Annotated in this window: 44 protein-coding genes, 1 tRNA gene, 1 other RNA gene and 1 pseudogene (1 of these 47 only partly in view); 34 read left to right on the top strand and 13 right to left on the bottom strand. The window is 38.4% G+C overall.

Features of this window, described 5'->3' with window-relative positions; translation table 11 throughout:
• Positions 1–19: 19 nt before the first annotated feature.
• Complete coding sequence (locus tag GQO39_RS01990) at positions 20–859, bottom strand: DUF1460 domain-containing protein (RefSeq protein WP_156850727.1); 840 nt, start codon at positions 857–859, stop codon at positions 20–22.
• 529 nt (positions 860–1,388) lie between these two features.
• On the opposite strand from GQO39_RS01990, the gene GQO39_RS01995 reads away from it, so the two are divergent.
• On the top strand, positions 1,389–2,618 hold the full coding sequence (locus GQO39_RS01995; protein ID WP_198039399.1) for an MFS transporter: 1,230 nt from the start codon (positions 1,389–1,391) through the stop codon (positions 2,616–2,618).
• 167 nt (positions 2,619–2,785) lie between these two features.
• On the opposite strand, the gene carA is transcribed toward GQO39_RS01995, so the two are convergent.
• Complete coding sequence (gene carA / locus GQO39_RS02000) at positions 2,786–3,982, bottom strand: glutamine-hydrolyzing carbamoyl-phosphate synthase small subunit (RefSeq protein ID WP_156850728.1); 1,197 nt, start codon at positions 3,980–3,982, stop codon at positions 2,786–2,788.
• Positions 3,983–4,238: 256 nt separating this feature from the next.
• Between carA and GQO39_RS09080 the strand changes: the two genes are divergently transcribed.
• Positions 4,239–4,382 (top strand): hypothetical protein, encoded by a 144-nt coding sequence (locus GQO39_RS09080; RefSeq protein ID WP_246668503.1) that lies wholly within the window; start codon positions 4,239–4,241, stop codon positions 4,380–4,382.
• Between the two features lie 835 nt (positions 4,383–5,217).
• Here GQO39_RS09080 and ubiC read toward each other — a convergent pair.
• From ubiC to GQO39_RS02025, 4 genes are all read right to left on the bottom strand, one after another.
• On the bottom strand, positions 5,218–5,736 hold the full coding sequence (ubiC, locus tag GQO39_RS02010) for a chorismate lyase (protein WP_007553455.1): 519 nt from the start codon (positions 5,734–5,736) through the stop codon (positions 5,218–5,220).
• A gap of 1,035 nt (positions 5,737–6,771) precedes the next feature.
• Positions 6,772–7,023, bottom strand: coding sequence for a GlsB/YeaQ/YmgE family stress response membrane protein (locus GQO39_RS02015; RefSeq protein WP_007553453.1), 252 nt, complete (start codon positions 7,021–7,023; stop codon positions 6,772–6,774).
• 602 nt (positions 7,024–7,625) lie between these two features.
• Positions 7,626–9,317, bottom strand: coding sequence for a Na/Pi cotransporter family protein (locus GQO39_RS02020; RefSeq protein WP_156850729.1), 1,692 nt, complete (start codon positions 9,315–9,317; stop codon positions 7,626–7,628).
• Between the two features lie 69 nt (positions 9,318–9,386).
• Entirely contained in the window at positions 9,387–10,604 is a 1,218-nt protein-coding gene (locus GQO39_RS02025) for a mechanosensitive ion channel family protein (protein ID WP_156850730.1), read from the bottom strand.
• A gap of 136 nt (positions 10,605–10,740) precedes the next feature.
• On the opposite strand from GQO39_RS02025, the gene dnaG reads away from it, so the two are divergent.
• The 3 genes from dnaG (at position 10,741) to GQO39_RS02040 (ending at position 16,166) form a co-directional block, all read left to right on the top strand.
• Entirely contained in the window at positions 10,741–12,678 is a 1,938-nt protein-coding gene (gene dnaG, locus GQO39_RS02030) for a DNA primase (protein ID WP_156850731.1), read from the top strand.
• Between the two features lie 347 nt (positions 12,679–13,025).
• Positions 13,026–15,038: an RNA polymerase sigma factor RpoD gene (gene rpoD / locus GQO39_RS02035; protein ID WP_156850732.1), complete on the top strand. Its 2,013-nt coding sequence runs from the start codon at positions 13,026–13,028 to the stop codon at positions 15,036–15,038.
• A gap of 666 nt (positions 15,039–15,704) precedes the next feature.
• The gene (locus tag GQO39_RS02040) at positions 15,705–16,166 is read left to right on the top strand and encodes a YcgN family cysteine cluster protein (RefSeq protein ID WP_156850733.1); all 462 of its coding nucleotides are present in this window, start codon (positions 15,705–15,707) and stop codon (positions 16,164–16,166) included.
• Between the two features lie 49 nt (positions 16,167–16,215).
• Here the strand turns inward: GQO39_RS02040 and GQO39_RS02045 are convergent, their stop codons facing one another.
• Entirely contained in the window at positions 16,216–16,953 is a 738-nt protein-coding gene (locus GQO39_RS02045) for an SIMPL domain-containing protein (protein WP_156850734.1), read from the bottom strand.
• 172 nt (positions 16,954–17,125) lie between these two features.
• On the opposite strand from GQO39_RS02045, the gene GQO39_RS02050 reads away from it, so the two are divergent.
• Positions 17,126–17,202, top strand: a tRNA-Ile gene (locus tag GQO39_RS02050).
• A gap of 1,168 nt (positions 17,203–18,370) precedes the next feature.
• A complete protein-coding gene (locus tag GQO39_RS09085; RefSeq protein ID WP_156850735.1) occupies positions 18,371–18,553 on the top strand; it encodes a hypothetical protein in 183 nt (60 codons plus the stop codon).
• Here the strand turns inward: GQO39_RS09085 and GQO39_RS02060 are convergent.
• Positions 18,477–18,791, bottom strand: a complete 315-nt coding sequence (locus GQO39_RS02060) for a helix-turn-helix domain-containing protein (protein WP_156850736.1) — start codon at positions 18,789–18,791, stop codon at positions 18,477–18,479. The two genes, GQO39_RS09085 and GQO39_RS02060, sit on opposite strands and share 77 nt — an antisense overlap.
• Positions 18,792–19,264: 473 nt before the next feature.
• Between GQO39_RS02060 and GQO39_RS02065 the strand changes: the two genes are divergently transcribed.
• Positions 19,265–19,999, top strand: a complete 735-nt coding sequence (locus GQO39_RS02065) for a hypothetical protein (protein ID WP_156850737.1) — start codon at positions 19,265–19,267, stop codon at positions 19,997–19,999.
• A 144-nt stretch (positions 20,000–20,143) separates the two neighbouring features.
• On the top strand, positions 20,144–20,458 hold the full coding sequence (locus GQO39_RS02070; RefSeq protein ID WP_007553442.1) for a hypothetical protein: 315 nt from the start codon (positions 20,144–20,146) through the stop codon (positions 20,456–20,458).
• Between the two features lie 708 nt (positions 20,459–21,166).
• On the opposite strand, the gene GQO39_RS02075 is transcribed toward GQO39_RS02070, so the two are convergent.
• Positions 21,167–21,346, bottom strand: a complete 180-nt coding sequence (locus tag GQO39_RS02075; RefSeq protein ID WP_007553441.1) for a YegP family protein — start codon at positions 21,344–21,346, stop codon at positions 21,167–21,169.
• 410 nt (positions 21,347–21,756) lie between these two features.
• A complete protein-coding gene (locus GQO39_RS02080) occupies positions 21,757–22,296 on the bottom strand; it encodes a helix-turn-helix domain-containing protein (protein WP_156850738.1) in 540 nt (179 codons plus the stop codon).
• A gap of 344 nt (positions 22,297–22,640) precedes the next feature.
• On the opposite strand from GQO39_RS02080, the pseudogene GQO39_RS02085 reads away from it, so the two are divergent.
• A pseudogene (locus GQO39_RS02085) lies at positions 22,641–23,694 on the top strand (DUF475 domain-containing protein).
• A gap of 38 nt (positions 23,695–23,732) precedes the next feature.
• On the opposite strand, the gene pncA reads toward GQO39_RS02085, so the two are convergent.
• Complete coding sequence (gene pncA / locus GQO39_RS02090) at positions 23,733–24,341, bottom strand: bifunctional nicotinamidase/pyrazinamidase (RefSeq protein WP_156850739.1); 609 nt, start codon at positions 24,339–24,341, stop codon at positions 23,733–23,735.
• Positions 24,342–24,388: 47 nt separating this feature from the next.
• Positions 24,389–24,931: a hypothetical protein gene (locus GQO39_RS02095; protein WP_156850740.1), complete on the bottom strand. Its 543-nt coding sequence runs from the start codon at positions 24,929–24,931 to the stop codon at positions 24,389–24,391.
• Positions 24,932–25,092: 161 nt separating this feature from the next.
• On the opposite strand from GQO39_RS02095, the gene ettA reads away from it, so the two are divergent.
• The 24 genes from ettA to ligA all read left to right on the top strand — a co-directional run bounded on the left by ettA (position 25,093) and on the right by ligA (position 56,803).
• On the top strand, positions 25,093–26,742 hold the full coding sequence (gene ettA / locus GQO39_RS02100; protein ID WP_156850741.1) for an energy-dependent translational throttle protein EttA: 1,650 nt from the start codon (positions 25,093–25,095) through the stop codon (positions 26,740–26,742).
• Between the two features lie 435 nt (positions 26,743–27,177).
• Complete coding sequence (locus tag GQO39_RS02105) at positions 27,178–28,116, top strand: ArsR/SmtB family transcription factor (protein ID WP_156850742.1); 939 nt, start codon at positions 27,178–27,180, stop codon at positions 28,114–28,116.
• Positions 28,117–29,623: 1,507 nt separating this feature from the next.
• Entirely contained in the window at positions 29,624–29,998 is a 375-nt protein-coding gene (locus tag GQO39_RS02110) for a hypothetical protein (protein ID WP_156850743.1), read from the top strand.
• A gap of 956 nt (positions 29,999–30,954) precedes the next feature.
• Positions 30,955–31,464, top strand: a complete 510-nt coding sequence (locus GQO39_RS02115) for a lytic transglycosylase domain-containing protein (protein ID WP_156850744.1) — start codon at positions 30,955–30,957, stop codon at positions 31,462–31,464.
• A gap of 86 nt (positions 31,465–31,550) precedes the next feature.
• Positions 31,551–31,941: RNase P RNA component class A (rnpB, locus tag GQO39_RS02120), an RNA gene on the top strand.
• 266 nt (positions 31,942–32,207) lie between these two features.
• Entirely contained in the window at positions 32,208–33,206 is a 999-nt protein-coding gene (rsmH, locus tag GQO39_RS02125) for a 16S rRNA (cytosine(1402)-N(4))-methyltransferase RsmH (RefSeq protein WP_198039400.1), read from the top strand.
• Positions 33,203–33,607, top strand: coding sequence for a cell division protein FtsL (gene ftsL, locus GQO39_RS02130; protein WP_156850746.1), 405 nt, complete (start codon positions 33,203–33,205; stop codon positions 33,605–33,607). The genes rsmH and ftsL overlap by 4 nt, the downstream gene beginning before the upstream one ends.
• Positions 33,607–35,349 carry a peptidoglycan D,D-transpeptidase FtsI family protein gene (locus GQO39_RS02135; RefSeq protein ID WP_156850747.1) on the top strand — a complete coding sequence of 581 codons (1,743 nt, stop codon included), beginning with the start codon at positions 33,607–33,609 and terminating at the stop codon, positions 35,347–35,349. The genes ftsL and GQO39_RS02135 overlap by 1 nt, the downstream gene beginning before the upstream one ends.
• A 23-nt stretch (positions 35,350–35,372) precedes the next feature.
• Positions 35,373–36,821: a UDP-N-acetylmuramoyl-L-alanyl-D-glutamate--2,6-diaminopimelate ligase gene (locus GQO39_RS02140; protein ID WP_156850748.1), complete on the top strand. Its 1,449-nt coding sequence runs from the start codon at positions 35,373–35,375 to the stop codon at positions 36,819–36,821.
• On the top strand, positions 36,818–38,248 hold the full coding sequence (locus GQO39_RS02145) for a UDP-N-acetylmuramoyl-tripeptide--D-alanyl-D-alanine ligase (protein ID WP_156850749.1): 1,431 nt from the start codon (positions 36,818–36,820) through the stop codon (positions 38,246–38,248). Before GQO39_RS02140 ends, GQO39_RS02145 begins: the two co-directional genes overlap by 4 nt.
• Positions 38,249–38,261: 13 nt before the next feature.
• Positions 38,262–39,332: a phospho-N-acetylmuramoyl-pentapeptide-transferase gene (gene mraY, locus GQO39_RS02150; protein ID WP_156850750.1), complete on the top strand. Its 1,071-nt coding sequence runs from the start codon at positions 38,262–38,264 to the stop codon at positions 39,330–39,332.
• Between the two features lie 4 nt (positions 39,333–39,336).
• Positions 39,337–40,743 carry a UDP-N-acetylmuramoyl-L-alanine--D-glutamate ligase gene (murD, locus tag GQO39_RS02155; protein WP_156850751.1) on the top strand — a complete coding sequence of 469 codons (1,407 nt, stop codon included), beginning with the start codon at positions 39,337–39,339 and terminating at the stop codon, positions 40,741–40,743.
• Between the two features lie 124 nt (positions 40,744–40,867).
• Complete coding sequence (locus GQO39_RS02160) at positions 40,868–42,025, top strand: FtsW/RodA/SpoVE family cell cycle protein (protein WP_156850752.1); 1,158 nt, start codon at positions 40,868–40,870, stop codon at positions 42,023–42,025.
• Complete coding sequence (locus GQO39_RS02165; RefSeq protein ID WP_156850753.1) at positions 42,015–43,151, top strand: UDP-N-acetylglucosamine--N-acetylmuramyl-(pentapeptide) pyrophosphoryl-undecaprenol N-acetylglucosamine transferase; 1,137 nt, start codon at positions 42,015–42,017, stop codon at positions 43,149–43,151. Before GQO39_RS02160 ends, GQO39_RS02165 begins: the two co-directional genes overlap by 11 nt.
• Positions 43,135–44,562, top strand: coding sequence for a UDP-N-acetylmuramate--L-alanine ligase (gene murC, locus GQO39_RS02170; RefSeq protein WP_156850754.1), 1,428 nt, complete (start codon positions 43,135–43,137; stop codon positions 44,560–44,562). The genes GQO39_RS02165 and murC overlap by 17 nt, the downstream gene beginning before the upstream one ends.
• Positions 44,540–45,520 carry a UDP-N-acetylmuramate dehydrogenase gene (gene murB, locus GQO39_RS02175; protein ID WP_156850789.1) on the top strand — a complete coding sequence of 327 codons (981 nt, stop codon included), beginning with the start codon at positions 44,540–44,542 and terminating at the stop codon, positions 45,518–45,520. The genes murC and murB overlap by 23 nt, the downstream gene beginning before the upstream one ends.
• A gap of 237 nt (positions 45,521–45,757) precedes the next feature.
• Entirely contained in the window at positions 45,758–46,678 is a 921-nt protein-coding gene (locus GQO39_RS02180) for a D-alanine--D-alanine ligase (RefSeq protein ID WP_156850755.1), read from the top strand.
• Positions 46,666–47,577: a cell division protein FtsQ/DivIB gene (locus GQO39_RS02185; RefSeq protein WP_156850790.1), complete on the top strand. Its 912-nt coding sequence runs from the start codon at positions 46,666–46,668 to the stop codon at positions 47,575–47,577. Before GQO39_RS02180 ends, GQO39_RS02185 begins: the two co-directional genes overlap by 13 nt.
• Positions 47,574–48,875: a cell division protein FtsA gene (ftsA, locus tag GQO39_RS02190; protein WP_007553419.1), complete on the top strand. Its 1,302-nt coding sequence runs from the start codon at positions 47,574–47,576 to the stop codon at positions 48,873–48,875. The genes GQO39_RS02185 and ftsA overlap by 4 nt, the downstream gene beginning before the upstream one ends.
• Before the next feature lie 68 nt (positions 48,876–48,943).
• The gene (gene ftsZ / locus GQO39_RS02195; protein WP_156850756.1) at positions 48,944–50,701 is read left to right on the top strand and encodes a cell division protein FtsZ; all 1,758 of its coding nucleotides are present in this window, start codon (positions 48,944–48,946) and stop codon (positions 50,699–50,701) included.
• Positions 50,702–50,908: 207 nt separating this feature from the next.
• Positions 50,909–51,781 (top strand): UDP-3-O-acyl-N-acetylglucosamine deacetylase, encoded by an 873-nt coding sequence (gene lpxC, locus GQO39_RS02200; RefSeq protein ID WP_156850757.1) that lies wholly within the window; start codon positions 50,909–50,911, stop codon positions 51,779–51,781.
• Positions 51,782–51,951: 170 nt separating this feature from the next.
• Positions 51,952–52,845, top strand: a complete 894-nt coding sequence (locus GQO39_RS02205) for an outer membrane protein assembly factor BamD (RefSeq protein WP_156850758.1) — start codon at positions 51,952–51,954, stop codon at positions 52,843–52,845.
• 6 nt (positions 52,846–52,851) lie between these two features.
• Positions 52,852–54,513, top strand: coding sequence for a DNA repair protein RecN (gene recN / locus GQO39_RS02210; RefSeq protein ID WP_156850759.1), 1,662 nt, complete (start codon positions 52,852–52,854; stop codon positions 54,511–54,513).
• 130 nt (positions 54,514–54,643) lie between these two features.
• On the top strand, positions 54,644–56,803 hold the full coding sequence (ligA, locus tag GQO39_RS02215) for an NAD-dependent DNA ligase LigA (protein WP_156850760.1): 2,160 nt from the start codon (positions 54,644–54,646) through the stop codon (positions 56,801–56,803).
• A gap of 245 nt (positions 56,804–57,048) precedes the next feature.
• On the opposite strand, the gene GQO39_RS02220 is transcribed toward ligA, so the two are convergent.
• Positions 57,049–57,671: the end of an aminopeptidase P family protein gene (locus GQO39_RS02220; protein WP_156850761.1), read on the bottom strand. 1,204 nt of this gene lie beyond the right edge of the window; the window shows 623 of its 1,827 coding nt (coding positions 1,205–1,827); its start codon lies beyond the right edge, outside the window; the stop codon is at positions 57,049–57,051.

Raw genomic sequence — 57,671 nt, forward strand, 5'->3', positions numbered from 1 at the left:
TTTCTATCCCCCGTATAGTTTATTGGAGAGCTCTTAAAACGACGATTCCTGGTGTTTTCACAACATAATCCATAAAAGGGGAATCCACGACTTTCTCATTTTCTTTTTTTGAAGAAGCATTTCGTAACATCGGGCCATTATCTGTCATGATAAAGAAACCCACATGGGATACATCCAATCCAGCAAGTTTGCTATAAATACCAATGAAATCACCAGTTTGTAAACGGCTTATAACCTCTTCATTAATAAAGTTACTTGGAATATATGTTATATTGCGTTTAACAACTGGTAGTCCAGGTAGGTAATTTCCACCATCAGCTTTTTTATTGAGATACTTTTCAGTGCTCACTGCATGAGGACTTAGCTGTGCGGTTATGTCATTGGCTTGTTTGTATTCTCTATAAGCCCAATCGGTGAAAAAGTGTTTCCGATTCAAAAAGTTAATATTCCCATCAACATAACGTGTTTTTATAACATTATTTATGAATTCTGTTTGTGATGTTGATTTCCGTAATGCTTCAACATAGTCCAGATAAGTAAAGCAATCTAAACCTCTAAAATCGATAATAAGTTTTTCTGGTATATTTTCTGTCCCATGTAACATATTTGCTTGGTAAGGTGTTCCTAGAAAAGCTTCGGATAGCGCGCTGATCATTTCTCTTCTCTCATGATCATTAACCTTCGAACGTTTTTCAAGAAGAGTATTTAGTTTATTTAAAGTATACGGATCTAGATTTATTTCGGATGTTTGTTGTATTTCCGTTTTGTTTTCTGGGTTATTCTTGTTCACAGTAGAATCTTGGATATCACATCCTGTAACCAAAGCTGAGGTTAACATTAATTGGAATATTCTTCGCATTTTATTCACCATTTTTATATTAAGAATGAGTCAACGAGTAATCACCGAAAATGATATTTTGCCGTTCTAATAAGCTTAGCGTTAAGTTGGCGATAACATATAACAAATTATAGACAAATATACAAAACTATTTAATTGAATAAGAATATATTTAATTGAATAATAATATATTTTGTGTATAAAGTTCGTAATTTATATTTAAACGTGATTAATACTAAAGTAACAATCTATAATTGTGTATATATATTTATTTTAGACATTAATGCTGTTTTTATATTAATATATTATATAAGCAGATTATTATGATAAAATTTGCGTTCATTAAATTTACGGAATCATTCTTGAAAATGGGAAGGGTGCTTTACAAAAATGCATTCAGTGCTGAGTATCAGATAAAATAAAAATTTGTAATATTTTTTTGGTTTTTTCTAAAATCTTTTATTTTAACAATAGTTTTTATCAGAAAAAATTATGCTATCTAGCGGTTTTTAACAAGAGGTAGGGTTTAGAAGATAGTAGGGAACACAATATGCATGCTATCAATGATCAAATACTTAATTCGCAGTTTATTCGCCGTGGGCTTATTTTAATTTTCATTACTTTGTTATTGGATACTATTGGTATTGCAATCGTTAGTCCTATTTTGCCCGACTATTTTGTTCAGTTGACAGGAAAGGGGATTAGTGAGGCTTCCATTAAGGGAGGAAAATTACTGGCAGCTTATTCAGTCATGCAATTTCTCTTTGCTCCTGTTATTGGAAATCTTTCTGATCGTTACGGACGCCGTCCTATTTTGCTTATCTCCATTATCATTTTTGCTATTTATAATTTTATATGTGCTATAGCATGGTGCTATTCTATAGTGTTTATTGGGCGTCTTTTAGTAGGGATGAGTGGTGCTAGTTTTGCAATCTGTACGGCTTATGTTGCTGATATATCCGATGACAGGACCCGCACGCGCAATTTTGGTTTGTTAGGAATTGCATCCGGATTGGGGTTTATTTTAGGCTCGTTTATCGGCGGTTTTTTAGGCCAATTTGGGCTACGTATTCCGTTTTATTTTGCCGCTTGTTTTTCATTCATTAATTTTATTTTTGCGTGGGCTATGCTTCCAGAAACTCTTTATATGCAGAATAGGCGCTCTTTTGATATTAAGCGTGCAACTCCTTTGGGTGCTCTTTTGCAATTCAGACAGTATCCAATGATTCTCTGGATGTTAGTAGTCTTTTTTCTTTATTGGTTTGCGGAATCTGTATGGCCAAGCATTTGGGCATTCATTGCTAAAGAACGCTATGGTTGGAATTCTTTGTCTATTGGATTATCGTATAGTTTTTTCGGGATAGGACAGATTATTGTCGTAGCTCTCGTTCTGCCCTATTTGTCTAAGCGATGGAGTAACTGGTGGATTGTGATGGTGGGGCTCCTTTTTGCGTCGGCTGGTGCGCTTGGATACACATTTGCAATACAAGGGTGGATGGTTTATTTGGTGTTTGTGTGTACAATGGGTGAGTATCTTGTTCAGGCACCTATGCGTGCTATTGCCTCAGCACAGGTGCCGCTAAATGCACAAGGAGAATTACAGGGAGCAATAGCCTCTATTTTTTCATTAAGCTTAATATTTGGCTCCATTTTTTATATGTTTCTCTTCGAACGATTTACACACGAAGGTGCGGTGTTTTATTTTTCTGGCGCACCTTTTGTCGGGAGTTTCTTTGTGCTTGTTGTTGCGATAATAGTTTTTGCTTTACGGGTACGCTAATCAGCTTAAAATGATAACTGGTCAGAGTTTTCTTGCTAAGACAATTCAAAAGGCAAAAATTTAATTCTATAAGTAAATTGAGCTGTTTTATTGCTGAAAAGCGATATGTTTGTGTGCAGAAAAAGGGTACAATTCGGGGAAGAATAACCAAAAGAAAAGCACTTTAATTACGCTATTTTTTTATAGTTCATAATAAGTTCGCTGAAATGTTTAAAGAGGTAGTAACTATCTTGTGGTCCGGGAGAAGCTTCAGGGTGATATTGAACAGAAAAAATTGGTTTTCCAATGATACGAATGCCACAGTTTGAACCATCAAAGAGGGAAATATGTGTTTCTTGAACATGGTGTGGTAAAGATGTAGCATCTACGGCAAAACCATGATTCATTGATACAATTTCGACTTTTCCTGTGTTAAGATCTTTGACAGGGTGGTTGGCGCCATGGTGTCCTTGATGCATTTTTACGGTTTTTGCGCCCATAGTAAGAGCGAGAAGTTGATGACCAAGACATATACCGAAAAGTGGTAAATTATGATCAATCAATGTTTTGATAGTTGGGATGGCATATTGGGCTGTAGCGGCTGGATCACCGGGGCCATTGGAAAGAAAAATACCATCAGGGTTCATTGCTAAAATTTCTTCTGCATTTGTGTGTGCAGGCACAACAGTAATGCGTGCATCTTGTGTGGCCATAAGACGAAGAATGTTACGCTTAATGCCATAGTCGATTGCAATGATATGAAGATTGTGTACACTATTTTCACTATATCCTTTATTCCATACCCATGGTTTTTCATTCCATTGCCTTAATGATTTTGATGTGACCTCTTTTGTAAGATCGAGATTGATGAGACCGAGCCATTTTTGTGCACGCTTCTTCAAAGAAGGGATATCAAAATTTCCCTGAGGATCATGCGCAATGATGGCATTTTGTGCACCTTTTTCACGGATAAGAATTGTCAACGCACGCGTATCAATACCGCAAAGTGCAATAATTTTACGTGCTTTAAGCCATTGATTAAGGTTTTCATTCGCTCGGTAGTTAGAGGGATTCGTAATATCTGCTTTAAAAATAGCGCCAACAGCACCATGACAATTCAAGGGTGTGAGATCTTCAATATCTTCGTTGTTTGTGCCTACATTTCCTATATGAGGAAAAGTGAAATTAATGATTTGTTGCGTATATGATGGGTCTGTAAGAATTTCCTCATAGCCTGTTATGGCGGTGTTGAAACACACTTCAGCTTCGGCAATACCCGTAGCACCTGCTCCTTTACCTTCAACGATTGTTCCATTGGCTAATACTAAGAGGGCTGTAGGTTTGCTTATACTCCATGGTTCGCAAGATGGGGTAATTTGTGTCATAGTGTGTGCCCACAATGTTATTTTCTGAAAGGTATAATGATCAACGCTACACAAAAGCACAACTATAACAGATGCTATGTATATTGTTCTTACAATGTTTCGCTTAAGGCAAGGAGTATAGGTCTATTCCATAAAGAGGTAAAGTCCTGTTTTTGGATTTTCAAAAATATAGTGTTCATTATTCTGTATCGTGCATAGTAAAATGTGTAAGGAATGATGAAAAACTGTTTTTTGTTTGAACAAATTGGGGCAATCTGTGTTGCGTGCTCAAATTGATATGGTACTCAAAACTGCTTTAAAGATGCAAGATAGCGCGCGTTTTTCTACACTTTTTTTAATGTATGCTGCGGTTAAGGATCATGGCACTCTTTGTTTTGATGAAGAGAAGCTAGAAGTGTAGTATCATCAGATACAGTCTATTTTCATTAGAATACTTCAACAGCATGAGGAGATAACGCTCATTTATAAAGAACTTGGTTGTTTAGCTCTGATAGGGGAATAGTCGGAAATGGAAGTTATTCGTGAATCTCTTTCCTTATCAGTTTGATGAGAAGGAAGTTAAGCAGGCTTTTCAGAACAAACAAAAGCTGAAAGATTACGTGATATCGGTCAGCTTATAACATGGCTCAAGGAATGTTACGCGGGGCAAATAGTTTTTTCTAAAGTTTGTAGTAGCTTTCGTGAAAAATTGAGATAAACCGTATCCATTTGCTAAAGATATCTGAAAGTTATTTTTTACCAGTAGCTTGCTCAGAGCAGAGAGAGTACGAAGACAATAGTAGTAATACTCTTATTTCATAAAAGTTAGCACGAAAGAATATTTTTTTGAGATAAATAAGTCGGTATTTTAACTTTTCTAAAAAAGATTTATAGTTTTCAATCCCAACAAGCTTTTTGAGAAAATAAGGTGGTTAAGAAAAAACTGCCTTAAAATTTTTATAGGAGCATGTCGTTGCTTTTTTTGATGTTCCAAAGCATTCATTATTGAGTGCTACCGTCTTTTCAAGAGTGATTACTATTCTACAGGTAATTTAAATGAGATGATTTTGTTATCATGGAGCGTAGCTTCAAAGTATAAAGGAAAGTTTGTGTTATATTTGAAGGGTTGTAATGAAAAGAAACTCTCATTTGTAATATGCTGTTGAGGTAATCTTGAAAAATTTATTCTCTCACCCCGAAAAGGTATATAAGAATCAATTTGTTTCTTATATTGGGAGGAGTATGGCCTCTTTCATTTATGCGGAGTTTGTTGTGTAAAGCGGTGAAGCTGTTAAAAATAGCTCGGTTAGCAACAATGGTTTTCCTGTTAAACGCAAACGAGAACGACGTGCCCACAATGCACCTTGTTGGCCCATGTGGATGTAATCACGTGTCAATCTACCACTGTTAAATAAATAGTGCCCTAATGGTACAGCGCCCAAATGCATGAGTGCTTGATTGTGTGCGAATAGGGTTTCTTGGGGGATTACAGTACGCCCAAGAAGCCAGGGCTGATCATCTCCCATCAGTATGACTTCGCGTAGCCAATAACGTGCACTCTTGGGAAGATGTTCTGCTTCTTCTTGCAGTTTGTTATGTGTAATAAAACATTCACGCTGGGGTTCGATACGTAAGTGAGTACAGTGGTTTTGTAATCGGAGTGTCATTGAGCCCGTTTCCATGAGCCAATCACGGACGTTTTCTGGTACTGGAGGATTTTGGTCAGAAAGCCACTTTAAAGGTGGCAAGATGGAATCTCTAGGATCAGACATCATTCACTCTACATCCAAAATCGCATCCCGTATACTGTGCCAGATGATATAAATAGGTATCTCTATTGTAATGCGGGAATGCAAAGTCAGCAAGATTTTAAATGAGAGCGTGTACAAAGAAATTTACTGTAGAGGTAATTAAAAAATGGTATGCAAAAATACATCATGGGTTGATTTTGCATTAGAAAAGATCAAAATCATTAGAAGGTAAAAATAATGTACAGCGATTTAAATCAAGCTCTTTCATACAATGTGTTCTGAAATTTTCTTGATAGAAATGGAGCATGGAGTAAAGCGTTTCGTACTTTAAAATTTGTTTGTGATGCACATAAAAAGAGATGAAGAGTTTACTTATGCGAGAAGGCTTAAAGAAGAAATATGAGAAGTAGGGGAGAGCTTATTTAATAGTTTAGAAAATGAAGAGATACTCAAACTATGTAAACTTAGATGTAAAGGTGGTAGAATTATTTATAATACAGAAACTCATTTAAATGATTTAGAAAAGGTGAAAATGAATCAAATAACGAGCTATGAAATAGCTCCTATAATTAAAGATAAAAATGATAAAATATGTTATTATTCTCCTGTATCTACTGTATCAGTACAAGCAGAGTGCATTTTAAAAAGTTAAAATTATTATATTTATGAAAGTATTAGGTATGTAAGAGCTGAGTCACAAAATTAGCAAGCTTATGTAAAACAATTTTTAGAGATCATGATGAGAGTAGAATAGATTATGTCTTACAAGTAGTGTCTCAAGATCTAATCCCTACTTTGATTTTTCGGGATTAAGTAATCATGAAAACAACGTCGCCATCTTTGCCGGTATAAATAGATTGCAGACACTGGTAGGAGGCGGTAAGTTATAAAAATCTTTGTCGTTTTTAGTGTTAACGATGGAAGGATGGAGATGCAAAAAAATCGTGATTTAAATATCCTACCACCCTTCCACAACTGTTTATAATATTTAAGGCTATGGTGGAAATATTTTAACAGTTTCATTTGCACCAAAGATGTTTTAAAAAATGAATAAGTCTCCTACGATCTAACTTTTCGTCCTATCCATATGAGAATGCAAGCTCCTATAAAACCTGAAATAAGATAGCCAAGCCAACCAGCAAAGCTCACACCTAAAAGGCCAAAAAGAAAGCTGGCTAATGCGGCTCCAATAATTCCTAAAATAATGTTTAGAAACACTCCCGTTTGGCTTTTCATAAGATACTGTGCAGCTAAGCCTGCAAGTCCGCCGATGATAATAGCTGCAATCCAGCCGATGTTTGCGTCTTCCATGATACTCTCCTTTGCCTGTTTTAATTAGGATAAGCTTTGTAAAGGTCAAGCCTTGCTTTTTGCTCGAACGGAGGATATTGCTGGTGGAACTTTGCTACTTTTTACTTCAATGATTTTCAACTAACACAAACACTCTATGCGTGGAGCATTATATTTATAAAATCACAAATACACACGATTTATTCTATGTATCAAAAATTGTTGAAGTTAGCAACCATTTTATGTAAGAAAAATAGTAGCTATAAAATTATTATTAGAGAATTAAAAGTATATTTATTACAAAGTGCTATAAAAAGCTTTAAAAAAATAAACTTATATTAATAATGTAACAAATAAATTTTACAATACAGTATAAATTTTGTTTGATATGATGTTGAAAAACGTTTTTTTAACTCTTTAAAAAATGTTTGTGTAGATTGAATCTGTAAGACATTAGTATAATCGTTGCAATTCGACTGATATTTGCATTTATCATGGTATACTTCTTACTTTGATGATGCTATAGAGTGGTACACGTTTTATAAGGATATTTGACCAAAACATCCGAATATTTAAAACCTCATGGTTAATGTGGTTTATTCATTGATCAAGTTTTCTTTAAGTCAAGATTTGGCTGTTTGTTGTTCAGTAGGATTACACAAGCGGGAACTTTGGAGAAGTCCCTGTGCTTCTAAAATTGGGTAGATCATTGAGGTTAAAAGGGAATTAATCTGTTTCAAATCACGCACAGTGTCAAGGTGAAGGCTGGACGATTCTACGTTTTTGAGATCACTTTCACGAAGGCGTTTAAAATGTTTTAAGCTCATCTCTTTTTCTAAATTTCGGAGCTGATCTTTTTTTTGCACCAATAAGTGCGCAGTGTGTGTATCACGCGAAACAAGAACATTAAATGCGATGTGTGCATTGGCTAGGACAATAGCGTGGAAACGAAGGAGGTCACTCCATCCGTCACTGCTGAATTGTAGGCCTTTTTGTTGTTTCTTTTTTACCAGCATAAGCATATTATGAATAATGATATCTCCTGCTTGATCCAATTTTATACAGGCGCCGAGAAGTTCTTGTGTTTGAAGGGCTTCTTCATCAGACAATTTCTGTCCAGCTAATCGTGCGAGATACAGCTTGATTGCAATATGCTTTTTATCCAATATGGTGTTCAGTTGGTTAAGCTCTCGGATAATATCGGGATCAGGTTTTTCATAAAGTCCCATAATTTTTTCTAGCATGATATCCACAAGATCACAAATATGGATGACTTCGCGCATGACATTAGAAAGTGCTAAAGTTGGGCGATCAAGAACGCTATCATCAAGAGCTGTTTGATCAGATAAATTAAGCGTTTTATCGGTTTGCGTTTTTTTTGTACTTACATAGACGAGTTTCGTGGTCAGTTTTAAAATCCATTTTGAGAGTGGTATTCCAGCAAGCAGAATGAAAACGTTAAAAATGATATGGGCATTGATAACTTGAGTAGAGGCGTTATTGCCTAGCCATGTGATTGGTGGTTGAAAGAAGAGAAATAAGATAAGGACAAGGATTGAACCAGCTCCACGCATGAGTAAATTTCCCAAAGGAACGAGGCGGGTATTAGGAGAAGCGTTGCGTGTTAAAAGCGGTGCTATAAGAGAAGAACCAAAGTTGACGCCAAGAACCATTACAACACATAGTTGAGCGTGGATAAGATCATAATTGGCGAAATTGACCAGCAAAATTATTCCTGCAATAGATGAGTGCAAGAGGTAAGTTAATGCGGCTGCTAACAAAAAAGTAGACACGGAATCTGTTGAAAGATAATCAATAATGCTAGGTAAAATCGCGCTGTCTCGTAAAGGCTCAGTGGCTGTGCTTATCATTTGTAAAGACAAAATCAAAAGGCCAATACCGATGACAATGCGTCCTATTTGACGCCAATCACGTTTTTCAGTTGTCATGAAGATAAAAGTGCCAATTAAGAGGCAAAGTGGCACAACGATAGTGAGGTCATAGGAAAGAATTTTAACAACTAATGCTGATCCTAATTCTCCACCACGCACTGCCATAAGTCCTGTTAATCGAGAGACAACACCGGACTCAACAAAAGAGCCAACAAGGAGTGTTATTGCTGTAGAGCTTTGTAAAATCATTGCTGTAAGAAGTCCAAAACTTACAGCAAAAAATGGTTTCGAAATGACGTGACGCATTTTGTATTTAAGTTTGTCACCATAGGCACGTTCAACCCCTGTGCGTACCATGCGTGTGGCCCAAAGAAGTAAAGAAATAGCACCTGCAAGATGAAGGAGCACCAACGAACCGTTCATGATACTTTTTCTTTCTTTGTTGTTATGAATACGGTTGATTCAAAAATTGACTAATTGAAACTTATAGTTTTACTTTGCTTTTGCTTTTAATACATGATTAAAATCGTAGCCGCTTGGATTTTGAAAAATCTTTAGACCAAAGCTAGGAAGAATGGAATAAAGGTGGTCAAAAATATCAGCTTGAATTTGTTCATATTCTAGCCAAACGGTTGTATTAGTAAAGCAGTAGATTTCTAGGGGTAGACCATTTGGTGTAGGAGGTAATTGTCGCGTCATCAGGGTCATGTCTTGTTCGATGTTTAGATGTTGTTGTAGATAAGCGCAGACATAAGCACGGAAAGTTCCAATATTGGTTAAACGGCGGGTGTTGGCTAATACATCATGATTTTTATCCAATTGAGCGTTCCATTCATTAATTTCAGGTATTTTTTGCGTGAAATAATTTTCTAACAAATTAAATCGAGAAAGATATTCTTTTTCTTCTTCTGTGTGAAAACGGATGCTTGATTGGTCAATGAAGAGGGATCGTTTGATACGCCGTCCACCAGATTCTTCCATTCCACGCCAATTCTTAAAAGGGTCAGTCACCAGTTTACGGATAGGCACGGTAGTGATTGTTTTATCGAAATTTTGAATTTTTACGGTATGAAGTGCAATTTCAATAACATCACCATCTGCACCAAGATTGGGTATTTCAATCCAATCACCGACACGGACCATATCGGTGGATGAAATTTGGATGCCTGCAACAAGTGAAAGCAGCGTGTCTTGAAAAATCAACATAAGGACAGCGGCCATAGCACCAAGTCCAGAGAAGAGAATAAGAGGCGAGCGGTCAATCAATGTGGCTACCATTAAAACTGTGGCGACAGCAAAAAGTGCAATTTTAGCGATTTGAATGTAACCTTTTATTGGTTTTAGTCGCGCTGTTGGCCGTTGTTCGTAAATGATATTAATGACATTGAGAAGAGCGGAAATTGTTAGTGCAATAACAAAAATAATGAACGCGTTAGCAACATTGCTTATAATAGTGCTGAGTGTATCAGGCAATGTTGGGATAAAATCAACACCTATTGAAAGAATATAAGCTGAAACAATATTCGCCATGTACTGAATGGTGTTTCCTATATCGGTGGTTGTGTTCTTGGGTAGGAAAGAAGCGAGCTTTTTTACTCCGTGAATGAATAATTTGCGTGCTAAGAAGTTAACTAAAAGCGCAACAAAGATAAGAATAATGAGCCAACCAAGAGTCTTTAACCACGGATGTTGAACAATGAACTCTATCACTTTTTTTACTCTCCATTTCTAAAATTATATGCAGTCGAACCTTTAAAATTTTTCAATCGCTTAAAAGGAAGTATTGGAATTATGCTCTAAAGTCGTTAAATATGCAAAAAAGAATTTCAAAACTCTGTGAGAGATAATGCGTTTTCCGCCTGATTTCCTTGATGAGCTCCGCACCAAATTACCAATTTCGACAGTTATTGGTCAAAGGGTCATCTTTGACCCTCGGAAAAGTAAACCTTCGCGAGGAGATTTTTGGTGTTGTTGTCCATTTCATGGTGAAAAAACACCAAGTTTTCATTGTGATGATCGTAAAGGTCGTTATTATTGTTTTGGCTGTGGTGTAAGTGGTGATATTTTTACTTTTCTGTGTGAGCTTGATGGATTGCACTTTTCAGAAAGTGTAGAGCGTTTGGCTGATTTTGCGGGAATAAAATTACCCCTTTTTGATCCACAAAGCCATAAACGTCAAATTGAAAAGGCTGATCTTTATGACGTTATGAGAATAGCTACGGATTTTTTTCAACACAGTTTACACAGTAAAGAAGGTATGCAGGCGCGTCGTTATCTTGAAGCGCGTGGTGTTACGCCAAAACTTGTAGAGCGTTTTCGGATTGGTTTTGCTTCCATGAGGCGTACAGCTTTGAGAGAAGCTTTAAGTGCGCGCGGTGTTTCAATAAAACAAATGGAAGATTGTGGACTTCTAAAAGTGGGTGAAAATGATACGGTTTTCTATGATCGATTTAGAAATCGTATTATGTTTCCTATTGAAGACTTACGTGGTCGTGTAGTGGCTTTTGGAGGGCGTGCATTAGATAAAGATACGCCGGCTAAATATCTCAATAGCCCTGAAACAGTGCTATTTCATAAAGGAAATATGCTTTATAATGCAGCAGCAGCTCGCAAAAATAGCCGCTTCGTTGGTGATGAAAAAATCCATTCACTCCTAGTTGTTGAGGGGTATATGGATGTGATTGCGTTGACTAAAGCTGGTTTTGAAAGAGCGGTAGCCCCTTTGGGGACGGCATTAACTGAAGCGCAAATTACGCTTTTATGGCAGATGGGGACTGATCCCATTTTGTGCTTTGATGGAGATAACGCTGGTTTAAAAGCTGCCTTTCGTGTTGCTGATCGTGTGCTGCCCCTTTTAAAAGCAGGGGTTTCTGTGCGCTTTGTTTTGTTACCACAAGGTAAAGATCCAGATGAAATTATTTCTACTGGTGGTGCACAACTTTTTTCTTCTTTTTTGCAAAAAGCAATCCCGTTGATTGAGCTTTTGTGGTGGCATGCTACTCATGGAAAGAATTTTGAAACTCCGGAGGCACGAGCAACGTTAGAAAAACAACTGAAACAGCAAATTTTTACGATTAAGGATGAAGGTATACGCCGTTATTATTTGCAAGATATAAAAAAAAGACTTTTTGATTTTTTTCGTCCTTCATTTTCTAAAAAAAAAGCTGCTGGACAATATTATCAACCTTCTCAAAACAGGATATTTAAAGATCAATCTTTTTCTATTTTGGCAAATTCTGATATAGTACGCAATTCTTCGCAATCTATTCCTGTGCGTGAGGCTGTTATTTTATTGATTTTGGCTTACTATCCTGAGTTATGGTATGAAAATTTTGAAGTTCTTGCTGAGTTGGAATTACAAAACACTCAATTGGTGTGCTTTCATCGATCCATGTTGGAAATTCTTGGGAATCAGCAACTTCATGATAAGGAGACAATGATTGCGCTTTTAGAAGGAAAAGGGCAAAAGGCTCTCTTAGAGCGTATGAAATGTCTTGTGCAAAATATTGGTATGCGTACTGTTTTTGTCGGAGCTCCTATAGGAGATGCTCGTGCTGTATTAAAACAGGCCATCTACTTGCATCTTCAAGAACACCACCTACATAAGAGACTACAAGATATTGAAGAACAACTCGTAGAAAATCCTAATAGCGAGGTCTTCGTTTTGCTCCGTGAGATAAAAAGTGAGCTGGAGCAGATGCAAGCGGTAGAAGCGTTAATTGAAGGATTTGGAAGTTGGTTGGATGAAAAAATAGATAAGAATAAGCGAGATACGATAAAATGATTCGCTTTTTTTATGCGAATCAGTCACCTAAGGCTTAAGATAAGGAAGTTTATGTAGAGCGACATTTTTACAAAGAATGACGATTGGATTTTTGAAAAAGCGGGAAAGTGGTTCTTATTGTATGCTGCGGGGATTATCTCAGAAAAGCTGAGAGGTGTCAGGGAAACTTCTGGAGTTTTCCCGCGTTTTTGTGTGAAAGAAGGGCGTGTACGGAATGTATCCTTTCCGATAGCAATAGTAATCTTCTCTCAGAGGAAGTATATATGAGGAATTGTTGATCAGTTAGGTGAGAAACACAAAAAAGTTGATCACGTAGAAGCTGCGTAGTGATCAAGTGGAGTTATGGTATGGCAACAAAGGTTGAACAGAAAGATAATGTAGAAGCAATAAGCCAAGCGAGTTTGGATAATCCTCTTCTTGATTTTTCTGATGATGCCATCAAAAAAATGGTTAAACTTGCCAAAAAAAATGGTTATGTGACAATGGATGAGCTGAATGCAGTTCTTCCTTCCGATGAGGTTACATCCGAACAAATTGAAGATATCTTGGCGATGTTCTCCGAGATGGGGATTAATGTCGTGGATGATGAAGATGAAGTCGAGTCTGTACGTTATGAAGAAGAGGTTGCGGTAGAGGGTGGTGATTTAGTAGAGGCTTCTAGCCATGCGATTGCAACGACAACTAATAAGCGTGAGGTGACAGATCGTACTGATGATCCTGTGCGTATGTATTTACGTGAGATGGGAGCTGTTGAACTGCTTTCGCGGGAAGGTGAAATTGCCATTGCTAAACGTATTGAGGCAGGGCGTGAAACAATGATCGCAGGACTTTGTGAGAGTCCTTTGACTTTTCAGGCTCTCATTATTTGGCGTGAGGAATTGAAAGAGCAGCGTATTCTTCTTCGTGAAATTATTGATCTTGAAATGACCTATGCTGGTCCAGAAGCTAAGCAAGCTCCACTTGTTGAGCGAAGTGAAATTGATACGATAAAAGAGGAAAAGACGTCTTCAGGTACGCGTAATATGGAGGGGATTATAGGCAATAGAAGTGCTGAAGATGATGAAGAAGACGAGGATGAGGTTAACTTATCACTTGCTGCAATGGAAAACGAACTATGTCCTCAAGTCATGGAAACATTAGATTTTATTGCACAAACCTATGTAAAATTGCGAAAATTACAAGATCAGCACGTTGAGAGTAGTTTGGCAGAGCGTAAAGAAGGTGCTCTTTCACCTGCTCAGAGAAAAAAATACATTCAATTAAAGAGCGAGTTGATTCAAGCAGTGAAATCTCTCTCTTTGAATCAAAATCGTATCGAAGCTTTAGTTGAACAGCTTTATGATATCAATAAGAGATTGATTCATAATGAAGGTAAGTTGAAACGGATCGCCAACAGTTATGGCATTGGTCATGAGGATTTTTTAAAAGAATACCAAGGTCGTGAATTGGATGCAGATTGGATGAATTATATTGCGACTTTGCCAAGTCCTGGCTGGCAAGAATTTTCAATGCGTGAAGCAAAAGAAATTCGACGTTTGCGTAGCGAAATACAAAATCTTGCTCAAGAAACTGCCATTTCGATTGGAGAATTTCGTCGGATTGTTACGCAGGTGCAGAAAGGTGAACGCGAATCAACGATTGCTAAAAAGGAAATGGTGGAAGCTAATCTGCGTCTTGTGATTTCAATTGCAAAAAAGTATACTAATCGTGGGCTGCAGTTTCTTGATCTTATCCAAGAAGGCAACATCGGTTTGATGAAAGCCGTGGATAAGTTTGAATATCGGCGTGGGTACAAATTTTCAACTTATGCAACGTGGTGGATTCGTCAGGCAATTACACGTTCAATTGCTGATCAGGCACGTACTATTCGTATTCCTGTGCATATGATTGAAACAATTAACAAAATTGTTCGTACATCCCGCCAGATTTTACATGAAATTGGACGTGAACCCACACCAGAAGAATTATCTAGCAAGCTTTCTATGCCGTTAGAAAAAGTGCGAAAGGTCCTTAAAATTGCAAAAGAACCTATTTCGCTTGAGACGCCTGTTGGTGATGAAGATGATTCCCATTTGGGTGATTTTATTGAGGACAGGAATGCATTATTGCCTATTGATGCAGCTATTCAAGCTAATTTGCGGGAGACAACGACTCGCGTACTTGCTTCATTAACGCCACGTGAAGAGCGTGTTTTGCGAATGCGTTTTGGTATAGGGATGAATACTGATCATACGCTGGAGGAAGTTGGTCAACAATTTTCAGTCACGCGGGAGCGTATCCGTCAAATTGAAGCAAAGGCGCTTCGTAAATTGAAGCATCCGAGCCGTTCACGCAAATTGCGTAGTTTTCTCGATTCTTAAATAAGAGGATTTGTACATTTTCAAAGATGCCTCTTTTTTTGATGCATGTGAGGGAAAGACATATTATGTAGTTCTTAAGAGCTTTTTTGAGAAAATTGCAAAGCAGGTGTTGAATTCTATATAGAATCTGCAGTGTTCGGTGTTTCTCTTAGCTTTGATATCTGTGCTACTCTCTATGAAAATGACAGATATGTGGTGATTTCTCAACGGAATGAATGATATCTAAAGCATTAACCTGTATGTAGCTGTAAGTTTATTAAGAGATGTGATATTTTAAGAGTGGTTTATTTGGGGTGAATCAACTTTTTGATAACAAAGGTGCATTTTTTTGTACCACAGTGCCGTTTACACAAGCAATTTACGTAGTGCTGTGGGAGTTTGAAGTTTCCATTCTAATTATGTTGTTGTTTTAGATTATAAGATATTTGAAATTGCGCGTTTTATTATTTTTTGTGTTCGCTCATAATGGAGCTTTTGATACATTCATGTGAGATGTTTACTAAAGATAGAGTACATCTTTATTGAATTTGTTTTAAAAAGATCGTCTTGAGGCAATGTAGTGGATTTGGTGTTTTTTAAGAAACAAAAATCTATGAAATTGTAAAAACTAAATTTTATTTATCTCATTTTAAGAGATTTTTTTATTTAACAAATATGGTCGATTTTATGTGTAAGGAAATTCCTTTTTGGCAAGTGAAAAAACTAGAAGAAATTTCCATTTCTGAATGGGAGAGCCTCTGTGATGGCTGTGGGTGTTGTTGTTTGCACAAAATAGAAGATGATGATACTGGTGATATCTATGCAACTAGTGTTGCTTGTCGTCTTTTAGATGAGAAAACTTGTCAGTGTCGGGACTATGTTCATCGCAAATCAATTGTTCCAAACTGTATATCGTTGGATGTTGCAACTGTTAAAACAGCTCGTTGGCTTCCAGAAAATTGTGCTTATCGGTTGATTAATGAGGGAAAAGACCTTCCATGGTGGCATCCACTGGTGTCAGGAGATTGGCAGACGGTGCATCAAACACAATTTTCTGCGCGTGGACAGATAGAAATTTATGAAGATGAATTATTATCTGAAGAAGCGTATATCCATTATATTACCGGTCTTCTTTGTGAAGGCCGGTAATATAATCTTTTTGCGCAATAATTTGCCATGATTGATAAGATTGTACGACTTAGTCTATAGTAAATACTACAGTAACACTGACGTTATAGCCCAACTCTCCTCCTGAAAAATTTGTATCGGCGTAACTTGCACGGGTTGCACTGCTCATAAGGCGTGGACTTGGATAATAATCATCATTATTTTCATTGATTTCAATGATTTTTCCTAATTTTAAATTTGCTGCTTGTGCTATAGTTTCAGCTTTTTCAATGGCTCTAGTGATAGCTTTTTTACGTGCTTCTTGATAAAATGGCTTTGTATCAGCGTTGGTAAAAGTAATGCCATTAACTGAGTTAACGCCGAGCGTTACTGCTTGATCAAATATTTTACCAGCATTGGCAAGATCACGAATACGCACTGTTAAAGAATTTGAAACATGATATAGTTTTTCATTGTTCTTTTTTTCGTGATGTTTGTCGGGGTTGGATTGATAAATAGATAAGCCGGATGTTTGTAAATCATTTGCTTGGATGCCATTGCTCTTAAAAGCATTTACAATATCATTCATAGATTTATTATTGGCTGCTAATGCTTTTTGGGCAGTTTTGTCATTTGTAACAACGGCTAAGTTGATAATCGCCATATCCGGTGCTGCTTGGCTTTCGCCAGTTGCAGTAACTCTAATAGTTGCGTTTTTTATTTTGCTTTCTCCAGCATGCATGGGGAGTGAGCTGGCTAGCAATGCGAGTGCTATCATAATTGTTTTAACTTTATAATGATTCAACGGTTGGAAAATTATCTTTATCATATCTATTCCTTTATATTTGTTAGTTCACTACTTTCTCATTTTTGGGAGTTCTTGTAAAGAAATTAGGGCACTGAGAAAAAAACCGATAGAAAAAGGAGAAAAAGATGGGCTATAATTCAGGTAGGCTCTTGTATCATGGAGCGTTTTAGTTTAGAGAAAAGCGATCTGTGTGGGGCCTGTAGCTCAATTGGTTAGAGCCAGCGGCTCATAACCGCTTGGTTGGGGGTTCGAGTCCCTCCGGGCCCACCATTAAATAAAATAATATTATATAATGAAGTCTTCAGATTTGTCTCTTTAGTTTATTCTGAAGTTTTTTGGTCGTTCTATTTTTGGTCGTTCTATTTTAAGCGGTCTTCTATCTAATTTTTGTATAGAGTGATACCATGTTTTCTTCAGTATAGCTAAAAAGACTTTCATTTATGACATTGTAGTATCTGAGCGTATCGCTGTTCATCTTATTTAATTCATGTGTTAGTTTTTAAATTTCTACTGCATTACATTTTTCACGAAACAGAGTGCTAAAATTTTTTATGAGAGTTTATTTCTGCTTTTCTCACAAATGAATGCTTTATCACACTAAGACTAATTTTAAGGGGGCATTAGTTTAAGTAGAATCAAAAGAAAAATATCTGTTTTAAATGAATGGTATTATCTGTTACGTCTTTTGGGATGATCCTAACTGCACTATCACGATGCAAGCTTGTACAAAAAATGTAGTTCATAGATGTTATGTGTATCATGTAATCAGTGATGATAACATTTGTTGATGCTTTCTTTTTACAAGTTGAGATTCTTTTTTCTTTTGGTAAATGTTGTGCAATTTATGTGCGGAGATCATTAGGGCGTGGCCCATTGTATCTTTTTAAGTATTGCATTTTTGTTCATGCTAGATCTCTCTGCCGGTATTTCAAGGATGCTTTCACAGGGAAAGTGCCTTTCTTTGAAAGGTATATTATAGCGTTTTAGGCAACACTGCTGTTCATAAGAGCTATACAATATTGCATTGTTATGTTCTTGTTTTGTGATATTGTTTAAAAACATAGATAGTGCTGTGTAGAATAGAATTGTGATGTATTATTTCTTTCAAAATAAGCTTTTTGTATTCTCTCACGTAAAGTTCAGCAACGTCTTTAGAGGTATTTTCACGTAGATTAATTATTGGTTCGAATCGCAAAATTTTCATAACGTTATTAGCGTTATTGATAAAAGTGATGATACCAGTTTTTTCATAAAAAGGTCTGGAACGTGTGATGTCTTTTATTTCATAATGGTACATAATTAACAGAATTTCATCTGATTTTATAAAACCAGTTTGTATACAACTGCTGACATACGGCCTATTGCAAATATTTTTCTAAGGTATGGGGTATATGTAAACGTTTTGGCGTTATATAGTTTGACTGCATGGAGTATAGCTATGAAGAATGACAAAAAATTTGAGGTTACTTTATCTGATATTATCGTGAAATGGGAGGCTTTATCTACAGCTCAAAAAAAAGAAATATTGAAAATAGTAGAAACCTCTACAAATTCTGATCAGTCAACAGAATATTTAAAGCTTCAATCTTCTTTTTATCTCCAGACGAAATCAAAGCTATGAGTTTTAAATCTTCATCGGAGATGTTAAAACCAGTTATTACATATATGGCACTAGCATTTCCGAGTGTGTTGAGAATAGCCATAAGTTTGTCTACAGAGGGTCTTTTCCCCCCGTTTATCATTTGTTGTACGTAGTTTTGTCCACAGCCTGCAGCTTTGCTTATTTCAATCATCGTGCGTCCATCACTTTTTATTAACTCAATTAAGCGTTGAAACCAATCTTTTTCAGTCTTTTTCATTTTTAGACCTTTACACATTTACGCTATAGCGTTAATATTGCGCTGCGAATCCAGAATATATGATACAAGGAGCGTCAAAATATCCATGCGTAGCTTTTCGCTTATGAAGGATATAGAGTTGTTTTTAACTAATAACAAAATGTCCGCATACACTTTCAGATTCGAATCAATAAAAAATGGTTGCTTAGTTCCACGGTTGTGACAGGGTGGACGCGTATAACCAGAGACGGAGATACACTTGGTGTGTTTATGAAATGTTACTGATAGTATACGCAGCACCATTATAAATCAAGATATACCCAAACATTGGCATTTATAAGAAATTTCCGCGTTCAGATGATGCACGGATATAGCGAGGCTTTACAGCCTTAAGGGTAAGGGGGGGCCTGTAGAAAAAATACAAATTCATGGATGAAGAAGGTTTGTTTTCCTTTTGTTTTAATAGATTAGGTTACTGTTAGACGATATATCGTATGCGTGTGTTAAGAAACTTTGAAAACATCAAAAAAAGTGGTCGTAATAATTTTATAGAGTATGAAGGTGCTTTCGGTCACAAAGGTGATTGCTGGGTAAAATCTAATACGAGCGGTAGATGCTTTATTGTAGATGAATATGTTTTTGCTGACGCCATGGTTTATAACGATGCTCGTGTTTATAATGATAGCTATAGTGTGCAGATATATTGTATATTTCCTGTTTTCTGCCTCATTTGTGTTTACAGAAGTGCGCCAGTATATGGTAAAGTAGGGGTTTGCAATAGGCTACATGTCCACAACATTACAAAGATTTATTGTAGTACTAAGATTAGTAGCAATGTGCAGGTTTACAGCGGTGTTCATGTATACGGCAATGCCCAAGTTTATAACTCTGTAGAGATTTCTAGAAATTCTAAAACTTACGTCAACGCTTTAATTTGCGATTATGCAAAGATTCATGGGAAGGCAGAAGTTTACTGTCATGCTGAGGTTTGCGGCTATGAATCCTTTCGCAATGATAAAGAGACTCGCATAGGTAGCTACATTTTATATGATATGAAAGAGGTAAGAAAGGGCGATGCGGGGGAGGCGGCTATTGGGTTTGTTGAGCTGTTAGCATCGTTTGAAATTATTTGTATTCTTATGTTTTATGTAAAAAATACGGTGCAAATAATTGGCGAGAGGGTGTGGATTTTTACAGCTTTTATGGGGTTGCGTTGCATCATTGGTTAGCGTGTTTTGATGGAGAGAATAAAGGGTGTTAAGTGCAATTTGTTGCACTTAGCATATGCGGTTTCGTCTTCTTTTTTTGATGAAAGGCGAAATAAAACAAATGAATCGAGATGATCGATTTAATAGCAACTAAAGGAGATTAAAATGAGTTTGAATGAAATTTTATTAGGAGCTGTGATTGTTGTTTTGCTTTTTAGTGGGATTATGTTTCGGTTACTTTTTTATTCTCGCGATCAGGTTAAAGCTCTTAAAGAAGAGGCAAGAAATATAAAGCATGAGTTTTTAAGGGATTCTATGAAGATAACTGAAGAACGAGATAGGGCGATTAGAGAGCAAAATATGGTGATTAAAAGACGTGAACAAACAATTGAAAAACTGAAAAAACAAATTAAGCAATATGAAGAAGCCATGAAACAACATCATGAACAGATTAAATCTGAAGATAGCACGAAAAAGTGATTGTGTTCATATTTTGCGTCGGATCTGTGTATTAAAAGATTTTAGAGACGTTAAGAAAAGTGATTAAAGAGTTTGAGGATAGCAAAAGAACTAATTTTTACCATAAAAATAACGAACGAGTTAGTGGTGAGCTTATGTTTTTAGGGAACCTTCAAGTTTTTTCCAATGTTATGGTTTATGAAACCATTTAAGTTTATGGGAAGGTCGTTGTCAGTGGCAACGTAAAAGTTTCTGGTAATGCACATGTTGCTGAAAAAAGTGTTGGAGGGGTGGTATTCTTCTTTGGAGAACGAGGTATATGATGGATAAAATAACCTCAACTAACAGGTATAAAAAAGCATGGAAGTAGCAAGAAAGAAGGATGCCTGTTTTTATAAAAGTATGAAGCAAACGTATAGGTTATGATGATTGGACAGAAAAATCATATTCATAATTTGAGTGTGTTCTATTACGTTTATTACTATTGCGAAAAGACTGAAGATTTGAGAAAGTTGCAGATTGATAGATTCAAGAGAAATTTAGTTGTCGGTTTGGAGATAGGAATAGCGTTTGCAAAAAGCTTTATTTAACAGTATTTATGTATGCTAGGAATTACACAAAAAACTCTTTCTATCGAGGGAAAATAAGTTACTCTCCATTCGTCACCAAAATGTGGTAAGATATTCCCAATATACAAAGGAAAAATTTTTGTTTTAATAGCAAAGAACGTTAAGGTTGTAGTTCCCTAATAAGCGCTTTATGCGTAATTTCTTTTATCTGCTCAATGTTTACTAGGATATCTTGTTTCGTTGGATAGCCTTTACTAGAAAAAGCGATTTTTTGTTCGTCCCCTGAAATTAAACGCCAGTACCATTGATTGTGAACTCCTTGAAACACCTCAAAAAACATGCTTTCCACCTCATAAAATAGCCGATAATTTGCAGGATAAATATTCAACCAATTTGACTATAACAGTAAGGTATGTCTCTATAGTGGGTAGTCAATATATTCCCCTTCATTTTTTTGATCTTAAACAATAATTTCTATGAGAATCCTATCTTGTAACAAGAAAATATTTATTGTCAATAATGTATAAATAGGTATTTTATACTATAAAAAATTATTTTTTAATTTTAATTAGGCTGTATTCTTATTTCGATTAGAATTTTTTTTTGTAGTTAAACAGATAGCTTTAATGATTTTATTATAGAAACAAATTTTATAAAGTAAACAAGACTTTACCAGCATGGAAAAAGTAAAAGTGCTTCTTTCCGTACTGATAAATTTACTTGTTTTATTATTCTTTGTGATAAAGATGTCTATTGATTGGCTATAATCTCTTTTTGCGATACACTTCGAATGAGTAAATCAATGAACAGGCTAAGGGTATAGGAATTGGCCATTTTTGCCTTCGTATCAATCAAAGAGGTTGCAGCCTTTGAGTTAAGGCTATTAGATAAGCCTTGTTTTGTCAAAAACTGCTGCAACTTTTCATAAGAGCTATCGATTTTTTCTTGATCTAGTTTTTCACTATGATCACTGTTCGCAAAAATCTCTTCAAGCCGCTCAATTTTTTTTATAAAATAGTTCCAGTCAAAGTCACCTTTTGTATATTCTGCGTCAAACATTTTTCCCTGTCCAGTTAAAAGCCAATTAATATTGACACCGTACAGCGTGCGATATATCTGTAATACACCAAGATTTGGTTCTCTTTCTCCGCGCTCATAAAAAGCAATAGAGTTTTTTGTCATGCTAAAACTTTTAGCCAGTGCTTCACGTGATGGATCCCCTAAAGCTAGGCGTACATAACGTAAACGTTTTCCAAATATAGTTTTTGATTCAGTTTCAGGACGTGCCACGAATTATCTCCCTCAGTAAATCATCACGGTATCGGTTTTGACCGATAAAGGCACACTATGTATTAATATCTCATGATATAATGTCAATATTTATAACTTTATTTTTCTTTATTTTTTTAATTTTAGTGGATAGAAGGTGATTTTTGATACATCTTATTTAAGATTGGTATGTATTTCAGATAAAATTAACCAATCTTCTCTTGCTTTTTCTGTAAGAGATTCCATATAGGTTCGCCATGTAGATTCTGTCTATTTTGCGTTAATATATGCAATCTTCAGATATGTACCATATTCACTCTGTATCATAGAAGATGAATTAAAGAAATAAATTTTGAGGAATGATCATGGCCCTATTAGGCTATTTTAGATGGGCTTTTTTTTTCACGATTGTTGGCATTTTTATGGGAGGGGTTATTGGTTGGTTTGAAACAGGAAGTATTACTGGTTTTTTTAAATATTTTTTTATTTGCTGCGTTTTAGGAATTTTGGAAATTTCTTTATCTTTTGATAATTCTATTATTAATGCACGGATTCTTGGAAAAATGGATTCGTTATGGCGCAGTCGTTTTTTGGTATGGGGCATTTTGATAGCTGTGTTTGGGATGCGGATTGTTTTTCCGTTACTGGTTGTTGTTGTGGCGGTTGGGATTAATCCAATTTCGGCAGTAAAATTAGCGATATGGGAGCCACATCAGTATGCTGCAATCTTAACGGATGCTCATGTAGGTATTGCGGCTTTTGGGGGAACTTTTCTCATGATGGTTGGGTTAAAATATTTTTTTGACCTTGAAAAAGAGGTACATTGGCTCGCTTTTATAGAAAAACCTGCTCAAAAGCTTGGGGTGCTTGGTGGTATTGATATTGCAATTGTTTTGGTTTTGATATTATTCCTTTCAGAACAGATTGTAACAGAAAATAAAATGGCTTTTTTACTTGCTAGTCTTTATGGACTTTTGACGTTTATAGGTGTTGAAGCTGTTAGTTCGCTGTTGGATACTCCAAAAAGATCTTTAACTACGGTCGCAAAAGGGGGAGCAGGTGCTTTTCTTTATCTAGAAATTCTAGATGCTAGTTTTTCTTTTGATGGAGTTGTTGGTGCTTTTGCTTTTTCACACAATCTTTTTATTATTGCAATTGGTCTTGGCATAGGTGCATTTTATGTTCGCTCTATGACGATTATGTTGGTCGAATCAGGGACATTGTTACATTATCGTTATCTGGAGCACGGCGCTTTTTATGCGATTTTGGTACTCGCAGTGATTATGTATCTGCAAACTGTTATATTGGTTCCTGAAGTATTTACAGGACTAGTGGGGGTCTGTATTATTGGAATGGCATTTTATTCTTCTCTTCGTTTTAAGCGCCACCTATCTGAATAAGCATGTTGTATCTACATAAATTAAAATTTTTATGCATTGCAATAAAAAGAAAGTATTTTATGAGGACATTAAGAGCTCTATACCGGATTCGTTCATGGTTTTAAGCATTGTGTTAAGTGATCCATTTAGATCAATACCAGCACAGGCGTTTAATGAAACGCTCACTTTAAAGCCGCATTGTATAGCGTGCAGTGCAGAAAATCCTACACAAAAATCGGTTGCTAAGCCGCACATAGCAAGCTTTGTGAAACCGTGTTCTTTGAGATAAACTTGTAAGCCTGTTGGTGTTTTTTGATCATTTTCAAAAAAAGCCGAATAGCTATCAAATTTTTGATTATAGCCTTTTCTAAGGATAAGCTGCGCTTTCTCAGCTCTGAGAGATGTATGAAATTCTGCTCCTTGTGTTCCTTGTATGCAATGATCTGGCCAAAGGATTTGGGGGCCGTAGTCAAGATTTACGGTATCATAGGGTATTTTTTCAGGATAGGAGGAAGCGAAGCTACAATGGTTTTTAGGATGCCAATCTTGGGTTAAAATGACATGATTAAAATGGTCTATGAGATTATTGACAGCAGGTAAAATGGTATCACCTTGTGGTACTGCAAGTGCTCCACCTGGCAAGAAGTCGTTTTGCATATCGATGACGATTAAGGCTTTTTTTTCCATGAATATATTCCTGTTAAGAAACTTTCTTTTGTGATACCTTTAAAGGGTTATATTTTATCTTGAAGTTTTGAAATGATTTCGTGGATGTTGGTATTATTTTTATAACTATCAAGCCAAAAAAGGGGAATGGATAAGTTTTTAGAATTTATTTTATAATTTTCTACGAATTGCAACCATGCACCAATGGAAAGCGCACTGTAGTCACTAATTGCTATGTGACGGCGCAAAGCCCTCATGATCTTCAAGCTTGGGACGTCAGATCCCATAAGACGGCGTTCGTTTTGTAAGCGCAACTTAAGCCACATCAATGCAAGGGGGGAAGTCCATTGTTTTCCATAACACAAAATTGATGAAAAAAAAGAAGGGTTTCTTGCTGCATAGTGTAAAGCCCACAAAGCAAAAAAAGAGGGGGCATAGAGAATCGTTTTTTGGGGTGGTACAGATACATTATTGCATTGGTAAGTTGGTTTAATACGATAAAAAAACACTGTTATATCTTGGAGAGAAAAGAAAGACGGTGTTTGATAACACGTTTCAGGTACAGCTAAAAAAATTTTCTTTTTGCTCTTTAAAGGGACGTTTTTTTGCATTCAGAACCGTAATAGAGCTTGTGAAATTAGAAAAAATATATCAATATAAAAGAAAAACTTTTAATACAACGAACGCACTGCTTACCGCGCAGTTTGAAGAAAGCAAAAGCAATCCTTTAAAAGTCTTAACCCTTAATACCGTGTAGTATAAAGAGAAATTTATGGCACGTCAATTTATCTATCATATGGCTGGGCTTAACAAGGCTTACGGCAATAAAAAAATTTTAGAAAATATTCATTTGTCTTTTTATCCAGATGCAAAGATCGGTATTTTAGGACCGAATGGTGCAGGTAAATCGACTATTTTACGTATTATGGCTGGGCTAGATAAGGAATATACGGGAGAGGCATGGCTTTCTGAAGGGGCACGTTGTGGCTATCTACCGCAAGAACCTCTTCTTGATACAAGCAAAGATGTGCGCGGTAATGTGATGGAAGGTGTTGCGGATAAGCAGGCAATTGTTGAGCGTTATAACGCGTTAATGATGAATTATAGTGAGGAGACGGCTGATGAAAGTGCACGACTTCAGGATATTATCGATAGCCAGAATCTTTGGGATTTAGAAAGTCAAGTGGAAATGGCTATGGCTGCTCTTGGTTGTCCACCAGCAAATGAGGATGTGGCAAAACTTTCAGGAGGTGAGAAGCGGCGTGTTGCTCTTTGTAAATTACTTTTGTCAAAACCCGATTTATTGCTTTTGGATGAACCTACAAACCATTTGGATGCTGAAACTACAGCTTGGCTTGAAAGGCATCTATGTGAATATTCCGGTGCGGTGCTTTTGATTACGCATGATCGTTATTTTCTCGATAATGTAACGGGTTGGATTTTAGAATTAGATCGCGGTAAAGGTATTCCTTATGAGGGAAATTATTCCGCTTATTTGGGAGCGAAAGCTAAGCGTTTGGTTCAGGAAGGTCGTGAGGAAGCTGCTCGTCAGCGTGCATTGTCACGTGAGCAAGAATGGATAGCTTCTAGTCCAAAGGGGCGGCAATCAAAATCAAAGGCTCGAATTAGGGCCTATGATGAGTTAGTTCAGGCTGCACGGGAGCGTCGTCCTGGAGAGGCGCAAATTATTATTCCTATTGGGGAAAGGTTAGGGCAGGTTGTCATTGAAGTTGATAATCTCTCTAAGGCGTATGGCGAACGTGTATTAATTGATGATCTCTCTTTTAAACTTCCTGCTGGTGGTATTGTTGGTGTCATTGGTGCCAATGGTATGGGAAAATCTACCTTGTTTAAAATGTTGACGGGACAGGAACAGCCAGATTCAGGTCAAATACGCATCGGTGAAACAGTTCACATGAGTTACGTTGATCAGAATCGTGATTCGTTGGTCGGTGATAAAACCGTTTGGGAGCAAATTTCTGGCGGAAATGACATTATTAAGTTGGGGAAATATGAGGTGAATAGTCGTGCTTATTGTGGTGCGTTTAATTTCAAGGGTGCAGATCAACAGCAGAAGGTGGCAAATTTATCAGGCGGACAACGCAATCGCGTACATTTGGCTAAACTTTTAAAGGAGGGAGGCAATGTTCTTCTTCTTGACGAGCCTACAAATGATCTTGATACGGAAACTTTAGGTGCATTGGAAGATGCGTTGGAAAATTTTGCTGGTTGTGCGATGATCATATCACACGATCGTATGTTTCTTGATCGACTGGCAACACATATTTTGGCTTTTGAAGGTGATGGTCATGTGGAATGGTTTGAAGGTAATTTTGCTGAATATGAGGCTGATAAGGTTCGCCGTCTCGGTGCAGAATCTCTTAATCTTAGGCGTGTAAATTATAAGCCGCTTACACGCTAGGATTTTGTATCTTGTGTAAACTTGATTGAAAGAATGAGGATGGTGTTTGATATTGCTTTTATTTTTCAAAAGACAGTGCGTGCATCATGTTGAAAAGCTTTGATTTTCGCATCTCATAAGATAGAAATGAGAGCATAAAATCCTGATTATATCCTTCGTGGAATATGTATCATACTTGATATGCTAGGACATGTACAAATACCCGTTACTTATCAAATTATAAAAGAAAGTTGTAAGTTTTTGTATGCAGTTTTGTGGTTATAGCCTCAATATTTTCGCTATCATCACGAGAATAAGGGACCGTTAGTTTAGGGGTTGCTTGTTGTTCAATTTGTTGGAAAACAATGTAATAAACAGAAGTAATGCAACTCTATGCCTTCTACTTGATTTTCTATTAATAGGAATAAATGCTTATCTGAGCAGAGAGGAATATTGATGAAAAAAGTAGTAAGTTTGGATGCAGCGATTATGTCCCTGAAAACGATGGCAGAGATAACTCGTTTGCGTGTTCTTGTGCTCTTGTGCCACGAAGATTTAACGATTTCTGATTTTACTTTTATCCTTGGTCAGTCGCAATCTCGTGTTTTGTGGCATTTGCATTTATTGTACGAGGCACAGTTGATAGAGTGTTATCAAAAGGGAAATAGGATTTATTTTAAGCTTTGTCATGGTTGTTTGGGTAAAGATATTGTGATGACTGCTTTTTCATCTTTGCCAAAGCATGATGTGAAACTGGCACACGATTTAGTGCATTTGGTAGATATTAAAAAGCAGCGTCGAAAAAGGGGGAAGAAATATTTTTCACAAAACAAAGCACAATGGAATACATTTCGATTTTCCCATATTGCGGATTATGTAGTGGAAAGTGCCTTACTTGAAATCGTTGGCGATAAACAATTTGATACAATGTTGGGGATTGGTGTAGATACAGCCCCTATCTTAAAATTCTTTTCAGGTCTTTATACACGTGCAGTTGAAGTTGTACTTGATAGTGATGTTTTGCATCTCTCTATTCGAGATACAACTTTTGATTTGGTCATTCTTTACTGGGCTTTACATTTTCTTGAAAATCCTGAAATGGCTCTTAACGAGGCGGCACGTGTTTTGCGCCCTCATGGACGTTTGCTGATTGTGGACTTTGTTCGCTATACGACGGAGCCTTCATATTCTTACCATGCACATATGCATCTTGGGTTTTCAGATTCACAAATAGAACAATGGCTTAAAGATGCAGGACTCATTTTAGAACAAACGGTTTGTCTTGCTCCTGTAAAAAATGAAAATAATGAGAGGCTAATAGTTACATTTTGGCTTGCACGTGATCCACGTTTACTGGTTGATGATATCAAAGACAAAAAAGTAGATTTTGCATAATTATATTTGTTAATATGTTTCATTCTTTGGTTTTTCTCAATTAGAAGCGCAAAAATGGAATTTTAGTAAGCCTTCGAAGAGTTATTGCTTTTGGTGCGTGCATTGTGTTTTTTGCATGAGATTATTGATGTTTTAATTATGGATGAGCAGATGTATCAGCTAACGGCATTTTTATAGAGATGAGGCTATAATGGTAGTTATTTAACGCATGTTGGGACAGTATCTGTTAATTGATCAATATATTAATTTATAATGGCAATTTATTCTTTACAACTTAAATGAGAATTCTGAATAGAGAAATATTTTCTCATTTCAAACCTCTTATCCAGAATCGAAAGAATTGTTTGTTTACGTGTCACAAGAGGGATAAAATATGGATAAAAAGCGTTTGAGAAAGGAATAAATATGCTTCTCATGAGTTATCTACAGGCAAGAGCATGTCGGAAACATTGGGAGCAGGTAAATATAATATGGTGCTGGGAGATGGATTAGATGCAAGGTAGGGGGGCTCTTTAAAGCAAATGCCGTGAATTATTAGTACAATGATGTACAGTTTTTGCGAGGAATATCATCCCAGAAAGAAATGCGAGTAGCAAAACGAAGATATTATCTCTTTAAAGAAGAGAGAAATAGAGCAATTTTTGGATATAGAAATTGCCTTTTTATCATTTTGTGAGAAAGTTTAAGAGATGGAAAAAAATATCTCCACTAATCTTTATCACTTATGATAGTGGTTGGAGTCTATTGCTGGTTATAAAATAATCCGTAGAAACCTTAAATTTCGGTAGTGAATGATTCGTAATAAATTGCGCTTAGAATTTTAATTTTCTATCATCTTAAAGAGCTAAAAGTTTATATTTTGCTTATTGCAGTGAAAACTTTTGAACAAGTGCTTGCTGCTTTTATGCGCTTTGTTTTTTATAGGGGAAGTTCATATGAAGCGCTTGTAAAATTTTTATGGTACTGAAGTTTCTGGAAGAATTATTATAAAAATCACGATGATCATAGATTCTTGATTCTTTCCGAGATAAAATTGCTCCAAACTGGATCATTTTGAGTATTTTTTGCCTCAATTTTTCCACTTTTTAGCGATTTATGATTTTTTATACATTTTTTTCATGGAAGATGATAAGAATTTCTTGTTGTTTAAAACATTTTGTTCCATAGCAGGAATATTGCATCGGCTATTTTAGTGGTTGGTGCGAGAAGACGATCAGGGAACCTCCTCCCCCCCCCCCCGCGTGGATCCCTTAGATTGTCTGGCCTGGCTGAGGATTTCCTCAGTCAGGCTTTTTAGGGTTTGATGTCAAGTTCGATAAAGTATTACAAAGGGAGGAAGTTGAGGTACTTAGTATTTTGGGGTATGTGGTGCAAGAGGGGAAATATGATTTTTTTTCCAGTTAGTGCAGGTGCGGTGTTTTTGATAATTGAAATTTTTTTATTGAAAATTCGATGAGTGTTGTGTGATGGAATCTGCTTTTATGTTGTAATATTTAGGTAAGAGATAATGAGGTCTTGCGGGCGCCGTGTTATTTTGATTTTATTTGTGTTTTGTGTTTTTTTTGCCAGCCTTTTTGTTTCTCGAAATGCTGCAGTTTATCAATTTTTATTTGATCGTTCTTTTTCTTCTCAACAGGTTGATGTGACGGAGGAGATGCTTATAGAGAGATTGGCGGTGTCTTTTCCAGATATTATAATGCAGCTTTCTAAGCTAAGTTCTGAGCAACAAGAGAAATTGATTGAGCAGGTGTATCAAGGTGTGGTTGCTACTGCTTCTGCAAATGGTCAGAGTGATGAACAGTCTAAAAAATTAGGTAGGACTGTTGCTGTGATTTTGTCAAAAGCGATTGCTCGTCCTTCTATTACGGATGCTTATTTTTAGTCATTTCTTTGAAAAATGTATATTTACAGTTTATTTTAAGGATGTTTTTTGATGCTTTTCGGGAAGTTTTGAAAGCGTGCAGGGAAGTTATACTACCCATTTTTTATTTGATATTATTAAGGATAGAAAATGGTAAAACACTTAAAGCTCTTTTTTGCGGTCTTTAGGATGTTTTTTTGTCATATGTTTCCTAAAAATGAGAACAGGATTTTGCGAAGTTGGTGAGATCATAGTGTGCGGGCAAAATATTTGAATGGGGATAGGCAATATAAATTTTTATTCAAATGATCTTAAGACTGTTTGTACTGTTACCTTTGTAGAATTTTGCAAAAAGTGGATAGAAGTAATTGTTAAATTTTTCTATACGGTCAGGAGCTGATATATTTGTGCATATTTGTGGACTTTTTGTACACAATGATTTGCCTTTAAGATTGGTTTTTTGGTCAGCTTTAGTAGATGTTTTTTATAGCATAAATTTTTTCGTAGTGGGTGTTTATCGTCAAGGGGTGAGTCGATAACGGTTTGTATTATTAGTAGAATCTTTGCGCTATCGAGGGCATTGGGTGAGGATGTTTTAGTTTATATTGCTTTTTGTGATTATAGAATTGATCTCAATAAAGATTTGAGTAATCCTATGTAAAAAATGGCAAAGGCTTTTTAATATTATTTCTGTTTGCTAAAAGCTAAAATTTTGCTGTGCTGTAGATCTATCAGTAATTGATAGGGTATATGATCTTTTCTGCACATTTATATTTTCATTATAGTTTCGATATTACACGAGATATAGAAATATATAATAAATAAGCTGAGTGTTTTTCTTTTTTTTAAAAAATTATTTTGAAACTGTCTTAATATTTTCATTTTCAAGCCGTTCTTTAGCTGTTTTTTTCTGTAAAATGTACCCGCAAAGCCATTGCGGCTAGGATTTTGAGAATGTTTTAATGAAGAGAAAGAAAATGCAATTTGTGAAGATCCTTTCCGGTGCAGCGTTTGCTGTATTTTTTGTGTTTAATATAAGTTTGGCTCGTACCGTTTTAAATGTTGGAGATTCAAATAAAAGCTCAGTTATTATTGCTTCTAGGATTTCTACTCGTCCTTATGAAACCCTTATTCAGAAATTTGCAAATAAGCATAATGTTCCTGTTAATTTGGCGCATGCTGTTGTACGAGTTGAAAGTAATTATAAGGCGCGTACAAAGGGGGCAGTTGGCGAAATAGGTTTGATGCAAATTAAACTCTCTACAGCGCGAGGGTTGGGTTTTAATGGTTCTGTGCAAGATCTTTACGATCCTGCGACAAATCTCGAATATGGTATGCGTTATTTGGCGCGGGCATATAAACTAAGTGGTGGGAATACGTGTGGAACGATCCTTAAATATAATGCAGGTCATGCTGCAAAAAAAATGAATACTATTTCAGCTAAATATTGCTTAAAAGTGAAAACTTATCTAGCTTCATTAAAATAAAAATGACCTTGAAGGTGATATATTTGCTATGAAATATCTTGAGAGTGCACTTTTCACTTGACGAAAAATGTTTTATAAATGATGTGTCAGTCGGCTGGGCAGCCGCGCTTGTCCAATGCCTAAAGGCGGCAGGTGAGGAAAGTCCGGGCTCCATGGAAAAACGGTGCCGGGTAACACCCGGCGGGGGCGACCCTAGGGAAAGTGCCACAGAAAGCAAACCGCCTATTTTTATAGGTAAGGGTGAAAGGGTGGGGTAAGAGCCCACCGCGCATTCAGTAATGAATGTGGCAAGGTAAACCCCACCGGGAGCAAGACCGAATAGAAATGACGTGCAAGGCTTAGCTTGCAGCCGGTTTCCGGGCGAGTCATTTGGGTAGGTTGCATGAGGCGGATGGCAACATCCGTCCCAGATGAATGGTTGCCATGTAGAGTGTAAGCTTTACCATACAGAACCCGGCTTACAGGCCGACTGATGTTTTATAGTTGATATCATACGTAACCGGCATTGCGCATGAAATTTTCTCTCATGAGGTTGTGTGTTTGAAGTTTATATTCAAACGAAGTGTGTTTTTTTTAATTATAACATTTTTTTAAATATAATGCGTTAGGATGTGTAATAGGGGTAACTTTAGCTTTATGTTCTTTCATTGTGATAGACAGGGGAATTGAGGCTTTGGTTATTCTGATATCAGTTGTCACTGATGGCTGTTGATTTGAAAAAGCATAAATCAAGATGGATTATTTTGACAGAGCAGGGTCACAGAGCTGAACGCCATATTCCAGTGTTATTACAACCAGTTTTAGCTGGGCTTATGCCATTGGTTGGGGCAAGAGTAATTGATGGTACCTTTGGTGCTGGTGGTTATACGCGTGCTTTATTAAATGCAGGTGCACAGGTTATTGCTCTTGATCGTGATCCTCATGCTATTGATAAGGGACAAGTGCTTGTTGATGAATTTTTTCCACGACTTCGTTTAGTGCATATGGAGTTTTCACAGTTAGATCGTGTCGTTGAAGAGAAGGTGGATGCAGTTATTTTGGATATTGGTGTCTCTTCAATGCAGCTTGATGAAGCTGAGAGGGGGTTTTCTTTTCAAAAAGATGGTCCATTAGATATGAGAATGGCTCAGACTGGTTTCACTGCTGCAGATGTTGTAAATCGTTTAAAAGGTGATGTGTTAGCGCGAATCTTTAAAATATTAGGAGAAGAACGCTATGCGAGCCGAATTGCACGGATGATTGAAAAGCGCCGCTGCGTTCAGCCTTTTTTGCGTACAGGTGATCTTGCTCATGCCATCGAGGCATTGGTGGGATGTAAAAGCAGAGATCGCATTCATCCTGCAACGCGCGTATTCCAAGCTCTGCGCATTTATGTTAATGATGAAATTGGTGAACTTGCGCGTGGCTTATTTGCTGCTGAACGCGTTTTAAAAGCAGGAGGCCGTCTGGGTGTCGTGAGTTTTCATTCTCTTGAAGATCGTATGGTCAAAAGATTTTTTTCTGCTCGTTCAGGAGAGCGTATGAGATCGCGCTATCTTCCTGAAATAGAGACAGCTCCAGCAACATTTTTTCCTTTGTTTAAAGGCGGGATCACTGCGACTAAAGAAGAGCTCCAGCAAAATCCTCGTTCACGTTCTGCGAGGTTGCGTATTGGGATACGTACTAAAGCCGAGAGTCTTGCTTCTGACATGAAATTATTTGGTTTAGCAGAGATTGCCAATTTTGAAGGCAGCAAAAAATGACAGTTTTTCGTACATTTGATATGATTTTAGTGATGATTATGATTTGTATGGCAGGTCTTACTTATAAGGTAAAATATGATGTTCAAAAACGGATGAGCGAAGTTCGTCGTCTTGAACATGAAATTGCTGCAGCAAAAAATACGGTGAGTTTGCTTCATGCTGAATGGGCTATGATGATTGAGCCTTCACGAATGCAAAAACTTGCGAAGCGTTATCAAAAAGAGCTTGGTTTAGAGATCATGCAGCCTCGACAGGTAGTAGAGCTTGGGGATATTCCGGTACGTGTACATGATCCAATTGAAGAAGTGATTAAACAAAATATCTTGGAGGATGGTAAGGATATTTTGGCAAATAATCGTGCGTCTCAGGGGAACAGCGTTGTTCGAAAAGGCGTGCGGTGATGAAATCATACTTTTTATTTTCGCAGAAAGAAAAGCGCTTAAAGAACCCACTAGATGTTCAAAACTTTCCCGCTCGTCGTTCCTATTCTAGTCGTCCGCGCTTGCTTTTTTCTTTGTTTTGTTTTCTTATTTTATATGGAGTTATGGGGGCTTGTCTTATTTCTTATGGGCTTCAAGGTGGGCAGATTGAAGAAGCAAAAGGACCTAGTGTTCTTCAATTGACTGCGCGGCCTGATATTATTGATCGTAATGGTCGTTTGTTGGCAACGGATATTAAAACTTATTCTCTTTTTGTTGAACCACGACGTATTATCGATGTGGATGAAACCATTGAATTGCTCTCAACAGTTTTGCCCGATCTCAATTGGCAGGAAACTTATAAACGCCTAAAAAGAAAGTCTAGTTTTTCTTGGATTCAGCGTGGGTTAACGCCAATGCAGAAGACGCAAATTATGGCTCTTGGTATTCCTGGAATTGGGTTTCGTACTGAAATTCGTCGTTTTTATCCGAGTGGACCTGTGGTTTCGCATATTCTCGGTATGGTGAATGTTGATAATCAGGGCATAGCGGGTATGGAAAAATATATTGATGATGCTGGCTTGAGTGCTCTACGTGCAGCTGGTCTTGCAACTGAAGAATCATTAAAGCCAGTTCAGCTTTCGATTGATGTGCGTGTTCAGACAATTGTGCATGATGAACTTAAGAAGGCAATGAAGCGTTATAAAGCAATTGCGGCAGGAGCTGTTATTTTAAATATCCACACGAGTGAAGTTCTTGCTATGGCATCACTACCAGATTTTGACCCTGGAAATCCTGTTGAAGCTTTGAAAAGTGATCGCTTAAATCGGATGACCGCTGGAACTTTTGAAATGGGATCTATCATTAAAAGTTTTACGACCGCAATGGCGCTTGATTCAGGTCTTTTTCATTTAAATAGTGTTATTGATGCTTCACAGCCTATTAAAGCAAGTCAAAATTATTTTATTCGTGATTTTCATGGAAAAAATCGTCCCTTAACGTTATGGGAGGTTTTCATTTATTCCTCTAACATTGGTTCTGCTAAAGAAGCATTGGCAATAGGCATTGACGGACATCGTGATTTTTTGAAACGACTTGGTTTACTTGATCGAATGGCAACGGAATTACCTGAAGTTGCACACCCTATTGTGCCACCTCATTGGAAAGATATCCATTCTATGACGATCGCTTTTGGACATGGTATGGCAACAACGCCTTTGCAAACAGCAGTAGGTGCTGCTGCTTTAGTAAATGGTGGTTGGTTGATTGAACCTACGTTTTTAAAACGTGCAAAAGAACAAGCTTTGCAACATGCAAAACAAGTCTTGCAGGCCAAAACGAGTCAAAATATGCGTTATCTTTATAAGTTAAACAGTGATATTGGTTCGGGACGTAATGCAAAAGTAGAAGGTTATCGCGTTGGTGGTAAGACAGGAACGTCCGAAAAAGTTGAAAATGGAAAATATTCTAAAACAAAAAATTTCAATAGTTTTCTTGCTGCTTTTCCTATTGAGAATCCTACCTATGTTGTTTTAACAATTATTGATGAACCTCAGCCTGAAGATGGACAGCGTTCAGCAACAGCAGCAATGAATGCTGGTCCGGTGCTTGCTAATATTATTCGTCGTTCAGCTAGTTTTTTGGGAATAAAACCAGATTTTGAAAAAGAGTATGAGCCTATTTTGAGTACAAAGAACAGTTCGAGATTTGTTAAACAACAGTAAAATTAATATAAAGGTGCGCTATTATGTTGTTTGGAAAAATTTTTACAGAATGTCTTGAATATGAGAACCTTTCTTTAATGGAAATAACAGGCATAAGTGCAGATTCTCGGCAAATTTTTCCAGGCTATGTTTTTGTCGCTGTTCAAGGAAATCAAGGTGATGGCAAAAATTATATAAATGATGCTATCAAGCGTGGTGCACGAGCAATTGTTACAGATCATAATGTTGTTTTTGAGGATTTATCTGTTCCCGTTTTACGTGTTTATGATGTCCGTCATAGTTTAGCGAAAGCAGCTGCACGTTTTTACGGTTCTCAACCTGAAACGATTGTGGCTGTGACAGGGACAAGTGGTAAAACATCAGTTGTCTCTTTTATTCGGCAAATTTGGACACATGTCGGTTTATGTGCTGCTAGTATAGGGACGGTAGGTGTTGTTTCTCCTAACCGGAATGATTATGGTTCTCTTACAACACCTGATCCAGTAGTCTTGCAGCGTTTACTTTCTGAAATTGCTCATGAAGGGGTTACACATGCAGCCCTTGAAGCATCTTCGCATGGACTTGATCAAAGGCGACTTGACGGGGTACATTTAACTGCTGGCGCTTTTACCAATTTAGGACGTGATCATATGGATTATCACAGGTGCGTAGAGGATTATTTGCGTGCTAAAATGAGGTTGTTTGATACGCTTTTGCCTCAAGATGCTCCTGCTCTTATTTTTGCGGATGATGTTTATTCGCAAAAGGTTATTGATACTGTCACGAAAGCGCGCCGTCGTGTTTTTACAATTGGGCGTAAAGGGCAATTTATCACCATTAATCGTATTGAACACCAACGTTCAAGACAGTGTGTTGAATGTCGTCTTGAGAACAATATTTATACATTTGATTTGCCTCTCGCTGGAGATTTTCAGGTGATCAATGCGCTTATGGCAGCGGGATTAGCAATTGCAACAGGTGTTGCTCCTGATAGGGTTTTTCATTCGCTTGAAACTTTGCAGGGAGCACCTGGGCGGTTGGAATTGGTTGGCAAGACAGAAAATAATGCTCCTGTTTATATAGATTATGCGCATAAACCAGAAGCTTTAGAGCAGGTTTTACTTTCTGTTCGTCCCTTTACGCAAGGACGTTTAATCCTTGTTTTTGGTTGCGGAGGTGATCGTGATCAAGGAAAAAGGCCTTTGATGGGAAAAATTGCAGAAAATAAGGCTGATATTGTTATTGTAACGGATGATAATCCTCGCACTGAAATGCCAGAAAAAATCCGCAGGGATATTTTACAAGCAGCACCAAGAGCAATAGAAATAGCAGATCGTGGTGAAGCTATTTCTTATGCGGTGGGGCTTTTAAAAGCAGGGGATACGTTAATTATTGCTGGAAAAGGTCATGAGGATGGTCAAATTATAGGGGAAAAAACATATCCTTTCTCAGATCGCTTGAAAGTGATTGATGCTTTGCAGGAACGTAGATGACAGCTTTATGGGATAAACAAGCACTTATTACCGCAACTGATGGCTTTGTCGTTGGGTGCATGCCAGAAAACTTTTCTGGGATTTCCATTGATAGTCGTACTCTTGTAGAAGGTGATATTTTTTTCTGTATTAAAGGGCATCATCTTGATGGCCATGATTTTGCTGAACAAGCTTATGCGCGAGGAGCAAGTGCTCTCGTCGTTTCAGAAAATCGTTTGGCTGAAATGGGAAAAATATCCGCTCCATTGATTGTTGTTCCTGATGTTTTACAAGCTTTAGAAAAACTTGCGAAAGCTGCGCGTAAGCGTTCAAAAGCTAAGATTATCGCAATAACAGGTTCCGTGGGAAAAACAACGACAAAAGAAGCCCTAAAACAAGTGCTTGCAACTTTTGGAAAAGTTCATGCGAATCTTGCTTCTTTTAATAATTGCTGGGGGGTACCGCTTACTTTGGCGCGGATGCCTGTGGAGTGTGATTATGGCATCTTTGAAATTGGGATGAATCATAAAGGCGAAATTCGCCCTCTGGTGAAATTGGTGCGTCCACATATTGCTTTGCTTACGCATATTGCTGCGGGTCATATGGGTTTTTTCAAAAATCTTGAAGAAATAGCAGATACAAAAGCTGAAATTTTTGAAGGATTAGACGATGAAGGTGTAGCCATTTTAAATGCCGATAATGATTTTTTTTCTTATTTAGTCCAGAAGGCAAAGCAATGTGGTGTGAAGAAAATCTTAAGCTTTGGTGAAGCTGAAAATTCTGATTATCAGGCTAGAGATATACGTCTTCTAACGGATTATTCCTCTATGATCGTGCGTATTTGGGGGCAAGATAAGGGGGTTAAAATTGGTGCTCCTGGACGACATATTGTACAAAATAGTTTAGGTGTTATTGCTGTTTGTGATGCTATTGATGTGGATTTGGAACCTGTTTTTCTATCTTTGAACCATTTTCCTCTTCAAGAGGGGCGTGGTGTTTGTTATCGTCTATCTTTACCAAAGGGGGGAGAATTTCATTTAATTGATGAAAGCTATAATGCTAATCCTGCGTCTATGAGTGCTGCTCTTGATCTGCTTGCTACAGGGCATGTTGGGACAGGTGGTAGGAGAATTGCTATTTTGGGTGATATGCTTGAATTAGGAGCTTATAGTGAAAAACTCCATCGTGCTTTAGTAAAGCCAATCTGTCTTTCTGGCGCTCATCCAGTTTTTTTATTTGGTAAAGCAATGAAGTCTTTAGCTACTGATTTGTCCGCATATGTTAAGGTTCACTATGCTGAAAATATTGAAAAAATTTTACCGCTTATTTTTGCAGAAATTTCCAATGGGGATCTGCTTATGATTAAATCATCCCACAGTCTTTTTTCATCAGATATTGTTGCCGCACTCCTTGATCACTATAAAGCGGTTTCTCCTTCATTTAAATAGGTTTTTTTGTACTATGATGCTGTTTTTCTCTTCATTTAGTGATTGGCTTCCAGGAGTCAATGTTTTTCGTTATATTACTTTTCGTACTATAGCATCTATGCTCACATCTGGGCTCATTGTATTTTTGTTTGGTCCTAGCATCATTGCTTCTCTTAAATTGCGGCAGGGGAAAGGCCAGCCAATTCGTGCTGATGGTCCTCAAACACATTTTAAAAAAGCTGGAACACCTACTATGGGTGGATTGATGATTTTAACTGGTACTATGGTATCGGCGTTTTTGTGGTGTAATTTATCGAATATTTATTTTTGGATATCGTTATTTGTTATGCTTTCTTTCGGGGCAATTGGTTTTTATGATGATTATTTGAAGGTCACAAAACAAACACATAAAGGATTTTCTGGTAAAGCACGGTTGAGTTTGGAATTTTTGATTGCAATTATTGCTGTTTTTATGATCTTACAAGTTAATTCGCCTGGATTGGCTTTACCCTTTGTAAAAGACTATTTTATCAATTTGAGTTGGTTTTTTCTTCCTTTTTCTGCTTTTGTGATTGTAGGGACTGGTAATGCGGTTAATTTGACTGATGGGCTTGATGGACTAGCTATTGTTCCTGTGATGATTGCAGCCCTTTCTTTTGCTTTGATTGCTTACCTTTCTGGTAATATAAATTTTGCTGATTATTTACAAATCCATTATGTGGCGGGGACGGGAGAGTTGGCGGTTTTATTGGGAGCTGTTGTTGGTGCTGGTCTTGGTTTTTTATGGTTCAATGCGCCTCCGGCGGCTATTTTTATGGGGGATACAGGTTCGTTGGCTCTTGGAGGCCTCCTAGGTACTGTTTCTGTGGCAACAAAACATGAAATTGTTTTGGTTCTTATTGGTGGACTTTTTGTTTTGGAAGGGTTTTCGGTTGTTATTCAGGTTGGTTATTTCAAATTGACAAAAAAGCGTGTGTTTCTTATGGCCCCTATACACCATCATTTTGAGAAAAAAGGATGGACTGAAAGTCAAGTGGTAATACGTTTTTGGATTATTTCGATCGTTCTTGCCTTAATTGGTCTTTCAACACTTAAATTGCGGTGAAAGAGTGATTCCTGTTACGTGTTATGAAGGTCAAAAAGTTGCTCTGTTTGGATTAGGGCGATCAGGATTAGTTACTGCGCAAGCATTGATCAGTGGTGGTGCAGATGTAGTTGCGTGGGATGATAATTCTTCGAGTGTACAAGCGGCTTGTCGGCTAAATATTCCAACAAGAGATCTTCGTTATGAGGATTGGTCTGAGTTTGTTGCATTGATTTTAGCCCCTGGCGTTCCTTTAACTTATCCTCATCCGCATTGGGTTGTTGAGAAAGCACGTCAAAAAGATATAGAAATTATCGGTGATATTGAGTTATTTGTTCGTGCGCGCAACCGTTTTTTGCAATATCATGGTTTTTGCGATCAGGATGTTCCGTTCATCGCTATTACGGGAACCAATGGAAAATCGACAACAACAGCTTTGCTTTCTCATCTTTTGGAACAGATGGGCTATGATGTACAAATGGGGGGGAATATTGGTACTGCGATATTGACGCTTAAGCCATTTGTAAAAAAACGTATTTATGTGATTGAATGCTCATCGTTTCAGATCGACCTCACGCCCTCTCTTCAGCCAACCATTGGACTTTTATTGAATTTGACGCCTGATCATATTGATCGCCATGGTAGCTTTTTTCATTATGTACGGAGCAAAAGGCATTTAGTTGCTAAGGCTTTTCGTGCTTTTATTTCAGTTGATGATGCCGCTTGTCGAGATTTGTATCAACAATTGGTTTATGAGGGACGTCCAGTTGAAGCAATTTCTAAAGAACACTTTGTGAAAAATGGTTTTTATGCGGATGGGACTAAGCTTTTTTCTGTTTGCTATGGGCAACGTCAGATGCTTGCAGATCTTGCTCATATGCCTTCATTGCGCGGGAGTCACAATGCGCAAAATGCTCTTATGGCTTTGGCAACATTGCAGGCTTTAAAAATGACTGATCTACATATGAACAAGCATTTAGCAAGTTATAAAGGGTTAGCGCATCGTATGCAGCTGGTGCGTAAAATGGGGGCGGTTTTGTTTATTAATGATAGTAAGGCTACAAATGCAGATGCATCAGCTCCTGCGCTTTCTGCTTTTAATGATATTTTTTGGATTGTTGGAGGGCAGGCGAAGGAAGGTGGAATTAATTCTCTTAGAAGTTTTTTTCATAAAATTCACAAAGCTTATTTGATTGGGACTGCGGCGGAAGAATTTGCTGGTGTTATTGAATCTGCTTTTCCTTTTTCGATGAGCTTGACTTTAGAAAATGCAGTGCATGAAGCTGCTGCTGATGCAATGCGTTGCAAAGCGAAAGAGATTGTGGTTCTTTTTTCACCCGCTTGCGCAAGTTATGATCAATTTGAAAATTATGAAATGCGTGGAGAAGCATTTATTTCTTTTGTTATGCAGTTAAAAGAATCAGGAACTTAAAAAAATACTTTTGCGTTAATATTCCAGAATCTTTTTTTGTGTAATTCTATTTTTGAAGTGTTTGCTAAAAAGGGAGGAACTGTATCACTTTGAGTGGAATTATGAAAAGGGTAAAGTGGATATAATGGTTGCTCGTGCAGATAGAGACCCAATCGCGAATTGGTGGTGGACGATTGATCGCTCTATTTTTGCGGCTTGTTTGATTTTAATGGGGATTGGCATTATGCTGTCTTTTGCTGCGAGCCCCACTATTGCAAAAAAAATCGGAATTGCTGATAGTTTTTATTTTGTTCGGTGGCATATTATCTTTAGCATTCCGGCGTTTTTTACGATGGTTACTATTTCTTTTTTCTCGCTTCGTAATATTCGCCGTTTATGTGCACTTTTGTTAATTGTGACGCTTGTTCTTATGGTTGTAACTTTGTTCTTTGGACCAGAGTTGAAGGGAGCACGACGGTGGATTCCTGTATTTGGTCTTTCTATACAAGCTTCAGAGTTTATGAAACCAGCGTTTGTGGTGATGTCTGCTTGGCTTTTTTCAGAACATATACGAAGTAGAGGTATTTGGGGCTACACGCTTGCTACTGCGCTTTATGCTTTTTGTTGTATGCTTCTTGTTTTACAGCCTGATATTGGTCAAACACTTTTAATAAGTGCAACATGGGGTGGTTTATTTTTTGTTGCTGGTGTGTCCCTTACTATTATTTTTTTCTTTATCATTTTAGGTATTGTAGGAATTTTTTTAGCGTATCTTTTTCTTCATCATGTTCGTGAACGGATCAATGGTTTTTTGACAGGTGAAGGCGATACCTTTCAAGTGGATGTAGGACGTGAGGCTATTTTGAATGGTGGTTGGTTTGGGCAAGGACCGGGAGAAGGCACTGTGAAACGTATCATCCCTGATAGCCATACAGATTTTGTGTTTTCTGTTGCTGCTGAAGAATATGGTATTATCCTCTGTCTTTTAATTATGATGCTTTTTGGCTTTATCGTTATGCGCTCATTATATATAGCATTGAATACGCGTGATTCATTTATACGTCTCGGTATTACTGGCATGGCAATGATGATTGGCTTTCAATCAGGGATTAATATGGCAGTTAATCTTCATTTAATCCCTCCAAAAGGTATGACATTGCCGTTTATTTCTTATGGTGGTTCGTCTATGGTGGCAATTGCATTTTCAATGGGCATTCTGCTTAGTTTAACACGCCGTTGGCCAGAAGCGCGCCTTTCAGCTTTTCCCCCTTTTTCTGTTTTGGATACCACTTATGACTCGTAGAAAAGTTATTGTTTTGGTAGCTGGTGGTACAGGTGGACATCTTTTTCCTGCAGAAGCACTCGCTGTTGAATTAAGGCGGCGTGGATATGATGTTCATTTGGCAACAGATGGAAGAGCCAAACGTTTTGTATGCTGCTTTGATGAAGAGCATACACATGTACTTTCATCGGCAACATTTACAGGATGTCATCCTTTTGCACTTATAAAAACATTTTGGGCTTTGTTAAAAGGAATGGGGCAATCGTTGGTGCTTTTTTATAAATTGCGTCCTGTTCTTGTTGGTGGGTTTGGGGGATATCCTACCTTTCCTCCTCTTATTGTCGCGGCTTTAACGCGGCGTGTAACATTTATTCATGAGCAAAATGCTATTATGGGGCGTGCCAATCGAATGTTGGCAGCTTTTGTGCATGCAATAGCAGGTGGCTTATTGTCGCAAAATAATACTTATGCTCATAAAATACTTTTGACTGGGAATCCTGTGCGTGAGGCTGTTCTTAAAGCAGCAGAAATCCCTTATCATTCTTCGGCGGGTGAAAAGCCATTTCATTTCTTGGTTTTTGGTGGGAGCCAAGGAGCTTCTTCTTTTTCACGAATTGTTCCGGCAGCGATTGCTTTGCTGGATGATAAGAATCGTAAACGCTTGCGGGTTGTGCAGCAAGTTCGAGGTGAAGCTGGAGAATTGATAAAAACTTATCATATGATGGGTGTGCAATCAGAAGTTGCTTCTTTTTTTGATGATATGGCAGAACGTATGGCGCGATCTCATTTTATTTTATCGCGTGCTGGTGCTTCATCCGTTTGTGAAATAGCGGTGATTGGTCGACCTGCTTTGTTGGTTCCATATCCTTATGCTATTGATCATGATCAGTCTGCGAATGCCGCACTTCTTTCTAGTGTAGGGGGAGCTAAAATTGTATCAGAAAAAGATTTGAACGCACAAAGACTCGCTTCTCTTTTAACAGAGGCTTGTTGTTCACCGCACTTATTGAAAAAACAAGCGCTTGCTGCAAAAAAAGTTGGACAGCCTCATGCAACCAGTCGCCTTGCTGATATGGCTGAAGCGTTGATTGTGGGGCGATCATTATCAGATATAAAAGAGGAGTTTTTTGATGAAGATGCCGCTTAATATAGGCGTTATCCATTTTGTTGGAATCGGTGGAATCGGCATGAGTGGAATTGCGGAGGTTTTTCATGATCTTGGCTATAAAGTTCAAGGATCAGATCAAGTTGAGAGTGCAAATGTTGAACGTTTACGGGGAAAGGGAATTAACGTTTATATAGGTCATCACTCTGAAAATTTAGGAGATGCAGAGGTTGTTGTTTTTTCTACTGCTATAAAAAAAACAAATCCTGAGTATATTGCAGCAAAAGAAAAGCATTTGCCGCTTGTGAGACGAGCGGAAATGCTAGCGGAGCTTATGCGATTTCGTCGAGCAATAGCTGTCGGTGGTACGCACGGTAAAACAACGACTACATCAATGGTAGCAGCACTTCTGGACGCTGGTCATTTTGATCCGGTGGTGATTAATGGCGGTATTATTAATGCTTATGAAACGAATGCGCGTATGGGTGAAGGTGATTGGATGGTGGTTGAAGCTGATGAAAGTGATGGCACCTTTTTAAGGTTGCCTGCTGATATTGCTGTTGTTACCAATATTGATGCTGAGCATTTGGATCATTATGGGAATTTTGCTGCTGTGCGACAAGCTTTTCGGCAATTTGTAGAGAATGTACCTTTTTATGGTTTTGCTGTTTTATGTCTTGATCATACAGAGGTTCAGTCATTGGCTAGTCGTATTGATGATCGTTGGGTAATCACTTATGGTGCAAATCCACAAGCGGATGTTCGTTTTTTTAATCTTTCGATGGATGGTCAAAAAACGCATTTTGATGTTTTTATTCGTTCACGCAAGACAGGGAAAGAGACTGAGTTGAAAAATTTGATCTTGCCAATGTCTGGACGGCACAATGTTTCTAATGCAACTGCGGCGATTGCCATTGCTCATGAACTTGGCATTTCAAATGAATCTATAAAAAAGGGCTTAGCAAAATTTAGTGGAGTAAAACGGCGTTTTACGCAAACAGGAAGTTGGCGTGGCGTTGAAATATTTGATGATTATGGGCATCATCCTGTTGAAATAAAAGCTGTTTTATGTGCAGCGCGTGAGAGCGCAAAAGGGCGTGTGATTGCAATTGCTCAACCACATCGTTATTCGCGTTTGTATCATTTGTTTGATGATTTTGCTTCTTGTTTTAATGATGCCGATACAGTGTTAATTGCACCCGTTTATGCGGCTGGTGAAGAGCCAGTTGCTGGTTTTGGTGCTAGAGAATTGGTGGAACATATTCAAATGGCTGGTCATCGTGATGTGCGTTTGATCCATTGTTTGGAAGATGTTGTTTCGATTGTCTCTACTTCTGTTAAATCAGGCGATTATGTTGTTTTTCTTGGTGCTGGCAATATTACACAGTGGGCTTGTGCGTTGCCTCATCAGCTGGCGGTATTGGATGGCAATGATAAATTTTCAGCTCATTGATGGTGAGGCGCTGTTAGCGCGGTTACAAACGAGGTTAAGTGGAATAAAAGGCAAACTTACGCCTCATGTTGATATGCGTAAAGTGACGTGGTTTCGCACCGGTGGACTAGCAGAGCTTTTTTATCAGCCTGCTGATGAAGCGGATTTAGCCTTGTTTCTTCAGAACCTTCCCGAATCCATTCCTGTAACAGTTGTGGGGATTGGCTCTAATCTTTTGGTGCGCGATGGAGGGATTCTTGGTGTTGTTATTCGTCTTTCAGCCAAAGGATTTGGGCAAGTGCGGCAAGTTTCTCCAAAGCGTTTTTTGGTTGGGGCTGCTACGGCAGGTAAACACTTAGCAGCGGCAGCTTTAGAGGCTGAGATTGCAGGTTTTCATTTTTATCACGGTATTCCTGGTGGTCTTGGAGGAGCACTCAAAATGAATGCAGGAGCTAATGGTATTGAGACAGCTGCACGTGTTGTTGAGGTTTATGCCCTTGATCGTAGAGGACAACATCATATCTTGAGTCTAAAAGATATGCACTATTCCTATCGTCATTGTGATATTCCTAAAGATTTTATTTTTACTGCTGCTTTATTGGAAGGGCATCTAGGAAATAAAGACAACATTCGTGCGGCTATGGATGAAGTTGCCCTTCATCGGGAAACAGTACAGCCTATTCGCGAGAAAACAGGTGGATCAACTTTTAAAAATCCTGAAAATACATCTGCATGGCGTGTTATTGATGAAGCAGGATGCCGCGGTTTGCGGATTGGTGGAGCCCAAATGAGTGAAATGCACTGTAATTTTATGATCAATACAGGGCAAGCAACAGGCTATGATCTTGAGATGTTAGGAGAAACAGTACGTGCTCGTGTTTTTGCTCACTCAGCCCAGCTCTTACAGTGGGAAATACAACGTATTGGTCAATTTGAACAAGGCCGTAATGTTTCCTCTTTTGATCATTTAATTCATTGATTCAATATAACAAAAAAATTGTAATAAAAAATTGAGTCATTTCAAAGAGATAATGAAAAAAATCTATTAAGAATCAATAAATTAACAAAGAAACTCTTGCGTCATACGCTTGAGTCTGATTCATTATGCAAAATGCTAGGTTATTGATTCGCAAGGATAAATCTTGGCATTTCCCGTATATGGTGTTGGTGGTTTCTATGTGATCTATATATAGTACACAAATGAGGGTAAATTATTATGAAAGATGAGCATATAGCTGTATTAATGGGAGGGTTTTCTTCTGAACGGTCTGTAAGTTTGTCTTCAGGTACTGCTTGTGCTGATGTTCTTGAAGAGCAGGGGTATCGCGTGAGTCGCATAGATGTTGATGGTCATGTTGCTACTATTCTTGAACAATTGCAGCCTGATATCGCTTTTAATGCGTTACATGGGCCATTTGGTGAAGATGGTCGTATTCAGGGTATTCTTGAATATTTGAAAATTCCCTATACCCATTCTGGAGTAATGGCGTCAGCGTTGGCAATGGATAAAGGGCGTGCAAAGATTATTGTTGCGAGCGTTGGAGTTTCTGTTGCTCCTTCTTGTGTGATGAGCCGCTTTGATGTGGGGCGAGCGCATCCTCTAGAGCCTCCTTATGTGATTAAGCCTGTATGCGAAGGGTCGAGTTTTGGTGTCGTTATTGTACAAGAAAATGAATCCGTCCCACCGCATAATATTTTGGAGGCTGAGTGGGTTTATGCAGATGAAGTGATTGTTGAAAAATATATTCCTGGTCGCGAACTTACTTGTGCTGTTTTGGGAAATGAGGTGTTGGATGTTTGTGAAATTCTTCCTGATCAGCACTTTCAATTCTATAATTATGACTCGAAATATAAAATTGGTGGTTCTCTTCACATTTGTCCTGCACAACTTTCATCAAATATTTACCAAAATGTGCAAAGAATGTCTCTAGCGGCACATCAGGCGATAGGTTGTCGAGGTGTTAGTCGTTCTGATTTTCGTTTTGATGAGGCAACGGGAGAATTGGTTTGGCTTGAAATTAATACGCAGCCCGGTATGACACCCACATCTCTTGTTCCTGATATTGCAAAAGTGAGTGGTCGTACTTATGGTGATATTGTTCAGTGGATGGTGGAGGACGCGTCGTGTATGCGTTGAATGTTAATAAAACAGATGTTCTGATGGAGGTGCCGTTAGTGTCAGCTTTGCCACGGCTTTATCGTCGCTTTCTTCGGTTTATGTTTGAGTTTGTTTTTATCAGACTTCATATTCCGCGTCATTTTGGTTCTTTTGCTGTTTTATTATTTTTCTTTGTTACGGTACTTTATGGTCTTTCATCAAGTGGTCACATGGGAATGATTATAAAGACAGTCGTATCGGATATTGGCTTTGTGGTCACCGATGTCGATATAAGTGGTAATAAGCGCTTAGTAAAACAGGAAGTTTTGAAAATTTTAGGGCTTGATATTGCTCCATCTATATTCACTTTTGATGTTGATAAGGCACGTTCTCTTTTGGAACAGCAGGCTTGGGTTAGGTCGGTTAATATCCAGAAGATTTATCCCAACAGAGTGCTTATTTCGCTCGAGGAGCGTGAGCCGTATGCAATTTGGCAGCATGATGGCATAATGGATATTATTGATCATACAGGTCACATCATTGTGCCCTTTAAAGGAAACGCCGTTTTGGGTTTGCCTCTTGTAGTTGGTCAAGGTGCGCAGAACGCTGCCAAAATGTTTATTCAAACGCTTTCGGGATATCCGCAATTTTTCAGTCGTGTTCGCGCTTTTGTGCGTGTAGGTGATCGGCGTTGGGATCTTGTTTTGGATAACGGGGTGCGTGTTATGTTGCCTGAACAGGATGCATTTGAAAGACTTTCTTTTCTTATTAAGACAGGTGCAGTTCAAGATTTTTTTACTCGCGATATTCTAAGTGTTGATTTACGTCTTGCTGATCGCATTACAGTTTCTTTGTCTGATGAGGCGTTGGAACGTCGTGGTGCTGCTGTGGCAGAAGAAGAACGCGTTTTAAAAGCGCGAAAGGCAGGAAGCCTATGATGTCGCTTAGATCAAATAATGTAGGGGGGCGTAAAACACGTTTTTTAACGGTTCTTGATGTTGGCTCTAGTAAGATTGTTTGTCTCATTGCTTGTTTGCGTCCTTTGAAGCATACGCATTATTTACATGGTCGTACGCATTCTATGGAAATCTTAGGCTTTGGAGTGCAGCGCTCACGCGGTATAAAATCCGGTGTTGTGATGGATATGTTTGCAGCAGAGCAATCAATACGGTTGGCTGTTGATGCGGCAGAAAAAATGGCTGGCTTGGTGGTGGATTCTGTAATTGTGAATTTTTCTTCAAGCCGATTACAAAGTGCTGTTATCAATGGAATGGTATGTTTGAACGGCCGTGAAGTAACTAGGCGTGATATGCGAGTAGCATTTTCAGATGTTTCGCGCAAAGCTTTTGATGCAGAGCGTCATGTTATGCATTCTGTTCCTGTCTCTTATGTGTTGGATGGAGATAAAGGAATTTCTGATCCTGTTGGAATGGCAGGAGAATTGTTTGGTGTGGATGTGCATGTGGTAACAGCGGAAACAGCGTCTTTGCGTAATTTAGAAACTTGTATTAATCGTGCACATTTGAGTGTTGAAGCAATGGTTGCAACCCCCTTTGCAAGTGGTCTTGCTGTTTTGATGAATGAGGAGGCGCATTTAGGGGCAGCGTGTATTGATTTTGGTGGTGGAACAACAACATTTTCAGTGTTTTTTGAAGGAAAGTTTGTTCATGCGGCGGCACTTGCTGTTGGTGGACATCATGTAACTCTTGATGTTGCACGTGGATTCTCTATGTCACTTACAGAGGCAGAACGTTTAAAGGTTGTCTATGGTTCAGCATTTCTAACAAGCGCTGATGAGAAGCATATGATTAATGTGACGGAGATTGGGAATGAGCATCGTGAAATTCAATATCCTCGTGCTGTTCTTGGTCGGATCATTCGTGCACGGGTTGAAGAAATTTTAGAGATGGTACGTGATTGTTTAAATCGTTCTGGTTTTGGTCACATTATTGGTAAGCGTGTTATTTTAACTGGGGGGGCAAGTCAGTTAACAGGATTGCCGGAGATGGCACGTACCATATTAGGAAGAAATGTTCGTATAGGGCGGCCTTTGGGTATTTCGAGGCTTCCTTCTCTTGCAAAAGGGGCGGCGTTTACATCTGCGGTTGGGTTGTTGATTTATCCGCAATTGGTGGGTTTTGAAGAAAAAACAATGCAGACTGCGGTGAATCATTTATCGACAGGCGCGCGTGGGTATTTTCAGCGTGTTGGTCAGTGGTTGCGTGAGAGTTTTTAAGTAAGTCTGTAAAGGGAAGTTAAATTTCATCGCTTTGGCTTGCGGTGTCTTATGAGAAGGAAAAGGAAATGACGATTAATCTGCATCGGCCAGATATCGCGGAATTGAAGCCACGTATTACCGTTTTTGGTGTTGGCGGTGGTGGTGGAAATGCCGTGAATAATATGATTAATGCTGGTCTTCAGGGAGTTGATTTTGTTGTTGCAAATACAGATGCACAGGCTTTGGCTATGTCAAAGGCTGAACGTGTCATCCAGCTTGGTGCAGCAGTTACAGAAGGTTTAGGTGCTGGCGCTTTGCCAGAAGTTGGACAAGCGGCGGCTGATGAATGTATTGATGAAATTATCGACCATTTGGCAGATTCTCATATGGTTTTCATTACTGCCGGTATGGGTGGAGGTACTGGAACGGGAGCGGCACCTGTTGTGGCTCGCGCAGCACGTGAAAAAGGTATTTTGACTGTTGGTGTTGTGACTAAGCCATTTCAGTTTGAAGGTGCGCGTCGTATGAAAACGGCAGAGGCTGGTATTGAAGAATTACAGAAGTCTGTTGATACGTTGATTGTTATTCCAAACCAGAATCTTTTCCGTATTGCTGATGAAAAGACAACATTTGCTGATGCTTTTGCTATGGCTGATCAAGTGCTTTATTCCGGTGTTGCTTCTATTACAGATCTTATGATTAAAGAGGGGCTCATTAATCTTGATTTTGCTGATGTGCGTTCTGTTATGCACGAAATGGGTCGAGCGATGATGGGAACTGGAGAAGCATCTGGTGAGGGGCGCGCTTTGAATGCTGCTGAAGCTGCTATTGCGAATCCACTGTTGGATGATACTTCTATGCGTGGTGCTCGTGGCTTACTTATTTCCATTACTGGTGGTCGTGATATGACTCTCTTTGAAGTTGATGAGGCTGCCAATCGTATTCGTGAAGAAGTGGATTCGGATGCGAATGTTATCTTTGGAGCCATTGATGATGAGTCACTGGAAGGTGTTATTCGTGTATCTGTGGTTGCAACTGGTATTGATCGTGAAGTAAGTGATGTGATTCAGCCCTCTCATCCTCAAATTCAAAGACCAGCTGCTCCAATTCGTAAGAGTGATCTTGGAATGTCGCAGGCTTCTTTTCATGTTCAGTCTCCTCCCTTGCGTTCTGAGTCAATGGTAGAAGTGATAGAAGCACTTGAAATAGAAAAGGGCAAATCGTCTGGAGAACAGTTTCGCCCCAAAAGCCAAATTTTTGCCCAGCCTGCAGATACCATTGTTACACGAGGTGCGAATACTGTTCCTTATGGAACTGGTGCTGTGCATGGGCAGATGTCAAATGCATCACGTATGCAAGTTAACCGAGGTTTGCAGCAGTCTATGGTTGCACCAGTGAGTATGGAGGCGACGGCGCATGTTCTTGATGAGATGGCAGGGGGTGTGAAGCAAAAAGAAAAGCAAGTACAACAGATGCAAGCGCGTTCGCCTATGCGTATGCCTGAGTTAAAGGATTTTCCTCCTGTTGCTCATGGTCAACGTGAGAGATCGTCTGTAGCCGACCAAGGTCCTCGCAATCTTTGGCAGCGTTTGAAACAGAGTTTGACACATCGTGAAGAGGTTGAACCAGAAGCTCGGCTTGAGCCCGCTGTGAAACCTTCTCAGCAGCAAGAAGCGCATGTTTATAATAATAAAAGTCCTCAGGTGCTTTCTCAAGATGCTTCTGTTTATGTTCCACGTCGTTCTGGTGAATTGCACCCCCATGTACCGCAAGATCAGCGTAATTTTATGAGTGAAGAAGATCAGTTGGAAATACCAGCGTTTTTGCGTCGCCAAGCAAATTAATTCCAAAGAAGTAAGAAAAAGGAGAAAATTGACTTTTTTATGATGAGTAAAAGCCTTGTGTAGTAAAATATATTGCACTTTGGGAAAAAATACTCTGTTTTTTATAAACCCGCTTATAATAAGCGGGTTTATTATTTGCTATGCATATTATTTTTATGGTTTTATAAATATTTTAAAAGGCGCAAAATAATACAATGAAGTGATGTAATGAAGCTGATGCAAAAATATCAGTCTACTCTTAAAAACGCCGTGACATTTAAGGGCTATGGTGTTCATAGTGGTTGTTTGTCTGTGATGAAGGTTTGTCCAGCTGACGTTGGGTGTGGCATCGTTTTTAAGCGCTGTGAATTAGGTGGAACAGAGCAAATATTTCAAGCACATGTATTGCAAACGGGAGCGACTGAATTATCAACGGTGCTTGGGCATGGAGAGTACAGAATTGAAACGATTGAACATTTGATGGCTGCAATCGCTGCTTATAATTTAGATAATCTTGTTATTGAAGTATCGAGTCATGAAGTCCCTATTTTGGATGGGTCTGCATGGCAGTATTGTCAGGCTTTTGAAGACGTTGGCATTGTACAGCAGGATGCGCTGCGTTCCTATTTTATTATAAAAAAACCGCTGCGGGTTGAAGGGGCTGGTGGTGTTGCAGAGTTTTTGCCGTTTGATGGGCGTCGTTTTGATGTAACAATTTCTTTTCCTTCTTTTGCTATTGGTAAGCAACACTTCAATTTTGATCTTACCACAAAGGGGTTTAGAGATGATTTATCACGTGCACGCACTTTTGGTTTTGTCAAAGATGTGGAAAAATTATGGGCTTCTGGAAAGGGGATAGGCGCTTCTTTGGAAAATTCTCTTATTATTGGCCTTAATGATAAAATTATGAATTCAGATGGTCCTTATTGGAAGAATGAATGCGTGCGGCATAAAATGCTTGATGCGATTGGTGATACCGCTTTGCTAGGGGCACCTTTTATTGGATTGTTTCGTTCTTATTGTAGTGGGCATAGAATTAATTCGCAGTTGGTGAAAGCTGTTTTGGCAGACAAATCTTCTTACGAAGAAAGTTGTTTATAGGTAGCGTGAAAGAAAAATTGAAAAGATTTTCTTGTTGCTTGTTTGATTTTTAAGGGGATGATTGACCTAAGCCACTAAATTGGTTAGTGGATTTTAAAGTGATGTGGTATAGAATTTTTAATAAATAATTTTTGCTACAAGGTGATGTTTTCTGGAGGTTGGATAAAACTATGATAAAATCTCATGTATGTATTGGAAATATAGCATATAGGAAATCTAACATTGTACGAAAAATATTGGGGCTGGTGCTTTTGGGAAGCTCTTGCATGTTAGCAGGTTGTTTATTTAAAGAGAAAAACACCCTTAATCCATCTGCATATGTTTTAAAAATGGATCCACCAGATGTTTTATATAATCAGGCACTTGCTAGCCTTGATAGTGGGCGGCTTGCGGATGCATCAAAAAAATTTCTTGTGATTGAAAAGCAGTATGCTTATACTGACTGGGGTCGTAAATCCCTAGTGATGGGGGCTTTTACAAATTATCGACTCGGAAAATATGATGATTCAATTAGTATGGCTCAGCGCTATATTACCCTTTATCCAGAAGCAGATGACTCTGCTTATGCTTATTATATTATTGGTCTTTCTTCTTTCCGTCGAATTCCTGATGTTACGCGAGATCAACGTGATACGAAACGGGCTATTGCTGCTATGCAGCTTCTTGTGGAGCGTTATCCTAATTCTGAGTATGTCAAAGATGCTAAAGCTAAAATACGTTTTGGACGGGAGCAGCTGGCTGGTAAAGAGATGCAGATTGGCCGTTACTATGAAGAAGGTCGGCGCTATCTTGCTGCGAGTAGACGATTTCGTACGGTAGTTGAAGAATATTCTGATACAAATCAAATTGAAGAAGCGCTTTTTCGTTTAGCGGAAGTTAATCTTGCTCTCGGTTTAACTGCGGAAGCGCAAACAGCAGCAGCTATTTTAGGACGTAATTATCCAAAAAGTGAGTGGTATAAATTTTCTTATAATTTATTGCAAAAAAATAGCATATCGCCACAGGAGCATAAATCTTCTTGGATCTCACATGCTTTGAGTGGTGATAAGAATAAGGCACGTTGATTTTATATGCTGGTACAGCTTTCGATTCATAATATTGTTTTGATCGAAACGCTCGATATTCATTTTACAGCGGGGTTATCTGTTTTAACTGGTGAAACGGGCGCTGGGAAGTCTATTCTCCTTGATGCTTTGTCACTAGCTCTCGGGGGGCGAGGTGATGCTTCGCTTGTGCGTCATGGTGCTGCTCAAGGGCAGGTGACGGCTATTTTTGATGTACCTGTTTCACATCCTGCGCGTCAACTTATCCGTGAGAATGGTTTTGATGATGAAGGCGATATCATTTTGCGGCGTGTGCAATCAAGCGACGGTCGTAGTCGTGTTTTTATCAATGATCAAGTGGCGAGTGTTGCATTGATGCGTAATGTTGGCCGTCAGTTAGTTGAAATCCATGGACAACATGATGATCGAGCACTTATTGATGTTGCCACACATCGCCAGTTATTAGACGCTTTTGGTGGGCTTGAAAATGAAGTAGAAAATTTGCGTCGCTCCTATCGGATTTGGCGTGATTTTGAGGAGCGTTTGCAACAACAGCGTATGAAAGTAGAAAATGCTGTGCGTGAGGCTGATTATCTTCGTGCGTGTGTGGAAGAGCTTGAAAAGCTTGATTTTCAGGTTGGTGAAGAGGAAGCTCTTTCTCTTCGTCGTGCAGATATGATGAAATTAGAAAAAATAGCAGCGGATATTAAGGAAGCAGATGATCTTTTAGGAGGGACAAAATCGCCAATTCCAGTTCTTTCCAATTTGGTGAGGCGTTTAGAGCGGAAAATTTCTGAGGCGCATGCGCTGATTGCACCTGTGGTGAAATCCATTGATGAGGCATTGCATGCACTTGCAACAGCGCAAGAGGGCATTGAAACAGCAGTGAGGGCATTGGATTTTGAACCTAGTGAATTGGAACGGATAGAAGAGCGCCTTTTTGCTCTTCGGGGATTTGCTCGTAAATATCACGTTTCTGCGGATGAATTGGTTCAGTTGCGTGATAAAATGAATAATGAGCTCGCTGGTTTTGAGGAAGCTCAGATCACATTAGCGCGTTTAGAAGGTGAGACAGGGCAAGCACAGAAAGATTATGATACATTGGCGCAAGCGCTGTCAATAAAGCGTCGAGAAGTAGCAAATCATTTGTCTGAAAGCGTTATGGCTGAGTTACCAGCATTGAAATTGGAAAAAGCAGAATTTATCGTTGAAATGCAGAGTGATGCCGAAAAGCGTACTGCAGAGGGGATAGATCGTATTGAGTATTGGGTTCGAACAAATCCTAGAACACGAGCAGGACCAATGCTTAGTGTGGCTTCTGGCGGTGAATTGTCTCGTTTTTTATTGGCATTAAAAGTTGTTTTGTCTGATCGTTGTTCAGCTCCCACATTGATCTTTGATGAGATTGATACGGGAGTTGGTGGAGCTGTTGCTGCTGCCATTGGGCAACGGTTGCAGCGTTTATCAGAAAGTGTTCAAGTTTTTGCTATTACGCATGCGCCACAGGTAGCATCTAAAGCACATAGTCATTTTCTTATTTCAAAGATAGAAAGTGATGATAAAGGCTGCTTTGTTACAGCTATTCATAAAATGGAGGAGCATGAGCGTGCAGAAGAAATTGCTCGCATGTTGGCGGGAGAACAGATTACGAAAGAGGCGCGTGCAGCTGCTCAAAAGCTTCTTGCGTAGATATAATTGATACGCAATATTTTAATGGCTTATCAATTATATTATTGGTGAGTATGTGTTCATTTGAATTCTATTCGTAATAAGGCGCTAAAATTTTTATGATCATGGCTTATCATTTGGAACAGATTTTATGAACAAGGGTGTAATTAAAAACTTAACTGCTCTTGAAGCAGAAAGTGAATTGGAGTGGTTGGCAAAAGAGATTGCGCGTCATGATCTGCTTTATAATACTAATGATCAGCCCGAAATTTCCGATGCAGAATATGATGCTCTTCGTCGACGTAATGCAGAAATTGAAGCTCTCTTTCCAGAGCTCATTCGTGAAGATTCTCCTTCACATAGAGTTGGTGCACCGATTTCTGAAAAGTTTGAAAAATCTGTTCATGCACAGGCGATGCTTTCTCTTGATAATGCATTTAGTTTTGAAGATGTCGGTGAATTTATTGAGCGCGTTCGTCGCTTTTTACGACTTCCAGAAACACAAGTTTTGGAAATAACAGCTGAGCCGAAGATTGATGGTTTATCTTTATCTTTGAGTTATGAGAAAGGAAGGCTTGTGCGGGCCGCAACGCGTGGTGATGGATATGTAGGTGAAAATGTTACTGCGAATGCATGGACAATTTCTGATATTCCAAAAGTATTGCAAGGTAATTTTCCCGATATTCTTGAGGTTCGTGGTGAAGTTTATATGGGACGGAAAGATTTTCAAGAGCTTAATATGAATCAACAGGAAGAGGGAAAATTAGCTTTTGCTAATCCTAGGAATGCTGCAGCTGGTTCGCTACGGCAGCTTGATTCACGGATAACCGCAAGTAGAAAGCTTAAATTTTTTGCTTATGCTTGGGGTGAAGTAAGTGAAATGCCGGCAGAAAGCCAAATAGGGATGATGAAAAAGCTAAAAGAATATGGTTTTATTATCAATCCATTAACAGAAGTTTTTAATACATTAAAGGAGATTGTTTCATATTATCATGATATCGAAGAGCTTCGTCATTCCTTAAATTATGATATTGATGGGATTGTTTATAAGGTTAATGATTTGATGCTACAGGTGCGTTTGGGGTTTGTCTCTCGTTCGCCACGTTGGGCAATTGCGCATAAATTTCCAGCAGAAAAAGCTATGGCGCTTTTAGAAGGCATTGATATTCAAGTAGGTCGAACTGGAGCATTAACTCCTGTTGCTCGTCTTGCACCTATTACCGTTGGCGGTGTGGTGATTACTAATGCAAGTTTGCATAATGAGGATTATATTAAGGGAATTGGTCATAAAGGAGAGCCAATTCGTGAAGGGCGTGATATTCGTGTAGGTGATACAGTGATTGTACAACGTGCTGGTGATGTGATCCCTCAAATTGTTGATATTGTTGCTACAAAGCGCCCAAAAAATGCTTCTGCTTTTGTTTTTCCTCACTTATGTCCTGCTTGTGGGAGTCATGCCGTTCGTGAAGTAGGTGAAGCTATACGTCGATGTACAGGGGGGCTTATTTGTCCAGCACAAGCGATTGAGCGTATTCGTCATTTTGTTTCGCGTAATGCCTTCGATATTGAGGGGCTTGGGAAAAAACAAGTGGAATTTTTTTTCCGTGTTCAAGATGAGACACTTTGTATTCATACACCAGCCGATATTTTTACTTTACAACGGCGCCAAGAAAAATCTTTGACGCGTTTAGAAAATGTGGAAGGTTTTGGTATTGTTTCAGTTCGTAAACTTTATGATGCCATTGATGCACGCCGAAAAATTCCTTTAAGCCGTTTTTTGTTTTCGTTAGGAATTCGCTACGTTGGTGAGGTTAATGCACGACGTCTTGCGCGCGCCTATCAAAATTATGTTGCTTTCGAGACTACTGCGATGGCCGCGATTATGCCATGTGATAAGGGAAATGAACAAGGCAATGAGGCTTGGATAGAGCTTACAAGTATCGAGGGAATCGGGATACAGGTAGGGAGCGCAATTATTGATTTTTATCAAGAAGCGCATAACCGCGAGGTTTTGTCTGTCTTGTTGAATGAAGTAACGCCTCTTGATGAAGAACTTGTGATGACAGATTCTTCACCAATAGCAGGAAAGATAATTGTTTTTACAGGAACTTTGGCACGAATGTCACGCGATGAAGCAAAAGCATTGGCAGAACGATTAGGTGCAAAAACCTCCAGTTCTCTTTCTAAAAAAACGGATCTTCTTGTTGCAGGAGTTGGGGCAGGATCGAAGTTAGCTAAAGCGCAAGAATTAGGTGTTGAGGTTATAGATGAAGAGACTTGGCTGCGGTTGATTGATAGGCAGTATGTTTAGGGTGGATCTTCTTCAAGCATGGTGAATTTTCTAGTATTTGTCATTTTTGATCAGGTGTGATTTATTGACATTAAAAGCTAATATGTAACTCTAATAATTACCTTTCGTGCTGTAAAATGTTATCTTTCAGAACAGCGATATAATAGAAACATTTTTTGTATTTACTCATGCAAACATACTTTCTCTTAAAAAGAAAAAATGCGGTGTCCTGTAAGAATAATTAGAAGATGTTTGTGCTATTTTATTTAAAGAGGCATGGTTGCTTCTTTTGCCCATTCTTTATCTTCTTCATTTAAGTAAGGTGCATTAATCTGATAAACATGTGCGTGGTAGTCGTTGAGCCATTGTTGCTCCTCTAGTGTCAAAAGCTCTGGGAGAATTAAGCGTCGATCAATGGGACAATGTGTGAGTGTTTCAAACGAGAGCATTTCTGTATCTCCACCGTTCATTTTTTGTGCTGGTTTTACAATCATCAAATTTTCAATACGAATCCCAAAAGCACCTTCGCGGTAATATCCAGGTTCATTAGAAATAATCATTCCAGGAATCAATTCTTGGTACCCATTGCGCGAAAAATTTTGTGGTCCTTCATGAACAGAGAGAAAAGATCCAACTCCATGACCAGTGCCATGGGCATAATCAAAACCTGCTTTCCATAAGGCAATACGTGCTAGAGAATCAATGTCTTGTCCGCGTGTACCTTTTGGAAATCGTGCGGTTGAAAGAGCAATCATGCCTTTGAGGACAAGAGTGAAACAGCGTTTTTCTTCTTCTCCAATATTCCCAATTGCTACTGTGCGTGTGACATCTGTTGTGCCATCACGATATTGTCCACCTGAATCTACAAGATAAAGTTCACCAGCATTGA

This window comes from Bartonella refiksaydamii, from assembly GCF_902652675.1.
GTDB classification, from domain to species: Bacteria; Pseudomonadota; Alphaproteobacteria; order Rhizobiales; family Rhizobiaceae; genus Bartonella; species Bartonella refiksaydamii.

Excerpts from the sequence above, each read along its gene's own strand:
- GQO39_RS02095 (WP_156850740.1), bottom strand. The coding sequence starts at position 24,931 with ATGCAAAAAAACGTCCCTTTAAAGAGCAAAAAGAAAATTTTTTTAGCT.
- GQO39_RS02015 (WP_007553453.1), bottom strand. The coding sequence starts at position 7,023 with ATGGAAGACGCAAACATCGGCTGGATTGCAGCTATTATCATCGGCGGA.
- GQO39_RS02105 (WP_156850742.1), top strand. The coding sequence starts at position 27,178 with ATGAAAAAAGTAGTAAGTTTGGATGCAGCGATTATGTCCCTGAAAACG.
- recN (WP_156850759.1), top strand. The coding sequence starts at position 52,852 with ATGCTGGTACAGCTTTCGATTCATAATATTGTTTTGATCGAAACGCTC.
- dnaG (WP_156850731.1), top strand. The coding sequence starts at position 10,741 with ATGCGTTTTCCGCCTGATTTCCTTGATGAGCTCCGCACCAAATTACCA.
- ligA (WP_156850760.1), top strand. The coding sequence starts at position 54,644 with ATGAACAAGGGTGTAATTAAAAACTTAACTGCTCTTGAAGCAGAAAGT.
- GQO39_RS01990 (WP_156850727.1), bottom strand. The coding sequence starts at position 859 with ATGCGAAGAATATTCCAATTAATGTTAACCTCAGCTTTGGTTACAGGA.
- ftsZ (WP_156850756.1), top strand. The coding sequence starts at position 48,944 with ATGACGATTAATCTGCATCGGCCAGATATCGCGGAATTGAAGCCACGT.
- GQO39_RS02145 (WP_156850749.1), top strand. The coding sequence starts at position 36,818 with ATGACAGCTTTATGGGATAAACAAGCACTTATTACCGCAACTGATGGC.
- GQO39_RS02110 (WP_156850743.1), top strand. The coding sequence starts at position 29,624 with ATGAGGTCTTGCGGGCGCCGTGTTATTTTGATTTTATTTGTGTTTTGT.
- GQO39_RS02065 (WP_156850737.1), top strand. The coding sequence starts at position 19,265 with ATGCGTGTGTTAAGAAACTTTGAAAACATCAAAAAAAGTGGTCGTAAT.
- GQO39_RS02160 (WP_156850752.1), top strand. The coding sequence starts at position 40,868 with ATGGTTGCTCGTGCAGATAGAGACCCAATCGCGAATTGGTGGTGGACG.
- GQO39_RS02040 (WP_156850733.1), top strand. The coding sequence starts at position 15,705 with ATGTGTAAGGAAATTCCTTTTTGGCAAGTGAAAAAACTAGAAGAAATT.
- lpxC (WP_156850757.1), top strand. The coding sequence starts at position 50,909 with ATGAAGCTGATGCAAAAATATCAGTCTACTCTTAAAAACGCCGTGACA.
- rpoD (WP_156850732.1), top strand. The coding sequence starts at position 13,026 with ATGGCAACAAAGGTTGAACAGAAAGATAATGTAGAAGCAATAAGCCAA.
- GQO39_RS02165 (WP_156850753.1), top strand. The coding sequence starts at position 42,015 with ATGACTCGTAGAAAAGTTATTGTTTTGGTAGCTGGTGGTACAGGTGGA.
- ftsA (WP_007553419.1), top strand. The coding sequence starts at position 47,574 with ATGATGTCGCTTAGATCAAATAATGTAGGGGGGCGTAAAACACGTTTT.
- GQO39_RS02075 (WP_007553441.1), bottom strand. The coding sequence starts at position 21,346 with ATGTTTTTTGAGGTGTTTCAAGGAGTTCACAATCAATGGTACTGGCGT.
- ubiC (WP_007553455.1), bottom strand. The coding sequence starts at position 5,736 with ATGATGTCTGATCCTAGAGATTCCATCTTGCCACCTTTAAAGTGGCTT.
- GQO39_RS02020 (WP_156850729.1), bottom strand. The coding sequence starts at position 9,317 with ATGAACGGTTCGTTGGTGCTCCTTCATCTTGCAGGTGCTATTTCTTTA.
- pncA (WP_156850739.1), bottom strand. The coding sequence starts at position 24,341 with ATGGAAAAAAAAGCCTTAATCGTCATCGATATGCAAAACGACTTCTTG.
- murC (WP_156850754.1), top strand. The coding sequence starts at position 43,135 with ATGAAGATGCCGCTTAATATAGGCGTTATCCATTTTGTTGGAATCGGT.
- carA (WP_156850728.1), bottom strand. The coding sequence starts at position 3,982 with ATGACACAAATTACCCCATCTTGCGAACCATGGAGTATAAGCAAACCT.
- GQO39_RS02140 (WP_156850748.1), top strand. The coding sequence starts at position 35,373 with ATGTTGTTTGGAAAAATTTTTACAGAATGTCTTGAATATGAGAACCTT.
- murB (WP_156850789.1), top strand. The coding sequence starts at position 44,540 with ATGATAAATTTTCAGCTCATTGATGGTGAGGCGCTGTTAGCGCGGTTA.
- GQO39_RS02070 (WP_007553442.1), top strand. The coding sequence starts at position 20,144 with ATGAGTTTGAATGAAATTTTATTAGGAGCTGTGATTGTTGTTTTGCTT.
- GQO39_RS09085 (WP_156850735.1), top strand. The coding sequence starts at position 18,371 with ATGAAGAATGACAAAAAATTTGAGGTTACTTTATCTGATATTATCGTG.
- ftsL (WP_156850746.1), top strand. The coding sequence starts at position 33,203 with ATGACAGTTTTTCGTACATTTGATATGATTTTAGTGATGATTATGATT.
- ettA (WP_156850741.1), top strand. The coding sequence starts at position 25,093 with ATGGCACGTCAATTTATCTATCATATGGCTGGGCTTAACAAGGCTTAC.
- GQO39_RS02115 (WP_156850744.1), top strand. The coding sequence starts at position 30,955 with ATGCAATTTGTGAAGATCCTTTCCGGTGCAGCGTTTGCTGTATTTTTT.
- mraY (WP_156850750.1), top strand. The coding sequence starts at position 38,262 with ATGATGCTGTTTTTCTCTTCATTTAGTGATTGGCTTCCAGGAGTCAAT.
- GQO39_RS02205 (WP_156850758.1), top strand. The coding sequence starts at position 51,952 with ATGATAAAATCTCATGTATGTATTGGAAATATAGCATATAGGAAATCT.
- GQO39_RS02060 (WP_156850736.1), bottom strand. The coding sequence starts at position 18,791 with ATGAAAAAGACTGAAAAAGATTGGTTTCAACGCTTAATTGAGTTAATA.
- GQO39_RS02045 (WP_156850734.1), bottom strand. The coding sequence starts at position 16,953 with ATGATAAAGATAATTTTCCAACCGTTGAATCATTATAAAGTTAAAACA.
- GQO39_RS02135 (WP_156850747.1), top strand. The coding sequence starts at position 33,607 with ATGAAATCATACTTTTTATTTTCGCAGAAAGAAAAGCGCTTAAAGAAC.
- GQO39_RS01995 (WP_198039399.1), top strand. The coding sequence starts at position 1,389 with ATGCATGCTATCAATGATCAAATACTTAATTCGCAGTTTATTCGCCGT.
- GQO39_RS02180 (WP_156850755.1), top strand. The coding sequence starts at position 45,758 with ATGAAAGATGAGCATATAGCTGTATTAATGGGAGGGTTTTCTTCTGAA.